The sequence below is a fragment of the Alkalibacterium sp. MB6 genome, assembly GCF_009935905.1.
Classification (GTDB): Bacteria; Bacillota; Bacilli; order Lactobacillales; family Carnobacteriaceae_A; genus Alkalibacterium.
The window spans coordinates 1-57,209 of record NZ_PREX01000017.1 but is presented as its reverse complement, the minus strand read 5'-3'; the positions used below and the strand labels follow the sequence as shown (position 1 = coordinate 57,209).

Sequence of the window (57,209 nt, the reverse complement as noted above, 5' to 3'; positions counted from 1 at the left end):
CTTCTTTCTTCTTTTCTTAATTATACTCCTCACTTTTCTCTAAATAGAAGCAATAACAACTGACTTTGGAAAGAACCACATATAGTTTAGCAGTCACAAACAGCCAGAAATAGCTTCCACACTGCTCTCAGCACATATATCAATCATCCAAATACTTCAGAAGCACTAAAAGTACACTGGTCTAGTCTTCATAATAGAACCGAAGAAGATTAAGCAGCCCCCTCACTGCATAAGCGGAATATTCACCTCACCAGGAAAAACAACCACACCTGGTGAGGGTAATTGAAAATAATGTTTGACAGCATCATTTTTTTGCTTTATAATTACGCTATAAGGTGAAATATGCGAAAATGAGTAACGAAAAGATGAACCGAAGAAAGATATTTTCAACAGTTCACCTCAGAATGAAAGGAGGTGCATATCGTGAAAGAAAAGTATATTAGATTTGGAGATTTCATTAAGAAGAAGAGACAAGCACATCCAGATGAACTAACATTAAAAGACGTTTCTAAAATGCTCGGAATATCTCTTTCATTTCTAAGCGATGTTGAGAATAACAGAAGAAAGCCGTTTGATAAGGATAAGATGGAACTATTTGCTGAGAAGCTTAATCTTGATTCCGATGAGAAAGCTGAAATGTATGATCTAGCAGCCAGGGATCGAGGAGAAGTACCGGCGGATCTGGAAGACATCATGATGTATAGCGAAACAGGGGATATGGCCAGGATGGCTCTTAGACAGTCCAATGCAGGAAAGATAAGTGAGGATGACTGGAAACAGTTCATAAGGGATATGGAAAAAAAGAATAAGTGAAACATGGGTAACCAATATTAATATTTCAAAAACGATTTATATAAGAGAATCAACTAACTATATTTTATATTTAAACTTTGAGTTTTTTATAAATCCTGTTGAAGGTTAAAGATTAATAATAATTGTAGATACTTACTAAATAGTGTGATAAGAAAACCACTTTTCATATTTTTATTTTTTTAATGAATTGATTTGTTTTCGATGTTTTAAGATGCAGGATACCTAATACACCAATAATTTTTATGAAGCCGTATTAGGCTTTGTGGCTTTACACGGACAAGAAATCGAAAGAGTGGTGATTATGATTTGATGAAATTCCAATGGAATCGCATTGACAAAAAGAGCAATACACCGATCATCAAGAACACTGAAATTGATGATCTTGCAGAGATGGTACTCAAAGACTACAAACCGGTGCTCCTGAAAGAGCCGAGAAAAATAAAATACGAGCATTTTCTTGAATCGTACTTAGGTGCGAACCTTGATTATCAGCACATTTATTACGGGGAAGATGAAGGTCAAATCTTCGGAGTAACGGCCTTTAATAAGGAGCGATTGAAAGTCTTTGACAAGGAAGCCCTGCGAACCAAGCATATTTTGCTGGACAAGCATTCAGTGGTCTTAGACCACTACATAACTGAAGAGGGAAGAGAAGGTTTAGAGCTGTTTACCGGTTTACACGAAGGTGGGCATCTTTGGATGCACCCTGATGTTTACAGTGAACCGGAGGAACAGCTTTCACTGTTTGGCAGCGATAAGGAACAAATCCGGGCAGTGACGTGCTGCAGGCGGTCTGACATTGAAAACTTCGGCAGTCAAAAAAGAATCCGTACACCTGAGGAGTGGAGAGAGCATCAGGCAGATTACTTTGCCTCTGCCATTGCCATGCCAAGAGTAACGTTTAATCCTCTCGTTATGGAAACATTGAAAGCACATGGGATTACAGACGGCTTTGTTATCGAAGATGCAGGAGAAGATGAGTACTATTTTGTGAAACATGAACTGACAAGTACCATAGTGAAAGCCTATGGAGTGTCCAAGACAGCAGCCTATGTGAAATTGAGAAAGTTTGGGTTTGTGAAGGATGGAAAGACACTTAACGAAGAAAATAGCCAGTTTCGACTGTTCTAATATAAAAAAAGAAAAACTAGGAATCTGGTTTTTTTTAACCCGACATTACGCTAAATGGTGAAATGAGAGTAATTAACCTGTAGCTTGATAGAAATAAAATTTTTATCGATGAAAGCATTGATTTATCAGTGTTTGCAATAGCCGAGGCTGGCGAGAATAATATAATCATAGACAGAACATATGTTCGATTATATAATATAATTAAGCCTATAGCCACGGTAAAAATTTATATTAGTCGCATCATCTATGTGACTTAACCCAAAATCTTACCAAGGAGGTAATTGGATGGTCGAAGATCAAAATTTAGTTAACGTGAAGTGTCCGATGTGCGAAACAACGCTGGTAACAGTTGAAAGGGACCAGGAAGTAAGGGGTCCCTTTCAACACAAATGCGCAAAGTGTAAGCGCTTCTGGCGTGTCGATTATACAAGGAAAGTTGTGACCCATGTGAAAGGGAAACTGGACAAAACGCCAATCAAAAAGTGGGTACTCGATTTAAAAAGCGGGGACAGTACACCACATATACAGTAAGCTTTACTGAGACGAGAAGGAGCCAACATAATGAGCTACCTTAAGGGCCAGATTGCTAATAATTAATTTTATTAGTGATCTGGCCCTTTTTTTATTTGTATAAAAAATTATAGTGAGCAAGGAATCCTTGAATTACCTGAGGCCACATAATGACTGATTTATTCAGTTTTTATGTGGCCTTTTTTTGCGTTTTTCAGGCCATTCCTTGTGATCAAAAAATCCAAGGAGGAACAAACATGTTAAAAACATTCAAAACACAGGATGGAAAGATTACTACCATCGAGATTTCAGAAGAAGGAAAAGTGACCTATGCGGTGGGCAAGAAGAAAACCACCTTTGACCTGACTGAGTGCGATTCATTCACCTATGAGTTTAGCGCAACAGATGAAAAAGTTCAGATCACTGAGGATATGCTCATGGGCACTGAAGAGGTAGAGCCGTGGATGTGGCTTGTCATCACCAAAGGGGAGGAAAGACTCGAATACAACAGCAATAAGACTGAGACAAGGCGTCATCACAGCTACTCTGATCAGAACGATAAGTTTGACACATTAATGGCAGATGACGATGCACTTGACATTGTACTCAGCAATCTGGAGAAGGAGACCCTGCGTGAAGCAATCAAGACGTTGGAACCGCAGCAGGTGGACCTTATCTTGGATATCTATTACCGAGAGATTCCTATGGCTCATATTGCCAAGCGAGATGGTGTGGATGAAGCCGCTATCCGCAACCGTAAAAAGCGAATTTTAAAGAAAATCAAAAAAAGTTTATTTTAGGGGGTTCGGTTGTGCTCCTCCCGTGCCCTATATATAGAGGCCGCTGATAGGGGACTCAATTTGAACAGAGAGGAAGGTGAAAGAAATGCACAAAACAACAATAGGTAATCATGGGCAACCCAATGGCAAGACGCTGCACCATGTTGAAATTGGTATGAAAAAACCAGAGAAGAAGCAGGTGTTGACTGCAAAAAAAATGACACTCCGAAACAAACTGCTCAGTGCCATTTTTGGAAAAGGGCACAGGATGGTTGTTCTTGTACCAGGAGAAAGTGTTGGAACCATCTCCATTACAGAAATGGAAGTCCACGAACTTGAGCAGGAAACCATTGGATCTGAAAAAGGATAGAGAGGAGCAAGGAAATGAATGAAAAAGAAAAAGTAGACTATGTGTTCACCTCTGAATCGGTGACGGAGGGGCACCCTGACAAAGTATGTGACCAGCTAGCTGACGGTCTTTTGGATGCCATCATAAAGGAAGACCCAGAAGCCCGCAGTGCCATCGAAGTAACAGCTGCAGATGGGTTCATACACGTTTTTGGTGAAACAAGCACGGAAAAGAGAATTGACTACAAAAAAATTGTAAAAGACGTCATTCGTGAAATTGGTTATCAGGCAGATGAACTCTCCTTGGACGGTGAGTTTTACCGGATGCTTATCACAATGAACAGCCAGTCACCAGACATTGCCATGGGCGTGGTGAAGGATGAAATTTGTGCCGGTGACCAAGGCCTCATGTTCGGATACGCAACAGATGAGACGCCAACATTTATGCCACTACCCTTGCACCTTTCACATCAGCTCTGTATGAAGCTGGCTGAGGTCAGAAAGGCAGGTGAACTTACCTATCTGAAGCCTGACGGGAAAGCTCAAGTATCCCTTGGATACAGTAAGCAGCATAAGCCCCTGTCTGTCGAGGCCGTTGTTGTATCCACGCAGCATACGGAAGATGTGGATATAACAACGCTCAGAAAAGATGTGATGACCCATATCATTAAAAAAGTCATTCCACATGAGCTTTTGACTGAAAACACACAGGTGTTCATCAATCCTACAGGGCGATTTGTCCTTGGTGGTCCTGCTGCAGATTCGGGTTTGACCGGTAGAAAAATCATTGTTGATACCTATGGAAGTAAGGGACGTCATGGCGGTGGAGCTTTTTCAGGAAAGGATCCAACAAAGGTGGATCGTTCAGGCGCCTATCTTGCCAGATATATCGCTAAGAACATCGTGGCAGCAGGTATTGCTAGGGAATGTGAAGTGCAGGTCTCTTATGCGATTGGCGTAGCCAAGCCAGTGTCTTTTAAGATTGATACCTTTAACACCGGTAAACTGCCAGATGAGGTTCTCACGGAAATCATCAAAGCTCTTATTGATATGAGACCTGGAACCATCATTAAGTCATTTGGGTTGAGACGGCCCATCTACAGACAGTTTGCGGTCTACGGTCACTTTGGCAGAGAAAAGATGATGATTGATGGAAAAGAACTAAACACACCATGGGAGATGAAAGACCTGGTTCCGATTCTTGAGGAGCTGGCTACAGATTACTTCAAGACGAAAGGAGAATTGAAGGATGAGTAAAATTAAACTCGCACTGGATGTTGTCAGCGATCTTAGGTCGTTGGCTGAAAGTATAGAGACTTTGGTACGTGCCATGGAAGCAAATGAAACCGTGCCTGCCAATGAAGCCAAGGAAGAACCAACTAAAAAGAAATCCAAGGCAAAGGCAAAGGTAGAAGAATCAGAAACTAAGGCGCCTGAAGTTGAAGAAGCACCGGTTGAAGAAGTACCAGAAGAAAAACTACCAACATTGGAAGAAGTCAGAGCAGCTATGGCTGATAAGAGCAGAGATGGTCATAGAGAGGCGGTGAAAGCCATCATCACTAAATATGGGGCAAACAACCTCTCATCTCTGGATCCGATGCATTATGCGACTGCCCTTAAGGAAGTGGGTGAGCTGAAGTGAGTGGATCATATAACGCACATTCCATCTACTCCGCATCAGGGGCGCACCGCTGGATGAACTGTCCACCATCCGCTCATCTAGAGCAGCAGTTCCCAAACGAGACAAGCACCTATGCAGAGGAAGGAACTGCGGCACATGACCTGGCTGAACACAAGCTGAAGAAAGCACTGAAAATGCGATCCAAGAAACCCACAAGTCCTTATCACTCAGATGAGATGGATGAAATGACAGATTTGTATGTGGAGTACTGTCTAGAGCTGATTCAGAAGTCAAAAGAAAACTGCTCAGATCCGCAAATCTTAATAGAGCAAAAGCTTGATTTTAGTGATTATGTACCCGAAGGCTTTGGAACCGGAGATCTGGTTGTTGTTGGAGATGGGAATAAAAGTGAAAAAGAAAACGGGAGAGGAACTTTATATGTGGTGGATTTGAAATACGGACGTGGTGTTATCGTTTCAGCAGAAAAGAATCCACAGATGATGCTCTATGCACTCGGCGCCTTATCCCTTTTCGACATGCTCTATGACATCGAAAAAGTGTCAATGGCTATCGTTCAGCCTAGGGTGGATAACTTCTCCACATGGGAGATAACGGTGGAAGAACTCCTGAAGTGGGCAGAGGAGGAGTTGAAGCCTAAAGCATTACTGGCAAGTACGGGTGGCGGAGAGTTTTGTGCCGGAGACCATTGCAGATTCTGTAGAGCAAAGAATCAGTGCAGAGCTAGGGCTGTGAAAAACCTTGAACTATTAAAGTATGAGTTTCAGGATCCTGCTCTTCTCACAGATGAAGAAATCGCTGAAATCATTGGTCTTGCGGATGAACTGGCTAAATGGGCAGGGGATATCTACACCTACGCTACAGCGCTGGCCATCAATGAAGGTAGAGAGTGGGATGGATTCAAGCTCGTCGAAGGAAGAACCAGAAGGAAGTTCACAGATGAAACTGCAGTTGCTGAAACTGCAAAGGAAGCAGGATATACAGACATCTTCAAACAGAGCCTTATCACCATCACTGAGATGGAGAAGCTCATGGGCAAGAAGAAGTTCAATGAGCTATTGGGGAGCCTTGTGGAAAAGCCAAAGGGCAAACTCACCCTGGTTTCAGAGGCTGACAAACGCCAGGCTGTGGATCCGATCCATGCAGAATTTCAGGTGGAATCGTAACACAAGAGCAATCAAACATCATCACCAAGCAACAAAGAACATACCTGAAAAAAAGAAACAAACAAATTCAAATCTTAGGAGGATTTTATTATGAGTAAAGAAACGAAAGTGGTTGTACCTGGAAGACTGAGCTATGTGAACGTTTGGGAACCCAAAAGCATCAATGGTAGTGATCCGAAATACAGCGTCTCCATCATCATTCCGAAGACAGACAAGAAGACAGTCAATGCTGTTTTAAAAGCGGTGGAAGCAGCCAAACAGGAAGGTGCACCTAAATTTGGTGGGAAGATTCCGGCGAATCTGAAGACACCCCTTCGTGATGGTGATATCGACAGACCGGATGACCCGAATTATGAAGGTTGCTATTTCATCAATGCCAATTCCAAGGATGCCCCACAAGTTGTGGATGGACAGATTCGAACCATTCTTGATAGGAATGAAGTCTACTCCGGTTGTTATGGAAAGGTAAGCATAAACCTCTATGCCTTCAATGTGAATGGAAACCGTGGTATAGCGGCAGGTCTCGGGAACGTTCAGAAGCTTAAAGACGGAGAACCACTGGGTGGCAAGAGCCGAGCAGAAGATGACTTCGAGATTGAAGCCGACGATGATTTTCTGGCATAGCAGCAAAAAGAATGAGAGGAGGCGGTGACACATGAGAACGCTATCCATCGACATCGAGACCTACTCAGATATTGACCTAGGAAAGTGTGGTGTTTACCGCTACACAGACAGTCCAAACTTCGACATACTTCTCTTTGCCTACAGCCTAGACGAAGGACCAGTTCATCTGATTGACCTAGCTAGTGGTGAAGAGATTCCTGAAGAAATAGTGGAAGCGATAATTCGCAATGACATTATAAAGACGGCTTTTAATGCCAATTTTGAAAGGGTTGCTCTTATGCGGTATTTCACCCGTAAGTTAGACCGGGAAGTGTATATTGATCCATCCTCATGGAGGTGCAGTGAGGTTCAGGCAGCAATGCTTGGACTTCCACTCCACCTGGATGGTGTGTCTAAGGTGTTGAGTCTTGAAGCGCAAAAGATGTCTGAGGGAAAGCCGCTGATCCGATATTTCTGTATTCCCTGCAAGCCAACAGCGGCCAATGGTGGACGAGCGAGAAACATGCCATCGGATGCGCCGGACAAATGGGAGCTGTTCAAACAATACAACATCAGAGACGTTGAAGTGGAGCTGGAAATAAGAAAAAAGATTAAGGACTACCCCATACCGATGTCAGAACAAAGGCTCTATGAACTGGACCAAAGGATTAATGATAGAGGCTTTAGGGCGGATATGAATTTCGTCATGCAGGCCATATCCTGTGATCATCAGTTTACCGTCGCAGCAACAGAAAGAGCCTATGAACTGACAGGCTTAGAGAACCCAAACTCGGTATCACAACTGAAGGACTGGCTATCAGAGCGGGGTGTGGAAGTGGCGAGTCTTTCAAAGAAAAACGTAAAAGAGCTGGTCTCAGAAACAGAAGGTGAAGTGGAAGAAGCACTTAAGCTTCGGCTCCTCATGGCCAAGACCAGTGTCAGGAAATATGAAGCCATCGAAAGGGCAGTTTGTTTAGATGGCAGAGTCCATGGACTGTTTCAGTTCTATGGGGCCAATCGAACAGGTCGGTTTGCCGGAAGGCTGGTGCAAGTCCAAAATCTCCCACAGAACCACCTTGTAGACCTAAAGCTTGCTAGAGATCTGGTTAAAGAAGGTCGATTTGAGGATCTCCAGATGCTCTTTGGAAATACACCAGGGGTACTGTCAGAACTCATAAGAACCGCCTTCATTCCAAAAGAAGGGCACCGGTTCATCGTAGCTGACTTTTCAGCCATTGAAGCGAGGGTGCTGTCCTGGCTCGCCGGAGAAAAGTGGCGGCTTGAAGTATTCGAGTCCCACGGAAAGATCTATGAGGCATCTGCTTCACAGATGTTTCATGTGCCGCTTGATGAAATAACAAAGGGTAGTCAACTGAGGCAAAAGGGCAAAATTTCTGAACTTGCCTGTGGGTATGGTGGAGGGGTTGGAGCACTTAAATCCATGGGTGCCTTGGAGATGGGTGTGGAAGAACAGGAGCTGCAAGGTCTGATCGATAACTGGCGAAGAGCAAATCCTCACATCGTGAATTTCTGGTGGGAAGTGGACAAGATGGCCATTAAGGCAGTGAAGGAGAGAACCAGAACTAGAACTCATGGGATTCTCTTCACCTATAAAAGCGGCATGCTTTTCGTAACACTTCCATCCGGAAGGGACCTGGTTTATGTGAAGCCAAAGCTGATGCTGAATAAATTCGGACGAGAAGGATTGACCTATGAAGGTATCGGAACCACGAAGAAGTGGGAGCGAATTGAAACCTACGGCCCAAAGATTGTGGAGAACATTGTACAGGCAACTGCCAGAGACTTACTCGGTGAGGCCATGCTAAGGCTTGATGAATCAGGGTTTGACATTGTCGCTCATGTACACGATGAGGTGATCTGTGAAGTGCCAGTGGGCGAGTCCAGCGTAGAAGAGGTTTGCCGCATCATGAGCGAAAGTCCCAAGTGGTCGGAGGGATTGCCACTGGATGCAGATGGCTATGCTTGCGACTTTTACCAGAAGGATTAATAAGTTACTGCATTTAGATAAATGAAAAGAAAGCGAGGAAAGATAGATGATTTCAAAAGAATATGGAAAGTACACCTTGATTTGTGACATATGCGGAGCGGATTCAGATGAAGAATACGAGACATTTCAAGATGCTGCAGATGCAGGGGCAGACATCGAATGGAAGAGAAAGAAGATTGATGGTGGTTGGGTAGATGTTTGCCCGGATTGTATAGAGTAGGAGGTTGCGATGTTTTCTGAAAGATTAAAGGCTTCTCGTAAAGAAGTAGGACTAACACAAGTTGAATTGGCGAAAACCCTTAAAGTTTCAAGCGGGACCGTTGGCATGTGGGAAACCGGAAAAAGAGAGCCAAAGTTTGAAGTAATGGGTCACCTATCAAAAAGATTAAACAAGTCCGTTGACTACCTTCTTGGTCTTTCAGAAAATGCGTCACCTCAAGCAGCAGACAAGACTCATTTAAAAGAGAGTAGCAGACTGCAGGCACGTGCAGAAGTAATTTATAGCTGCGATGATTATGACCTTGTTCTAATCAAAAAAACATAGCAATAGAAGGAGGACGCCATGAAATTTATTATTTCAACAGGCAACAGCCGTAAAGATAAATTGTGGAAGGAACAGACGGTATCCTGGGAAGACTTCGCTAAGCGGCTCTCCCAAACAATCGTCACCAGTGAAACACAAGAAGAATACAGAAAAATGAAGAAGTATCAGCAGGATGATGTGAAAGATGTAGGTGGTTTTGTAGCTGGTCAGCTTAAAGATGGCAGACGAAACAAAGCCGGTGTTATAAACCGCTCCATGCTAACCCTGGATATGGATTATGCAGATGATGCAGTAGCCATAGCTGAAAACATGGAGATGCTCTATGGACAGGCAGCGGTGATCTACTCCACCCATAAACATACACCGGAAAAGCCAAGACTCAGACTCATCATTCCACTGTCAAGAACAGTGACCGCAGATGAGTACCAGGCTGTCAGCAGAAGAATCGCCAAAGAAATCGGTATGGAGCTTTTCGATGACACCACCTACGAACCCAATCGGCTCATGTATTGGCCAAGCACATCCAGTGACGGGGAATATTTCTTCAGGGAAATCCAAGGGAGTTACCTAAATCCTGACAGTATCCTAAAGCTTTACGACAACTGGCAGGACTCATCATCATGGCCTGTTTCATCAAGACAAACCAAACTGTTGGACAGGTTGATGAAAAAGCAAGCGGACCCCACCAGAAAAGAAGGGTTGATTGGTGCATTTTGTAGGAGCTACACCATAGAAGAAGCCATCGAGACTTTTCTCTCAGACGTATATCAGCCAAGTGTCATGCCTGAGAGATATGACTACATTCCGGCAGACTCTACAGCTGGTGTTGTGGTCTACAACGGAAAACATGCCTATTCCCATCATGCGACAGATCCGGCATGCGGCCATTTATGCAACGCCTTTGACCTTGTGAGGATTCACCGGTTTGGTGAACTGGATGAGGGTGCAGATGAAAGAAAACAGCTTCCCTCTGTGAAAACCATGCTAGAGTTCTGCACCACAGATGAAAAGGTCAAGAAGCAACTGGCCAAAGAGCGAGCAGAGGACATGAAAGAGGAATTTCAAAAGGATGAAGATGACGTAGACACGAAAGAAACAGAATCTGAAGAGGATGAGGATCTTTCATGGCAGCTTCAACTTGAACTCAACAAGAACGGAACGGTGAAAGATACACCGACAAATATTCTAACAATCATGCGACACGATCCAAGGTTAAAGGGCATCGCCTATAACCAGATGAAAAGCTTGATGGACGTGAATGGATCCCTACCTTGGGAGCAGGTGAAGGATGGTTGGAATGATTCAGATCATTCGAATCTTAAGATGTATCTTGATAGGCACTATGGCATCTGGTCACCGGCCAAAGTCAAAGACGCACTCATAACAGCTGCATCTGAGCGTGTGTTTCATCCGGTTAAAGATTATCTCGGTGGACTCCCGGTTTGGGACGGAATCGAGAGGGTGGATACGCTGCTGATCGACTATCTAGGTGCAGAGGATAACAAATACACTAGATCCGTGATGCGAAAGACTTTAGTAGCAGCGGTTGCGAGGATTTTTGAACCGGGTATCAAGTTCGACTACATTTTGGTGCTCAATGGACCCCAAGGTATCGGAAAGTCCACCTTCTTTGCGAAGCTTAGCGGTTCATGGTTTTCAGACAGTTTAACCGTATCAGATATGCGGGACAAAGCAGGTGCGGAAAAACTCCAAGGCTACTGGATCCTGGAGCTGGGAGAGTTGGCAGGTCTTCGCAAGATCGATGTGGAGACGGTCAAGTCCTTCATCACCAGGACTGATGATAAGTTCAGACAAAGCTATGGCGTAAACGTGGAGAACCATCCAAGGCAGTGCATCATTGTGGGAAGCACCAACAATATCAGCGGCTTCCTTAGAGACATAACCGGAAACAGACGGTTCTGGCCTGTGAGGGTCAGTGGCGGGAAGAAAAGTGTTTGGAACATGGAGGACATTGATCAGATCTGGGCAGAGGCCCTGGTTCGATATAAAGACGGAGAAGCCTTGCTGCTTAAAGGAGATGAAGAACGCATGGCACTTGAAGAACAGCGGGATGCCATGGAAGCAGATGACAGAGAAGGACTCATCGGAGATTATCTTGAAGCCTTGCTACCTGAAAACTGGGACAACATGGACCTTTATGAAAGACGCAGCTACCTGGCAGGTCAAAGTGAATTTGGATCGGAAATGCCGGTCGGCACGAAGAGACGAGACAAGGTCTGTGTTCATGAGATCTGGTGTGAGTGCCTTGGTAAAGACAAGTCCAATTTAAGACGTCAGGATTCCTATGAGATCATCGGAGTGCTCATGCGAATCGGCGGCTGGGAAAGCTACACCGGTAACAAGCAGGGTCAAACGAGGTTTCCGCTTTACGGCAATCAGAAGACCTTCTGCCGGGTGTGTAATCTGGATGAAGATTCAATTACACAAGAGCAAGGGTCAAGTGACAGCAACTTGTAATGTGCGTAACGAAGAAAAGTTGATTACAAATTCTAATTACAGCAAAAAAGTCTGTAATCACAAAGGGTTTAAGGTCATTTGTAATTATGTAATTAAGAATAACCAAAAGAATAAGAAATAAGTAATTAATAGCAATAATGACGTAATTACACTGGTATACGCGCGTAAGAGTTTTTAACCCCCTAATTACAGAGATAATTACAGACTTAATTACAAAGAAAAATGCGAGGAAACATAAGTCATTCTGAAGATGAGAAGTTGCAAGTAACGATGCACAATTATTGCAGCGAATGAAACGATGACAAGCAGAGGAAATAAACTGCATCAATAAATGAGGTGAAAGACATGACTGAAAAAGAGATTGAGCTGATGCTCGTGAAAGAAGTGAAAAGAAGAGGTGGGAGGGCTTTTAAGTTTATCTCACCTGGAATAAATGGAGTGCCAGACCGGTTGGTGCTTCTGCCTGGTGGCAGAGCAGGATTTGTTGAGGTGAAGGCACCAGGCAAAAAGATGCGACCCAATCAGATAAAGCGAAAAGGAGAGCTGGAAGGGCTAGGGTTTTTGGTTTATTGCCTGGACAGTCCAGAGGACATAGGAGGTGTGGTGGATGCAATTACCGGAAGTGTTACTACCAAAATCAAGACTACCGTATCACCCTCATGAATATCAGATACATTGCACAGAGTTCATCTTGGAGAAAACTTCTGCAGGACTGTTCCTGGACATGGGTCTTGGCAAGAGTGTGATCACACTGACCGCTCTTGTGGACCTGCTACACGACCGGTTTGAAGTATCCAAGGTCTTGGTGATTGCACCGCTTCGAGTGGCAAATACCACATGGCTGGATGAGGTTTTGAAGTGGACTCATCTGAAGAACTTAAGGGTATCGAGGGTTCTCGGCAGTGCGAAGGATCGGACTATGGCTCTTTACAAGAAAGCAGATATCTATACCATCAACCGAGAGAATGTTCCCTGGCTCGTGGAGTTTTATAAAAACGATTGGCCCTTTGACATGGTGATCATTGATGAACTTTCCAGTTTTAAATCGCCTTCGGCTAAAAGGTTCAGAGCACTGAAAAAGGTCAGGCATAAAATCAAAAGGATTGTGGGACTGACTGGAACGCCTGCTCCAAATGGTCTCTTGGATATCTGGAGCCAGATCTACCTTCTTGATGGTGGGGAGAGGCTTGGTAGAACCTTTAGTGGATACCGCGGCAGATATTTTCATCCACAGAAATACGTGAACGGTGGCATACCAACAGACTATGCACTAAACGATGATGCTGAGGATAAAATCTACGACAAGATTTCAGATATCTGTATCAGCATGAAAGCTCTGGAGTATCTGAAGATGCCGGAAATCATCTTCAACAAAGTGGAAGTGGAGCTTTCTGAAAAGGAAATGAAACTCTACAGAAAACTTGAAAGAGACCTGTTGCTTCCTCTTGAGAACAGTGATGTGGATGCTGCCAATGCAGCGGTGCTTTCCAATAAGCTTCTTCAGATGTCGGGCGGAACAGTCTATGACGAGTACGGAGATGTACACCAGATTCATGACAGGAAGCTGGATGCTTTAGAGGATCTTGTTGAAGCAGCCAATGGAAAACCGGTTCTGATCTACTACGGTTTCAGACATGAGCGTGACCGAATCAAAGAGAGATTTGATGCAGGAGACATCAACACCTCGGAGGACATAGCAAGATGGAATCGGGGTGAGATGAAGATTGCCCTGTGTCACCCGGCATCAGCGGGGCACGGACTCAACCTTCAAGAGGGTGGCTCCACCATCATTTGGTTTAGTGTCACATGGAGCCTTGAACTATATCAACAAGCCAATGCCAGACTGTGGCGGCAAGGACAGAAGCAAACGGTAGTGATCCATCACATCCTAGCCAAAGACACCATTGATCATAGGGTGATGATGGCACTTGACAATAAAGACATCGGTCAGAACGCTTTGATTGAAGCGGTCAAGGCCAGAATAGAAAACTTGCGAAATGGAGGATAAAAAAATGAGTGTAAATAAATTTAATGCAGAAGGCTATCATGACCCCACGGTCTTTGAAGCTTTAACCAATATTGAAAAAGAAGAAAAGCAAAGAAAGAAAAAGAAAATCGTGTTCATCTGCAGTCCCTTTGCCGGTGACATTGACATGAACACCAGACGAGCCAGAAGGTTTGGAAGGTTTGCTGTGACTGAGAAGGTTGTACCCATCATTCCACATTTGATGTACCCACAATTCCTTGAGGAAGAGGATCCTGAAGAACGACAGCTGGGCATTGATATGGGACTCATACTCTTAAGCAAATGCCATGAGCTTTGGGTCTTTGGCAATCGAATCTCTTCAGGAATGATTGTGGAGATTGCAAAGGCCAAGAGATGGAAGATACCAATCAGATATTTTACGAACGAGTGTGAAGAAACAGGAGGTGTCAGCAAATGATGGAGCAGCATTGTTTTGCTTATAGGAACGGGAACTGTAAGGCACTGAAAATCAGACGGTGTCAAGGAGAAGGATGCCCGTTCTTTAAGACCAAAGCCAGAGCAGTGGAAGAACAAAAGAAGGTGTTTGCAAGGATCAGACTGATGGATCCGGCATCAAGAAAGAACATAATGACTTTATATTACGGAGGTAAGATGAGTCTTTTAGACGAAACGGAGGTGTGATAATGAATGCAAAAGAATACTTGTCACAAGCTCTGTGGCTGGACCAGATGATTGAAAGTAAACTGGAGCAGCTTGAGACATTGAGAGGACTGTCAATGAAAGTGACGTCCAGTTTCAGAGATGATAAAGTGACCGGAGGCAACAACGAAAAGAGTAGAATGGAGAGCACCATTGTGAAAGTCATCGAGCTTGAAGAAGAAATCAATGCTGACTTCAACCGACTGATCGATTTGAAGAAGACCATTCAGGATACCATCAACAAGATGGAAGATATCAACTACCAGCTCCTTCTTGAGATGCGCTACATCAACGGAAAGAACTGGGAGGACATTGCCCAGCAACTAAACTACAACAATCGAACGGTATTCAAAGTACACGGGAAAGCATTGAAGCAATTTGAACGTGTGAATGCAAGTGGGCAGTAAAGGGCATAGAAGGGCACTGCCCCATGATGATATAGTATATCGTGTAAAGGTGTAGAAAAATTCCGATACACGATATGCTGTAGCATACGCCCAAGCTAAATCGATACGACTCTTGGGAAACGCAGCATTCCAAGGATGCCAAGCTCTGGTTAAGGAACTGGAGCTTTTTCTATACCTTTTTAAGGGAAAAAACGGGAGGTGAAGCTGATGCCTTGGAAACCAAAGAGCATCTGTAACTATCCTGGGTGTCAATCGCTGACCCATGATAGATATTGTGAGAAGCACAAGAAAGAAATGATTAGAGTCCAGAACGACAGGAGTTCTAAGATGTACACCTATCAGTGGCGAAAGGCCAGCAAGGAGTTTCTTAAGAAGCATCCCCTGTGTGTTCACTGCGAGAGAGAAAGAAGACTCACGCCAGCTACTGAGGTGGACCACATCAAACCACATGGTGGTGACCGGAAGCTCTTCTGGAACAAAAACAACTGGCAGCCACTGTGTAAAAGTTGTCACTCCAAGAAGACTGCTGAAGAAGATGGCGGCTTTGGAAACAATCCTAAGCCTGCGAGGGGGTAGGGGGTCTCAATCTCTACAGAAGTGGCTAAACGACAACGCGCAAGGGTCTTCTGTGAGAAATCGCAAAAATCGCAAGGGGGGTATATCCCAACTTTTCTTCGCAATATTCAAGGGGAGATAATCTTCTGGAAATAGCATGAATAGTGGGATATAGCGACCCATGAATAGACAGGGAACCTAATCAAAGTGAATGCATTACAGCCTTGAAATACAGGTGTTTTACTATCATATTTTACAAGCTTTAGCCTGATGACTGCGGTCACGGGCTTTTTTAATGCCAAGAAACGGAGGGAATCTGATGAAACAGGACATGGTTATAAGAAAAGTGCCGGTAACGGATATCAATCCGGCAGAATATAACCCAAGAAAAGATTTGAAGCCCGGAGATCCAGCTTATGAAAAGCTGAAAAGGTCCATGACCGAATTTGGGTATGTAGAGCCAATCATCTGGAATGAAGAGACGGGCAATATTGTCGGAGGCCATCAAAGATATAAGGTGCTGGTGGCAGAAGGTCACACAGAAGTCGAATGTGTCATTGTTAAGATGAGTTCTGAAAGAGAAAAGGCTCTCAATGTTGCGCTAAATAAAGTCACAGGCGATTGGGAGTTTGAAGCTCTGGCGGATCTGATTAAAGATCTGGAAGCACAGGACTTCGATGTGACCCTTACCGGATTTGATGCTGCAGAGATTGAAGACCTCTTTAGCCAGGTTCATGATAAGGATGCAAAAGATGATGATTACGATGTGAATAAAGCATTAGAGGAAGCGGCCTTCGTTAAGCCGGGAGATGTATGGCTCCTCGGGAGACACCGTCTTCTTTGTGGTGATGCAACGAAACCTGAAGATGTTGAAAAGCTTATGGATGGAAAGAACGCCAATCTCGTCCTGACAGATCCTCCTTACAATGTGGACTTCGAAAGCGCCAGCGGTCTTAAGATTCAAAATGATAAACAAGATAACGACACCTTCTACAGCTTCCTGCTTGCAGCCTTTAAAAACATGGCGGAGCATACTGCTCCAGGTGGATCCATCTATGTTTTCCATGCGGACACAGAAGGACTTAATTTCAGAAAGGCTTTCATTGAAGCGGGCTTTCACTTAAGTGGCGTGTGTATCTGGAAGAAGAACTCTCTGGTTCTTAGCAGAAGCCCATACAACTGGATCCATGAACCGATTCTCTTTGGATGGCTTAGAGGCGGTAAACACAAATGGTTTACCGGTAGATCTGAAACCACAGTATGGAACTACGATAAACCAAAGAAGAATGGCGAACATCCAACCATGAAGCCGGTGCCGCTTCTTTGCTACCCCATTAAGAATTCATCCCAGGTTAACGGGATTGTCATGGACCTATTTGGTGGCAGCGGTTCTACACTCATTGCCTGTGAACAGATCGACCGAATCGCCTATACACTAGAACTTGACCCCAAGTATGCCACAGTCATTGTGAAAAGATACATCGAGCAGGTCGGGACAGATGCAGATGTATATGTACTTCGGGACGGAGAAAAAATCGCATATAAGGATTTTCAAGAGGAAGGGAGTGCTGAGCATGAACTTCCTTGATTTCTGTTCAGGTATTGGTGGATTCAGACTGGGGTTGGAACTTGCCGGTCATAAATGCATTGGATTTTGTGAATATGATAAATACGCTGTTAGAAGCTATAAAGCTATGTTTGATACGGAAGGAGAGTGGTTTGCGGATGACGTCACAAAACTTAAATCAGATGAAATCCCCTACGCAGACATCTGGTGTTTTGGATTCCCATGCCAGGACATCTCAGTTGCCGGAAAGCAAAAGGGACTTAGAGGAGAAAGAAGTGGCATCTATTTCAGCATCATTGATCTCGTCAAAGGCAAAAAAGAAGAAGATAAACCCACATTCCTACTCATTGAGAACGTTAAAAACCTGCTATCAATTAATTCTGGATTCGATTTTGCCACCGTTCTCTCTGAACTGGATGAAGCGGGGTATGATGCAATGTGGCAAGTGCTTAACTCTAAAAACTTCGGAGTCCCCCAAAACAGGGAACGGGTGTTTATTGTCGCACATCTTAGAAGCAGAGGTAGACGAGAAATATTACCTGTCGAAGGAGAAAACGGAGCAGCTATTAAGCAAATTATAGCGGGGCCTCAAGGGTATCGTGTCATGAGTACTGAAGGGATATCCTGTACTCTTGCCAGTAATGCTGGTGGGGCTGGGGCAAAGACGGGACTTTATTTCATTGATCAGTCCACGCAAAAATCGAAGATCACCAAAGAGTCCAGATGCCTAACCTCAAGGTACACCTCAGGAATCGTCAACCGCACTGCAATGAACAGTGCAGTTCTAGAAGCCCACCCTGTTCTTACACCGGACAGGGCTGAGAAAAGACAAAACGGAAGAAGAATGAAAGAGTGCGATGAGCCTATGTTCACCCTCACTTCCCAAGATCGTCACGGAGTGGCTATCAGAGAAGCCACAAAAAAGGGATATGCTGAAGCGGAAGAAGGGGATAGCATAAACATCTCATTTCCTGGAAGCAAGACAAGAAGAGGACGTGTAGGCAAAAAGGTGGCACAGACCCTTGATACCCAATGCATGCAGGGAACTTTGTCGAAGGAGCTGCGAATTCGAAGGTTGACTCCGAAAGAGTGTTTTCGACTTCAGGGTTTTCCTGATGAGATGTTTGAAAAAGCAAGGACTGTTAATTCCGACAACCAGCTCTACAAACAGGCAGGAAATGCAGTAACAGTGAACGTGGCATATGCAGTGGCCTGTTCTCTTGAAGTGGTTGAAGGTGTATAAATCGGAAGTGGTTTTTCTTCATAAATGACTTGCTATATATCTTGTTTAGAGTGATATATGTACATGACAAAAGAAACACACCTAAACAAGAAAGGGGCAAGAACACATGGCAAGTAAAGAATTCTTAAAAAGCAACTTTGGAATCGAAATTGAAATGACAGGAATCACAAGAAGAAAAGCGGCTAAGATTGTCGCAGAGCATTTAGGCGGATCCATCGAAGAGGTTTACGACTATTACAAAACCTTAAAAATCACAGCTAGAGATGGACGGGTTTGGAAGATCATGTACGATGGCAGCATCAAGTGCCAAAAGCGAACGGGCGGACAAAAGGTTAGCGCAAACAGTGAATACAGCGTGGAACTGGTTAGCCCAATCCTAACCTACGAAAAGGACATGGGTGACCTTCAGGAGATGGTGAGAAAACTCAGGAAAGCCGGAGCTTTTTCGGAACAGCAAAACTGCACAGGGATACACATTCATTTGGATGGTCGAGATCACACGCCAAGGTCCTTCAGAAACTTCATGAATATCATCTACTCAAGAAATGACCTTTTATACGATGCCCTTCAGATAGAGAGAAGAAGAATGCACTACTGCAAGAAGATGGACCAAAGCCTTGTTGAAAGTATGAACAAGAAAAAGCCAACCACCATGAAGCAGATTGAAGATATCTGGTACCAGGGCTACAGTGAGAGAAGGGAAAGACACTATCATAATAGCAGATATAATTTCTTGAATCTCCATAGCTTTTTCAACGGATGTGGAACGGTTGAACTAAGAGGGTTTAACAACCCAAATCTTCATGCAGGAAAAATCAGAAGCTACGTAGCACTCAGCCTTGCCATAAACCACCAGGCCTTGACCCAAAAGAGTGCCAGCAGCAAGAAGCCACAGATTGAAAACCCGAAGTTCTCCATGAGAACCTGGATGAACCGAATCGGCTTTATCGGAGACGATTTCAAGAACTGCAGAGAGCACCTTTGCAAGCACCTGGATGGTAGTGCAGCCTGGAGATTTCGCACAGCCGCATAGATAAAAAAGGCGGCGCCTTCAAACCCACCGAGCGGGAGACCGCTCTTAAGGTGGTAGAAGGGTTCCTATCTTCAAACAAAAGCCCACACAGGCGAAGATAGGGGGACAGACGCCAAGTGTTAGAAAGGATGGAGTGACAATGAAAGTAGAAAAAAGACTGGGAGCGGCCTATGGATCCAATCTCAATATCAGTCAAATGGCTATGAGGTGCCCAACGGCTAAGGCCTATGGGAAAGGGGTGCTAAAAGGATACCGCTTGCTATTTAAGGGTCAAATGGAAAACGCCTACTGCACCATTGAGAAAAAACGTGGTGGTAAGGTTCCTGTGGTGATTTGGGAACTTGAGCCGGAAGATGAAAAGGCACTGGACTTTTACGAAGGCTATCCCAGGTTCTATGAAAAGGAAGATGTGAAGGTAAACCTAGAGGATGGAACAGTCATTACAGCCATGGTGTATATTATGACCGATAAGATTCTGGATAGAATCCATCTCAATCTTCCAAGCAGAAGTTATCTAGAGACTGTGAAAGAAGGTTATAGGGCTGCCGGTTTTGACGAAGCATTTATAGAGGATGCTCTGGCAATCAGTGAGAAAGCCATCAGGAAGTATCCACCTAGTTTTCTGTAAGCCTTATAAAAAATACATCATTTCTCAAGATAAGACTTGCATCTATGTAGCTTTAGAGTGATATATGGTAGTACCATAAGCAAACAAAATGCGAGGAGGTCAAGGAAATGATGATTCAGAAGAAAGACAGGTTTGAAAACAAAAGGGGTAAGGTTTATGAGATCGCTGGCAAATGGGGTAGGGATTTTATTCTGGCACCTATTGAGGAAGCCGATGATGAATGCCTGATCTACACCCCAGGAGAGATGGAGGAATTTCTTGAAACAGGATGTTTCAAAAGCGTGGGAGGAAAAAAGTGATGAAAGCACTATTCGGTAGAAAGGTATGTGACCTGGTAGAGCTTAAAGAACTCACCCACCAAGCCATCAAAGCGGGAAAGAAAGGGCAACCTTACACCATTACAAGAGAAGTGATTCTAAAGGATGATGAGTTCAGAGATTTTGCCCAGGACTTCTTAAAAGATCAGCCATGGATTTCACATGAAGATGGTGGGATGGACCAAGAGGGTAGAATCAGATGCATCCGAGTCGTAAACATCGACAGCGGAGAGAAGGTCCTTGTAAATACGGAAAATTACGACTACCCACGGTATACCGGCCTTGAACTTTAAGACTGAAGAAGGGCAAGCAGCCCTTTTTTAGGTAGTGCATTAAATTATAAGCATCGCTACAGCAGTGCGGATAATTTAGTGCATTTATGTTTAAAAAGCCGGTGAAATACCTTGCTATATCCTGTGTTTAGAGTGATATATGTAAGTACCAAAACTTAGAGGAGGTATGAAAATGGACCGGAAAGAAATGATCAAACAACTGAGTGAGCACTTTGGCATGAAACCTAAATACTTGAGTGTTCCAAGCTTTGCTTATGAAATCACAACTGAAAATGAAGTCTACACCATTGACAGGCATGGCGGTATCACCAAGGGAGATGGAGAGACCATCACCATGGAAGAGATTCTGAATCCTAAAATGGAATCAGAACCCACGGTCAATCAAGAGCAAAACATTCAGAAGCCGATTGATGATTCAGCGGTTTCAGAAATAACTCAGAAAGAAGGAGCGGACAGGATCCTGGAAGATCTCGGAGGGGTTGAAGTCAAACTGAACTTTGAAGAGCATACAGCTGATAGCTTGAAGAATATCATCAACATGCTTTACAGTAAGCAGCGACTCATTATGATGGCCTTTGAAACAAAGACGGCCTTCATGGACGAGACATTTGCAGAAGATCTAAATAAGATTGAGATTAAAGATTTGCAGGGACTTAAAGAAGCCATTGAAGAACTGGGACCAGACAGATGTCCAGGATATGAGATTGATTTTGAAGAGCAGACGTTCACTTTCAAACTTTTCAGCTCAAAGCTGAATCCAGAAAGAATCAAAGCATTTCAAGACCTATGTGTCCTTATAGCGGGCTATGCCAGAACCTTAAAGAGGGCTTCCTTCAAACAGGCTCAGGATGATAATCCAAAGTATTCACTCAGAACCTGGTTCATTCGAATTGGAATGAATGGTCCCGGGTATAAGGATACCAGAAAGACACTTCTAAAGAACCTGGAAGGCAGTGGTGCCTTCAGAACGGTTGGTGAAAGCGATGAAACCTAAATGCAGACTGATCGGCGAAAATGGCAACATTTATAATTTGATGGGGATTGCATCAAAGACCTTAAGAGAAGCTATGGAGCCTGAAAAGGCCCATGAAATGGTAAAGCAGATTACAACTGAAGCAAAGAGCTATGATGAGGCCCTGGTCATATTGATGGAATACGTGGATATAGAGTAGGAGGTGTGGATAGATGGACCGATTTTTCAGTCAGAAACACTGTGACCGCTGCGGTGGCAGCTTAGAAGGTGGGCGAACCATGTCCATGTTCAATGAGCAGTGCATCTGCATGGGCTGCAAGGATAAGGAAACAAAAGACCCTGATTATAAAAGAGCTGTGGATGCAGATCATGAAGAGATCAAAAAAGGAAATTACAATTATAAAGGAATACGTGAAAAATAACCTATATGCATAAAGCTATGTTCAATTTATGCATATAAGAAGAATAATGTGCAGTAGGAATTAATACTTAAGAGGGACTTTCAGACGAAGGTTCCTTTTTCTTTGTCACAAACGAAGGAGGTGAAAGTTATGGCAGGTAGAGGAAGACCACCAAAACCCACAGCGATAAAAGAGCTGGAAGGTAATCCAGGGAAAAGACCCCTGAACAAGAATGAACCAAAACCAAAACAGACCGCACCCAAATGCCCGTCATGGCTGGAGCCAGATGCCAAGAAGGAATGGCGCAGGCTGTCTAAAGAGCTTGAAACCATGGGGCTACTGACTCAGGTGGATATGGCTGCCTTTGCCGGTTACTGCCAAGCCTATGCCAGATGGAAGGAAGCGGAGGAGTTCATCTCAAAGCATGGATCCATCTTAAAGACCGCTTCAGGATACATTCAGCAAATCCCTCAAGTATCCATTGCCCAGCAAAACCTGAAACAGATGAGAAACTTCTGCTCAGAGCTTGGTCTTAGCCCATCGGCTAGAAGCAGGCTGAACATAAACAATACAGGGAATGTCATCGAGGGGGATGCCATGGCAGCGCTTCTTGGAAACATCCCCAAGGCAGAAGAACTTTTAAGACGGGATGATGACTAATTTGCGAAAGGAGGGGAGCAGATGCCGTATAGCGAAGTCCATGCGAACCACGCCATTAACTTTATAGAACAATTGAAGCTGACCAAAGGCAAATGGGCTGGTCAGCCTTTTAAGCTTCTCCCGTGGGAGAAGGATCTGGTTAAGCGCCTTTTTGGAACCTTGAGGGAAGATGGAACCCGCCAGTACCGAACCGCCTATGTAGAAATAGGTAAGAAAAATGGCAAGTCAGAACTTGGGGCAGCCATTGCCTTGTACATGCTTCTTGCAGATGGGGAACCCAATGCTGAAGTGTATGTAGCAGCCTGTGATCGGCAGCAGGCCAGCATCATTTTTAACACCAGTATGAACTTTGTGGAAGGGAATCCAACCCTATCAAAAGTGACTAACCTAGTAAGATCCACCAAGCGAATCACTTACCCAAAGACTGGGAGCTTCTATCAGGTTCTAAGTTCCGATGTTAAATCTAAATCAGGGATTAATGCTTCCTGTGTCATCCTGGATGAGATCTGGACCTATCCTAATCCAGACCTGGCAAAGATGCTGACCACTGGTTCCGGTGATGCCAGGACCCAGCCGCTGTTTTTATATCTTACCACTGCAGGAAATCAGCTATTCGGCTATGGCTGGGAGATGCATCAAAAGGCAAAGGACATCCTGGAAGGGAAACGAGTAGATCCCACTTTTCTGTCCATCATTTATGGGTTAGAGGATGATGCAGATATTGAAGATGAAAACAACTGGTATAAGGCCAATCCTAGCCTAGGCCATACCATTTCTATAGAGAGAGTAAGGGAGCACTATAACCAAGTGAAGGACGATCCAGCAGATCTGGCCCTGTTTAAACAACTCAGGTTAAACATGTGGTTAAAGCAGGAAATCAAATGGATGCCCATGGACAAGTGGGACCTTTGTAATTTCACTGTAGATCCGGAAGAGTTAAAAGGGCGAGTCTGCTTCGGAGGTCTGGACCTTTCCTCCACCAGTGACCTCACTGCCTTTGTGCTGGTGTTCCCGGCATTAGAAGATGGAGAAAAGTTTCAGGTGCTACCATACTTTTGGTTGCCAGAAGAAACCCTTCATCAGCGGGTGAAAAGAGATAGCGTTCCCTATGACATCTGGCACAGGAAGGGGCTTCTAAATCTAACGGAAGGTAACGTGGTCCATTATGGATTTATAGAGAAGTTCATCGAGCGTCTCGGTGAGATATACAACATCAGAGAAATCGTCTATGACCGGTGGGGCGCAACACAGATGAGTCAGAACCTCGAAGGAATGGGATTTACCGTGGTTCCCTTTGGTCAGGGTTTTAAAGATATGTCTCCACCAACCAAAGATCTCATGCGCCTGACTTTAAGTAAGCAGATAGCCCATGGCGGGCATCCCGTTCTTCGGTGGATGGCAGATAACATTGTGGTCCGGACAGACCCTGCTGGAAACATAAAGGTGGACAAGGAAAAATCATCAGAAAAGATCGATGGAATTGTGGCTATGATCATGGGCCTTGCCAGAGCCACAGTAAATCCACCGGATGATGAAGGTTCAATTTATGATGAACGCGACATGATCATTTTAGGATGAGTATCTTTCTATGGATTTAAACATGTGTTAAAGATGGGTCAAACATGAGTTGTTGGCCTAGTGTTTTAATATGACAACCTCACTATTTTAGTTTATAATGGGCTTAAAATAGGGGGGTTGAATATGAAGTTTCTTGATATGTTTAAGAAAAAAGTTAAAGAAGAAAGTAGACAAATAGTACCGCAAGTAAAAAATCTTAACAGATCTGAGCTGCTGATTCACAATGATCTACAAGACTTAATTTGGTTTAAAAACGGACCTAAAAGAAATTATTATCCTGAGCGGAGCATAGATAGAAGTGAGGTCTATACTGGTGACTTTAGGATAGTTATTAATTTTTCCGTTTCCGGACCGGAAGAACCTAGTGTCATTGATACTAAGCTAGTGAGCAGAGAGGTTAGAAATCTGAATGAAGTAGAGAAGCTGCCGTATTATCCTTCATATTCAGAAATATCACCTGAACAAAGAGGTGCATATCTTAAGTTTCTGGAAAACCCATATAACACAGCTTTTGAGGTTGGGTATGCATTCATTTTATATTACGGTTTAGAAAGATTCTTGTTAACTGATAAGTTTGAGCCTGCTTTTGAAGTGGTACTTAAGTTGAGAGATGTACATCCAAATTCATCTTTCCAATCATATTCAGGAAACGCACTAGTTTTGTCTTGCCTATATCATAAAAGACCTGACATGATGGTGAAATTTATAGAGTCCCTTGATAAAGATTTTGAATTAACTTTCTCGGATAATTTATTTCTTTTGAGCGCGTACAGCTTTGAATTACCACTGTACGCAAAAGACATTGTAAGACTGGCTAAAACTTTTGAATTCACCAACAAGAATTATATGTCCAAATATCCGGATTTATTTATTGAAACGATGACGAAGTTAGTGCTGGAGAAGTATAAGAAAGAAGGTATTTTGTTAAGTGAGATTCTGAATAGAAAGGAGTTTAGTAAATTACGAACCGAAGACAGAGGTATGTTTGCAAATATCTCAATATCGGATGAAAAAATCAGAGTGCCAATGATAGCAGAATCGTTTAAAATCAAGAAAACCTTTTATGACCTTCTTGAAGAAACACATGAAAGTGTAAAGAAAGAGTTGGCTGATTTAAGGAAAAAAGGAAGTGCGCCGGAGGTAAATCAAAAGTCAGCATCTAAAGAAAAGAAACTTCTGGTCTTTGATGAAAATCTGGAAGAACAACTGTTATCAGAGCTTAAAAACAGTGGTAGTGATTTGTTAAGAAAACATTTTGCTTACATTCAACTTCAAGATTTCTACTATAAATATCGGGATATTGATTCTGAAAGCTTAACTAAGTGCATCTATTTCTGCGAAGAAGATATTAGAAAATTGGATGAAATGCATCAGCAATATATTTCTAGTGAGTTAAATAAATTGAAAGGAATCAGTGCGATACTAAACGATTCAGAAATAGAATCAAGAAAAAGGTATATAGAAAAAGGGTTCCAAGCGAACATTCCAGCATTTAAGAGGTTAGCCATTATTTATGAAAAAAACAAGGATTATGATAAGGCAATAGAGATATGTGATCAAGCTGTTCACTACTATCAGAAATGGGGCATGGATGCCAATGAGTTTCTTGATAGGAAGAAAAAATTGATAGAGAAGAAAAACAAAAATTGAGATAAAACTAAGAAAAATACCGCAATTACTGTGGTATTTTTTTATGCTCAAAATTTAGAGGAGGTGACAGAAGTGAACCCATTCAAATGGCTTTCTAGAGCAAGGGCAGAACCAACAGATAAAGTCAGTGATGCTCCAAGATTTTATATGGGACAAAGCATCTCAGGTAAAGTGGTCAATGAGCGAAGCTCCATGCAGACCACAGCTGTCTTTGCTTGCGTGAGAATCATTGCAGAGACCGTGGCTTCCTTACCCCTTCATACCTACCAATACAAAGGAGATGGAAAGGAGAAGATTTACACACACCCGCTCTACAGAATCTTACACGATGAACCTAATCCTGAAATGACGTCTTTTACACTAAGGGAGACCATGATGACCCATATTCTTCTATGGGGAAACTCATACTGCCAGATCATTCGAAATGGGAAAGGGGAAGTGATTAATATCTATCCACTGCTTCCAGATAAAATGACAGTGGACCGGGACAACAAGGGCAACCTTTACTATGCTTATCTAAAAGACAATACCATACACTACCTGGGACCAGAAGATATTCTTCATGTACCAGGACTTGGCTTTGATGGGGTAATGGGTTATTCGCCAGTGGCCCTTGCAAAAAATGCCATAGGGCTGAATATTGCTGCGGAAGAATATGGGGGTAGGTTCTTTGCCAACAACGCAACACCCAGTGGTATTCTTTCCACTTCAGGAACCATCAAGGATCCTACGAAGGTTAGAGATGCCTGGCAGGCGGCTTATGGGGGAATTAATAACAGCAATAAAGTAGCTGTCCTAGAAGATGGCCTTCAGTATCAAGCCATCAGCATGCCAAACTCAGATGCACAATTCCTTGAGACCCGGAAATTTCAGATAGAAGAGATCTGTAGAATCTTCCAAGTGCCACCCCATATGGTAGCGGACCTTAGTAAGAGTTCTTTTAGTAATATTGAAAACCAATCCATCAGCTTTGTGGTCCATACCATTAGGCCTTGGCTGGTTAGAATAGAGCAGGCGATGAACAAGAAGCTCTTTCTTGAAAAGGAAAAGGGACAGTGCTTTGTTTCCTTCAATGCATCGGCTCTTATGCGTGGGGATTATAAATCTAGGATGGATGGTTATGCCATAGGTATTCAAAACGGCTTTTTCTCTGTCAATGATGTGAGAAGGATGGAGAATATGGATCCCATCTCTAAAGAGGATGGTGGTGACCTATATCTGGTCAACGGAAACATGCTACCCCTTAAGATGGCAGGGGCTTATGCAAAGAAAGCTATAGAAGAATCAGGTGGCGATGGTCCCGGTGAATAGCGTATAACTTGGGCCATTACTGTGGCCATCTACAAAACTAAATTTAAGTATCAACAGCATTTCTCAAAATGAGAAGTGCATTTTATATGGGAAAAGGAGGTCAATTAGATGGATAAATTTTGGCGCTGGGTGGTGAATGAAGCCGAGGGCCCTGCTGTAAGAACCCTACATCTTGAAGGATACATTGCAGAGTCTTCCTGGTTTGATGATGACATCACCCCTAAACAGTTTAAGACAGAGCTTTATGGCAGCGGATCAAGAGTAGATGACATTGTTGTAAAGATACACTCACCAGGTGGAGACACTTTTGCAGCGGCGCAGATTTACAACATGCTCAAAGAGTATCCTGGAAAAATCAGTGTACACATAGATGGACTGGCAGCCAGTGCTGCTTCTGTCATTGCCATGGCGGGAGACGAGGTGTGTGTATCGCCTTTATCAGTCATTATGATTCATAACCCAGCCATGCTGATTGCTGGTGAAGTAGCGGATCTACAAGTGGGGATTAACCTCCTCAGTGAAGTAAAAGAAAGCATCATAAACGCTTATCAGACAAAGACGAGGCTTTCTAGAGCAAAGATTTCACACATGATGGACGCTGAAACCTGGATGAGTGCCCACAAAGCCATCGAGCTGAAGTTTGCCGATAAGGTTGTCTATGAATCAGAACTGGCAGATGAAGGTTCCGATGGCTTTATCTTTGACCAAATGACAGTGACCAATGCTCTAAGAAACAAACTTCCTGGTATCCAGGCAAGGATGAAATATCTCAAAGCTAATGAGAAAGAGGAGGACCCAAAACCACAGGTTTTACCTGGCAAACAAGAAACCCCTATTGCAGTGAACCAAATTCCTATTGCCCAGCTGGAAAGACGGCTGGAGCTTATTAAAAGTTGGAGGTAATACACATGAGTAAAATTCAAGAACTGAGAGAGAAGAGAGCGAAGGTTTGGGAACAGGCTAAGACGTTTTTAGATGACCACCGTCAGGAAAATGGCCTGATCAAACCAGAAGACAATGCCGTCTATGAAAAGATGGAAGATGAGGTCATGAACCTTGGTAAGGAAATCGAGCGCCTTGAGCGTCAGGACGCTATGGACAGAGAGCTTTCCGCTATGACAAGCAAACCTCTTGCATCCAGACCTGATAAGATGATCGTGGAAAAAACAGGAAGAGCATCCGATGCCTATAAGAGTGCCTTTTGGGGGGCCATGAGAAACAAGATGAATCCTTCTGTCCAAAATGCACTGCAGATTGGTACCGATTCAGAAGGTGGTTTCCTTGTGCCAGATGAATACGAGAACCAGCTGATTCAGGCGCTTCAGGAAGCCAATGTCCTTAGAAATCTCTGCAATGTCATTAACACCAGTCACGGAGATCGCAAGATCCCTGTGGTGGCCAGTCATGGTTCCGCAGCTTGGATGGATGAAGAAGGAGCATTTAACGAAAGTGATGATGCCTTCACCCAGGTGACTTTGTCTGCTTATAAACTTGGAACCATGCTAAAGGTTTCAGATGAGCTTCTTAACGACAGCTACTTCGACCTTGAGGCCTATATTGCTGCAGAATTTGCAAGACGAATTGGTGCTGCCGAGGAAGAAGGATTCTTAACCGGTAATGGAAGCAGCAAACCAACAGGACTTCTTCATACCACAGGAGGTGCAAGCCTTGGTGTAACCGCAGCAAGTGCAACAGCCATCACCATGGATGAAGTGCTGGATCTTTATCACAGCCTGAAGTCCTCTTACAGAAAGAACGGAACATTCCTTGTAAATGATGCCACAGTCAAGGCCATCAGAAAGCTAAAGGATGGTCAGGGACAGTACTTGTGGCAACCATCTGTACAGGCTGGAACACCAGATACGATTCTAAATCGACCTGTGATTTCCTCACAGTTCATGCCTGTGGCGGCAGCAGGAGTGAAGACCATTCTCTTTGGAGACTTTAAGTACTACTGGATTGCGGACCGTCAAGGCAGAACCTTTAAGCGCCTGAACGAGCTCTATGCAGCAAACGGTCAGGTAGGTTTCTTGGCATCCCAAAGACTGGATGCAAAACTAATCCTGCCTGAAGCCATCAAGGTACTTCAGCAGAAATCCTAAGAAATGTCAAAGGGAAGGTGGTTTAAACACTGCCTTCCTTAATCTTTTATAGGAGGTAAAAACCATGACATATAATACGAAGAATTACACCGAACAGGGTGGTGAGAAAACCATCATTGGTGGAGAGATGGCTGTAACTGCAGAAGGAAAAGTCACCTTTGATGGAACGGAGTTAAAACCTGCAGCGCTTCAAGCTGAAAGTACAGCTACAGAGGTTGCTGAACTTGTGACAGATTTCAACGACCTACTTCTAAAATTGAAAACTGCTGGTTTAATGGAAAGCGAGTGATAAATCATGGCACTACTAGATAAGGTAAAAGCAAATCTTATCTTAACCTATTCAGAGGACGATGCTTTGATCGAAGGCTTCATTGATGCAGCCATTAGCTATGCAGAAGGGTACCAGCAAGTAGGTACAGATTATTATGCAGAGCATCAGATGTCAAAAGCAACGGAGCAAGGGGTCATTATGCTGGCTACTCACTTCTATGAGAGCCGAGATGGTTCCACTGGGGGCTTTTTCAACAATGATGTCAGAGCTTCTGATCAGGTCTGGAAAACCGTACACCTCCTTCTTCGAATGGGAAAGGAGTGGCAGGTTTAATGAAAAGACTCTGGGTGAAAAAGAAGCGAAAGAGGTAGAAACGCTGCTATCGAAGTGGCCGAAGGAAAGACAGAAGACACGATTATGGTGAGATGGTTCTTAAGGAAGGTGAGACAGATGAGCTTTGGAAAGATGAACACATTCATAGAGATCATCGATGCCACGCAAACCAAGGACAATGAAGGATTCACTTTTAGAGGGGAATCAGTCGTCGCCAAGGTGAGAGCCTATAAAGAAGAAAGACATGGCTCAAGGAAGTGGGTTAACATGGCAGCCTATAGTAAAGCCAATGCCCTCTTCCAGTTTAGGCGCATTCCTGGTATTCAAGTGGAAATAGGCCAGCTTATTTCTTGTAATACCGGCAGATACAAGATCATCAGTGTGGAAAATATATCTGGTCTTTATGTTGAAGTAGCTGCAGAAAAAACAGAATCTACAAAGGACTAGGTGATCTTATGGCCAAATCAAGTTTTAAAATGCCCGATGACTTCCTATTGAAAGTATCCAAATTAAGTGAGAAAACAGATGAAATCATCCCGAAGGTTTTAGAAGCTGGTGGCGAAGTGGTGAAAGCCAAAGTGAAATCAAATCTTCAAGCTGTGATTGGTAATAACACAAAACTCCTTTCAAGATCTTCTGGTGAACTGGTGAAGGCACTGGGGGTATCACCTGCGGGGATTAATAGAGATGGTGATTATGATGTAAAGGTCGGATTTGATGAACCAAGAAGTGATGGGGAGTCTAATGCCAAGATTGCTAACATCATAGAATATGGGAAGTCTGGTCAACCGGCAAAACCATTCTTAAAGCCAGCGAAGGCAGCAAGCAGAAAAGCCTGTATAGAAGCTATGAAAAACAAGCTGGATGAAGAGATAAGTAAAATATAAATAGGAAGGGAGGCGAATGAAATGACAGGCAGCATTTTGAAAGATATAAGTGAGGCACTTGAGCCCTTGGGAATTCCAATCGAAACCGGGATCTTAAGTAAGAAGGCACCAGATGAATACCTGGTTCTGATTCCCATGAGTGATATCTTCGATCATTTTGCTGATGATCTGCCTTCTGTAGAGATGCAGGAAGTTCGCCTTTCCCTTTTTTCTAAAGGAAACTACCTGGAAAGGAAAAATGCTATTGTTCATCGTCTCTTAAGTGAGGCATTTACCATAACGGATCGAAGGTATCTTGGATACGAAGAAGATACCGGTTTTCACCACTTCGCCATTGATGTGGCAAAAGAATATGAATTAAAAATATAGCTGGAGAGATTCAGCGAAAATGAAGGAGGACAAAGACATGGCAACAATTGGATTGGATAGTTTGTACTATGCCAAAATCACAGAAGATGAAAGTGGCATTGAGACCTATGGCACACCTAAAGTGCTGGCAAAAGCCATGACAGCAGAACTTAGTGTAGAGCTAATTGAAGCGATTTTATATGCAGACGACGGGGCATCAGAGGTTGTGAAGGAATTTAAAAGCGGAGCGCTCAGCTTAGGGATTGACGATATCGGCTCCTTGGTAGCTCAGGATTTGACAGGGTGTAAAATCGACAGCAATAACGTCGTTGTTTCAAGAAGTGAAGATGGTGGATCGCCGGTGGCTATTGGGTTTCGTGCCAAGAAGGCCAATGGAAAATATCGCTACTTTTGGCTCTACAGGGTTATCTTCTCTGTTCCCGCCACAAGTCTTGCTACTAAGGGCGACTCCATTACTTTTAGCAGTCCCACCATAGAAGGAACCGTCTTTAGAAGAAACAAGTTAGATAGTGAAAACAAACATCCTTGGAAAGCGGAAGTTACTGAAGGAGATAATGGTGTATCGGTATCAACTGTAACAAGCTGGTTTACCTCAGTTTATGAACCAGATTTTACAGCAGTGACGCCAACCATTATAATCACAACTCAACCAGCGGGACTGACCGAAGTTACCGAAGGGAGCATTACTGGAAGCCTTTCTGTTGTGGCAAGCTCCAACACTTCAAACCCTGTGACCTATCAGTGGTATGAAAATATTACTGACAGCACCACAGGCGGCACAGCGATCAATGGAGAGACCTCTGCAAGTTTTGATATTCCAACAGACCTTGTAGTAGACACTTACTATTACTACTGTGTGCTGGGGCTTAGTGGCGCAGAGTCACTTACCACATCCGTTGCTACAGTAGCGGTTTCTTAAGGAGGAATAGCAGATGGTAGATGAAAAAATAAAGCTTGATGAAGCAGCAGAAGAAAGAAGTACCTCAATTGATATTGGTGGCACACAGTTTAAGATGATTCTGACCACCAAAGCGACCAAGGAAATTGCAAAGCGCTATGGTGGACTTGAAAACCTGGGTGAAAAACTGATGAAAAGTGAGAACTTTGAAATGGCTCTGGAGGAGGTGGTTTGGCTCATCACTCTTCTGGCCAATCAATCCATCCTGATCCACAATATTAGAAATAAAGGCGAGAAAAAAGAACTTCTCACAGAAGATGAGGTGGAGCTATTTACCACCCCTTTTGACCTGGCTAATTACAAGAATGCCATTATGGCCAGTATGCTGAAAGGCACGAAAAGAAATGTGGAGAGTGAACCATCAAAAAACGAAGTGGTCGGGTAAGTGATCAAGAGTTATTTACCCGACTCATTTATTATGGCACCGTCCACCTAAATAGAAACGAAGATGAAGTCTGGCTTTTACCCATTGGTTATCTGATGGATCTTTGGGAGTGCCACAAGCAGTTTACTGGCATATCAAAACCAAGAGTAGATTATACAATCGATGAGGTTATACCAGAGTTTCTATAAAAATTCTATCCAACACCGTAAGAGGTGTTTTTTATGCCCTGAAGGAGGTGAAAGTATGTCAGACTTTGGACTGAAGATTGGCCTTGAAGGCGAAAAGGAATTTAAAAATGCACTTCGCGAAATTAATCAGGACTTTAAGATACTAGGTTCAGAAATGAATCTGGTTACCTCACAGTTTGATAAGCAGGATAAATCCCTCCAGGCAGTTACTGCAAGAAATGAAGTCTTAAACAAAGAAATCGATGCGCAAAAGGAAAAAGTCGCTACCCTTGAAGCAGCTTTGAAGAATGCCGCTGAATCCTTCGGGGAAAATGATAAACGAACGAAAGCCTGGCAGGTTCAGCTGAATAACGCTAATGCAGATCTCAATAAAATGGAAAAGGAACTGGAGGATTCTGCTGTTGATGCGAATAACCTCGGGGAACAGTTAGAAGAATCCGGTAAGTCCGCAGAAGGCGCTGGTGGTAAATTCGGGAAGTTTGGAGGAGTTCTTAAAGGGATTGGAACTGCGATGGGTTCTGTAGCCCTTGGTGCTGGAGCTGCAACCATCAAACTTGGTGCTGAGATTGTCCAGCAGTTTGGTGAGCTTGAACAGAACCTTGGTGGTTCCGAGGCTGTATTTGGAAAGTACGCTTCTTTGATTCAGAAAACTGGTGAGGAAGCCTACAAAAATCTGGGTGTATCCCAGAGTCAATATTTAGCCACAGCCAATAAGATGGGGGCACTTTTTCAAGGCTCCGGAGTTGAACAGGAAAAGAGTCTAGAACTGACTGAAAAAGCCATGCAACGAGCTGCAGATATGGCATCAGTAATGGGAATCGATATGCAGGTAGCCCTTGACTCAGTAGCAGGTGCCGCCAAAGGTAACTTCACCATGATGGATAACCTGGGGGTTGCCATGAACGCTACAAATATCGAAGCCTACGCTCTTGCCAAAGGATTAGATTTCACCTGGGCATCGGCATCAAATGCAGAAAAAGCAGAAGTGGCTATGCAGATGTTTTTTGAAAATACGGAGCAGTATGCCGGGAACTTTGCAAAAGAGTCCACCCAAACGGTCACTGGATCCATTGGACTTTTACAAGCGGCGTTAGGTTCGTTTACCGCAGGTCTTGGAAATGCCGATGCAGACATGACAAATCTGACTCAAAATCTCGTAGATGCTTTCCAGTCAGTAGTTGCCAATATTGTACCCATTCTAGAAAATGTCGTAACAGCGCTACCTGCAGCAATGGATGCCATCCTTCTTGCCATTGGAGATCTACTGCCTGTTCTTCTGAGTACTGTGACAGAACTATTTAGTCAGGTTCTAGAAACACTTCTTAGTCTCCTTCCTGAGCTAATCCCAGCAGCGGTAGATGCGGTTATGACCATTGTTGGAGCGCTCATTGAGAACTTACCGCTTTTAATTGATGCAGCTGTTCAGCTCATTACTGCTTTAGTCATAGGATTCGGAATAGCACTACCAGAACTCATACCTTCCATGATGGAAGCCATTATTTTAATCGCGACAACTCTAATCAGTAATCTGGACCTCATTTTAGATGCAGCTTTTCAAATAATCAGTGGGTTAGCTCAAGGACTCTTAAATGCCCTCCCTACATTAATTGATGCTTTACCTCAAATCATCAACAGTATGATTAATTTCATCACCAGAAATCTACCAAGACTCATTGAAATGGGTGTCCAGCTAACCATACAACTTGGTATGGGGTTACTTAGAGCGATTCCGCAGATTGTGGCTCAACTTCCCCAAATCATCTCGTCTATCGTTTCCGGACTTTCCAGAGGAATTCCATCCATATTGGAGGTTGGAAAAAATATTGCAAGAGGCTTATGGGATGGTATTGCCTCGATGATTGGTTGGCTTGGAGAGAAAGTGAAAAGCATGGTCAACGGTATTGTAGGTGGTGTAAAAAAAGTCTTGGGGATTCGTTCACCTTCCAGAGTCTTTGCTGGCATTGGATCTAATATGGGTGAAGGTATGGGAGAAGGTTTCACAGAGGCCATGAGTGGTGTGGAAAAAGATATGTTAGGCGCAATACCTACAAATTTCAATCTTGATACTAGACTCAATATGGATGATACGCTTCAAGGCTTTCATCCTAATAGAGAGATGACTTCAGTAATACAGCATACAGGAGTGATTGAGGTCAGAGGAATTAATACAAAGAATGAGCTAACTGGTGTGGTTGAAATCATTATGGACCAGTTTAGAAGGGAGGCCAGAATCTGATGATTAGACTTGAAACTTCTAAAGGAGAAGTCTTGTCGAAAATTCTAAAAGACCTCTCTCCCTTTGAACATGTTTCCAATCGTGTAGTAAACCGGCTCTTAGATGGCAGTTATCATGTTCAGGTGATCGGTAGTCCCCTTAAAAGCACAACAGGAACAATCGTATCCAGTTTTAGGCAGGCAGAGAAAATCAACCTTCTAAGTGACCTTGGTACCCCACTGGTACTGATCTTTCTTGACAAAAAATATGTAGTCTACATCGAGGAGAATATTTCTTGGAAACGGATTAATTTTGCGCATGGTAATTTAGATAAGAGTCTTTTTGAAGGAACCATTAAGATGGTTCTCAAAGAGGAGGTGTCACCTTGAGAAGTGTCACCCCCCATTTGAATGAAAAGCTGAAAAGCACACAGCAGACTCCAGCGAATAAGGCTGATCCAAAGATGAGTATAAGGGTAAGTAGGGCTAGAACCACCGTAATGGATTCAGACTACTGGACCGTTGAAACCATAAGGACAGCGGATAATTTAGGGGACATATCCCTAGCAGCAAGAAGAAGAGTTCCCTATGGGCAACCTGACAGCATCTATGAGATCCATATTGAAGGCGGTATCGTTAAAACATCAATCAGGAAGTATCCTGACTACTTTAAACTTGGATGGGTGCATCAGTTTGAACTCGGAGAAGGTAGTGCTGTGGCCATAGCCTTTAATGGAAACTGGCAGCTTCATAGAAGAAAATGGAGACTTGCAACGGAGGAGAAGCCCTTTATATTCTGGGTGGATTCAGATGGAGTCTTATGGAGTCAGCTATGGGATTTAAGTGAGACGAAAAGGCAGATCTCCTCTTCAGTTACGAAAGTCAAAGCCATAAGAGGCTGGAAGAATGTGAACTTCCCGGACAAGGACCAAGGGATCATCGTCTCCTACATTAAAAATGATGGGAAGGTATATTATTCAAGCTACTGCCAGACAGTGGATTTTACAAATGTATGGGAGCCTGAAAGGCTGCTTGCGGAGTTCACTGCTACTGCTGTATCCCTCAATATGTTTATCACCAATGACTTTAGGATGGGGTTTACCATTGAGGATTCGTCAGGAAACATACACTGGATGGTCACGGAAAGAAACTGGGCAGGTATGGCCATAGCAACAGAAACCATAAAGCCATATTTAGAAAAGTCCAAAACAGAACTCATAAAGATTACCTATCATGATGTGTTTGAGCCTGCAGAAACTATTAGGGTTTACACCCCTTATTCATCCGGCTTAGAACACATTTTTCATGATGTCTATAATAAATTGTTATGGATCGAGAACCTTGATGATGGAAACGGTGACTGGGGCAGAACCATACAGTTTGAAACTCTTTACCCCATGCATGAACTACAGGTGGTTAACCTATTTCTGGAAGATGTGTACTTTGGAATGGTGATCCCTGTTGGTAGTGTGACTCATCTTGGAGGAAACAAATATCAAGCTTCAGTATCTGAGGAAACTCTAGTCGGCATGAACAATGCTCAAGGGAGTGTCAGACTTACCATTAAGAACCTTAAAACACAGCTTGGTCTTATGATGGACGATTTCTTTATTGAGTTCACACCAGTCAATCTGGTACCAATTGAGATACCGCTACCTGTGGTGGAGGAGGTGTGGAATGAGTAAGAGTGAAGGAAAGAAGATCGCCATTAGATTTAGTGACAGAGTGATGGGAAACCTTGAGATACTCCCTAAACTACCCTTTATCGTTGGAAAGTTCATAAACCTATTTGGGTTCTACGGGGCAAGCAGTACTTATTCATCATACTATCCCTCCAATGCCTTTGATGGATCTACTTCTTCCATGTGGTACACAAGGACTTCTGGAGAGCAATGGATTCAGGTAAGTACCGTAAGGCCCATAAGACTGGGAGGCTTCAGGTGGTATTTGGGGAGTAGCTATAGACCAAAGGATTTCAAGGTTCAAGGAAGTGACGATGGAGTCAACTGGACGGATCTATTTACTGGAACAAGTGAGGATACGCAAGGATGGAAGGAATACTACTGGCAGTATTCAGATGCTTATCTTTACCACAGATGGACCATAACCACTAGATATTCAAGCTACCTATACCTTTATGAAATAGAGGCGTTCGTTCATGATGAAAAAGCGATTAAGGTAAGTGGTCTTCAAAGAGATTATGTGGGTGGAGAGCTGAAGGAAGTAGACTATGCCATTAAGAAAATCGAGCACCACCCCACAGAGGAAAACACCCTTCTTATTACTTTGCATGATAACTATCAGGAGGCCTTTGATGAAGTAGAAGGTGCCATAACGATTCAGTACAAAGGTCAGTTGGGAAACCTCATCGGATATGGTGGAGCTGTGGAGGACTTTACAGTAGGCTTTGATCCGACAGAGCTCATCTCCTCACCTAACCCTGGCATCGAGGAAAGGTTAACGGTTGGAGTTAATACCGGAGCAGTTTTGATACCAATAACCTATCACGATATTTTTGACCTTTCTGAAAGAATTCGAGTTGTGGGACTTACCATAACAACCCAGCTGATCTACTCAAGTATTGAAAATCCATAGGAGGAACGAGCATGAGGACAGAGATAAAGCCCAAGTTTCACAATAGATTTGACATTGTAGTAACCAATGTGGAGACGGGTGAAGTGGAATTAAAAGGCCAAGCTGAAAATATGGTCCTTGATAGGATCTATACCAGGCTTGTGGCATTTAGTAGTTACTTTGACCAGATCGTGTTTGGCACTGGTAGTGGAAACATGGATCCAACCAGAACCACACTTTTTAACCGAGTGGGCAATAAACCTTGCTCCACCGTAGAGCTGATCAGGGCATTTCCTGTATCTAAATGGACCAAATCCATAAGACTTGAAGCGACTGAGTTTAACGGAAATATTCTCACAGAAGTTGGTATCAGTGAAACTACAACTAATATAAACACCCACGCAATGATAACAGATGCCGAAGGAAATCAACTCACCATAGAAAAGACTCCAGTTAGGATCATAGATATCTATGCCACGGTCTTTGTTGAATTTGATGAATTTACAGATGGTGGGGAATGGTATACGACTCTAAGAGACTACCTGGCTGGTGCAGGAAGTGTACCCTCTAACACCCTGGCCATATCAACCAGCAAATATTTATGCCAGCCCAATGTTGGCATGAGTGCCACAGTTACCACAGATGCTGTAGCGAGAACCAGAAAGCTCAATTGCCAGTTCAGTAACTATGCAGTTCTTGGGATTGAAGCTACAGGAAGCAGATACTTTGGAAAGACCTTCAAGGATAGAAAACTGGACATCCCGGTGGATAGGCTGATTTGGACTGGTGTTGGCTCACTACCTGTGACATACGACGGAGAGATGTATTATGAGTATGTGGTTTCAGCTGAAGAAGCCGCAGCCAATAAACTATTCCTAAACTTTAAGACCACTGATATTGAAGAAGTCAAGGTAAATGGCAATGTGATCACAGACCACTACTTTACTGAGTTTGGCGACTTCAATTATTCAAGCGAGGAATTTAGTTTTCTTGATGTTCTAGTTATTCCAACGTCCTATGCAAAATGGACGGAGGTAATCAATAATCATTACTTCCATACCGGAACAATCAGTAGTACGAGACAATGTGGTATGGTTGAGCTTTATTCTGAGGAAGGCTTTAATTTTGTTATCAGCTTTAGGACAAGGCAAGGGTTTGCAAGAAGCTTTTATGATTTTGCCACGAAGGATAACTCTGAAGATGCATGGGTTAATTACATCACTGGTCTTGGAAATAGTACAAATGAGACCACCTATAGATATATCCATATCAACACCACTCAGAAGTATTTGAGAATTAACTGCTACATCACAGAAGGTTATGGAAGCATGGAGTTCTTCGATTGGCAAAGCTACCTGCTTCCAATTATGAAGTTCAATACTACAGTTCTTCAGGAAGGAGATATCGTGCTCATTAAAAGGCACCATATCAACGAGATACCTAAGGGTACCAATTATCTTCTTAATGCCGAGGCTATTTTAGTACTTGGGGAGGGGGTTTAATTGGATATTGTGTTTTCTACGACCGGAATCATAGGTCAGGGAAAATACCCTGACTTTCTTCAGTTTCCAAAGACAGAAGGACAGCTTTTTTATCTGACAGGTGAAGAATTATATGGAAAGCCTACTGAAAAATTAAACGGTGAGTATAGCTCTCCCACCTGGCTCTCTCCTATAAAGATAAGTCCTGATGTTACAATCAAGCAACTGGAGCTTCAAATTCTTCAGGGATTTGGTGTTGTGGGAAGCTATAGAACCTCTGATACCCATAAGCTATTAATCTATGAGTTTGCTTTTGAAATGGAGCGATACCTTAACAGCGGTTCCATTAAGCATTCCATGGATACACCTATCGCCTCCTTTACCTTAGGTCTTGATAATCCTATGAATGAAAATCCTGAGTATGAAGGTAATGTGTCCATATCAGAAGAATCAAGTCTTCTTTCTCCTGGTAGCAAGGTGGAATTTGAACTAGTTTTGGGAGATAGTGAACCTTACCCAATGGGCGTATTCTATGTGGATCGAAGCAATTTTTCTCTTCTATCTGAAGCTGTCAGTGTGGATGGTAGAAACATAATAGGTAAAGCCCTAGGGGATCAGAGCTTTGATGAGGAGAACTCATACCCCTATATGGTGCTCCACGAGATTTTGAAGGATATACTTTTTAGGGCAAACATCAGCTCAGATGAGATGCTTGTAGAAAATACGAGCACTTATTCAGGATATCAATTTGATGCGAACATGAGCTGTCTTGAAGGAATCATGGAGATTTTAAAAGCTCTGGATGGTTGGCAAGTAAAAGAACTTGTAGATGGAACGGTGGTCATAGGTTCATCCAACTATGCTGGTTTTACAAGAAACACCACCTATACCTTCTATAGAGATAAGGACATTTTTACAAGAAGCATTGTAAGGGATGATCAAGAAGCTTATAGACGAGTATGTGTCCACAACCAAGACTTCTCTCTTAAAATTTATCGGGAAGTTGAAACCTATACTGGTTGGAATCTACAGGCTAACAAAACTCTCTACGTGAATGTCCCTGAAGGAACTTCAGTAAGCGATGCAGAGCGGTATGCAAACCAAATAGGTTTAAGACTTCAGTATGTCGGGAAGATCGAGAGTTTCACCGGTCCATTCAGACCGCAGCTTATCCTTGGCGATGAAGCAGTAATTGTAAGTGATAAAGCTACTTCTAGCCTTGGACTTATTACTGAAATCACTCATAAGTTTGGGAAAGATGGATTCTACACCGATTTTACAGTGGACAGTGGAGGAAGGTTTGGTAAAGGAAGACTTAGTGACTACATTGGGAAGATCACGAAGGATAAAACAAGTAGTAGCAGGGTTTATGAATAGGAACTAACACCTTTTGATTAGGGTGTTTTTTTATACACAAAAATGAAAGCGAGGGAAACTGATGAAAGAAATATGGACATATACACAAATGGTTATTGCTGGTACTGGTGGCTGGTTGGGGTGGCTTTTAGGAGGTTACGATGGTTTTTTATATGCTCTGATTGCCTTTGTTGTCTTGGATTATCTCCTTGGCGTCATGTGCGGTATTGTTGAGAAGCATTTATCCAGTGACGTTGGTGCAAGAGGTATTTTTAAGAAAGTGGTGATTTTCTCTTTAGTAGGTGTAGCACACATCATTGATCAGAATATCATTGGTGATGGAGGTATTCTCAGAACGGCAGTGATTTTCTTTTATCTGTCAAATGAAGGAATCAGTATCATTGAAAATGCTACAAGACTGGGACTACCTATTCCAGAAAAGCTTCGCGATGTATTAGAACAACTAAAGGATGGTGGAGATAAAGCCGAAAGAAAGTAATAAATTATTTTGCCATTTGAACATTTTCTGCATATGTAAGTTATGGAGGTGTTCAAATGGTATTTATAAGTTGTAGTTATTGCAAAGAACCACTGTGTGTCATCAATTACAAAGTACTCAAGAGTGACAAAATGGTGATAAGGAACTATCAAGAGGAATGTCCGAGCTGCAAGAAAACGCTAGATTTCTTCTGGCACGAAAACAGTGATCAGATTTTCGATGAAGAAAAATTGGATTAGCTGAATAAGATGTCATCTCCTTCGTATAATGCTTTTGGAGGGGATGAAGATGACAAAGACCAGATGTACCTGTGGTAAAACAGTGATCATGCGTGAGTATAGGATGCACCTTGAGGGGACATTGACATTCAGGGACTATTACGGTAGATGTCCAAGTTGCGGAAAAGAAATTGAAGTGAGGGACTTGGATGAAAGAGATTTAATGGAACAGGATTATGAATGTTAAAAGAAGCGTCATGGGTTAACACCTGTGGCGTTTTCATTTTGGAGGAGAATATAAATGGAAATCAAAACAAAATTTATGACAAGAAATGATTGTTATACAGCTGGTAGAAAGATTGCGCCCAAAGGGATCATGGTTCACTCAACGGCCACGCCAGGAGTCATGGCGGCGGGTTGGTTTAGTCGATGGAACAAATCCTACAAGGCGGGTGAAATCAATCGCCAGGTCTGTGTCCATGCCTTCTTAGACGATAAAGAAGTCTGGCAGTACCTCCCATGGAACCACAGAGGCTGGCATGCTGGAGGAGATGCGAATAATACCCACATCGGTTTTGAGATTTGTGAACCGGGTGGGTTTTCTTATTCAGGGGGTTCTACCATGGTCGGTTACGATGTGAAGAAGCATGAAGCCTACTTTAGAGCTGCCTTTAAGAATGCCGTTGATCTTTGTGTCCATCTTTGCAGACAATACGGACTTACAGAAAAAGACATCATCAGTCATGCGGAAGGTAACAAGAAGGGGATTGCTTCTAACCACTCCGATGTCGGGCATTGGTTCCCCAAGCACGGAGAGAGCATGGACACCTTTAGAACTGCTGTAAGAAAGGCACTGGTGAGTGAGTCTTCTACTGGGGACGATGGGGATTTTGAAGTGGGAGATATCGTTGAAATCAAAGCGTCTGCCGGTCTGTATTATCCAGGAGGGCCTGCAATCCCGTCCTGGGTAAAGGGAAGTTACCATCTGATTACCCAAACCCAATCTGTTGGGAAGCCTGTGGTAAAAGGCGGCAAGACCTGTGTGCTTCTTGGCAAGAAAATAAATAAGAGTAATTGGGAAGACAGTGATGGGATTATGACCTGGGTCGATAAGGACTTCATTAATCTGATCAGTAAGGGTGTAAAGGCAGATACAGGAACATCCGAGGGTAAGAAGCTTTACCGAGTTCAGGTAGGAACCTTTGAAAATAAAAATAATGCAGATGCGCTGATGACTAAACTGAAAAAGGCAGGGTTTGATGCTTACATGAAATTCGAATAGGAAGCGATGGAGTTTAGGTATGAGTTCTCTTTTAAAGTTATGTGTAAAACGGGTGCAGATAGCACCATCAAAATGTATTAAAACCCTGATGGAAACAGGGAACTGGAGAGTTGATGCGAAGGCATTGGCTCTCTTGTTTTTTATCCTGTTTCAGCCAGATAGTACTGGATAAATACTCGGTTTAGAGTGATATATGTAATGACCGAAAAGCTTTGAAAGCCAAGTGTTTCTAAGGCTTTGAGGATTTTTATTTTTATTCTTTGGATTAAGACAATTACGCAACATGATGCGAATCCAAGGATGAAAAGAAAGGAGGAAGAAAGGATGCAACCAAATGTCCAGGAGATCCCTGTTCAAGACCAGGGATTCAATATGCACACAACAACGAGATTTACAGCCATGAAACCCACAGGCGTCACCAAAGAACCGAGGGTGGCCGCCTACTGTAGGGTGAGCACGGAAGAGGAGCTTCAGCTTGGGTCACTGGAAAACCAGATCATCCATTATACGAACTACATCCGGTCAAAGCCAGAGTGGATTTACGCAGGGGTTTATTCAGACAAGGGAAAGTCTGGAACGGATATGTCCAAAAGGACGGGCTTTAACCGCCTGATTCGAAATGCCCTGAACGGAGACATTGACATTATCATCTGCAAATCCATCTCAAGGTTTGCAAGGAATGTCGTGGATACCATGGATATAGTAAGACAGCTGACAGAAAAGAACGTCCAGGTGATTTTTGAGAAGGAGAGGCTTAATACCAAGGATATGACTAGTTCGCTGCTGATCAAGATTCTTGCTACCTTTGCCGAGGAAGAAAGTAAAAATACCTCAGAGAACATAGAATGGGCCTTGAACAAACGGTTTGAAAGGGGTGAGGTAGTGGTAGGACAACTCTTTGGTTACCAGATCAACAAAAACAAGGAGTGGGAAATTGTCGAAAGGGAAGCGAGAATCGTAAGAGAAGCTTATGACCTCTATTTGACGGGTTATGGGCTGAAGGATATCTCCACTCACTTTATAAGAAGGGGCTACAGAAAACGTTCTGGAGAGATAGACTGGGATGGCGGTAATATTGCCAGCATGCTTACCAACGAAAGATACACGGGGGATGTGCTGAGCAGAAAAACCTATACCTTGGATTTCAGATCACATAAAAAGGTTGTGAATACAGGTCAAAAACCACAGTACTATGTGGAGGATCACCACGAAGGCATCATTTCTAAGGAAGATTTCGATGCGGTTCAGAATATTATGAATAGAAATAAAACGGAAACAGAAAGAGGAACCGTTAAAAGAACGCCTATGTCAAGCAGAATCATCTGCTCGAGCTGCGGAAAGAACTATCACCGCTATGGTATGCAGACAAGAAAAACACGCTGGAGATGTTCATCCAATATTAAAAGCAAGCTCTTATGCAAAGCACTCCCTATTGAAGAAGCGAAGATTGACAAGCTCCTCATTGAGGGCTTTGAAAGAAGGTATAGCATTGACAACAGAACCAATGACGGTCTTCTCATTAAGCATCTGATGAAGGAACTATCCAGTGCAGAAGCAGTCAGAGAACGAGAACAAAACCTGTTGAGGGTGGAACTCGAGAAATGTCTGATCGCTGAGAATCGGGCGATTATAAAAAACGAGGATACAGAAGATATCCGAAAACAAAGAATGGAAATAGAGGCAAGAATCAATGAAAAGGCTAAGCTTTGGGAGGCGTTTGACAAGGATCACGCCTTTAGAGAGGCTTCACTGAATAAGCTAAAAACCCTGAAGGGTTCAGATAAAGCCATCAATCAACTAATGGATACTGCTTTCATAAGAGCCTGGGTGATTCACATAACTGTGGAGTCACCTTATTTATTTACCATCAAATGGATTGACGGAAGTGAAATGGTTGTTGGACAGCTGAAGGGAGGGCTATACGATGACACAAAATAGAAATGCACCTATGAATCCAAGAGTAAGAGTCATACCTGCCAATATGAATGTCCCAAGAGGGGAAGATGGAGAAGAGAAGAAAGTACGTGTGGCGGCATATGCCAGAGTCTCCACACTGGAAGAGGATCAGCAGTCCAGTTATAGGCTTCAGGTTTCATATTTTGAAGAGTACATCAACCGAAAGCCAGACTGGGAACTCTACAGAGTCTACAGCGATGAGGGGGTGACAGGAACCAACACCAGATACCGAACAGGATTCAATGAAATGATTAAGGATGCCAAAGAAGGCAAATTTGATTACATCATCACAAAATCCATCAGTCGATTTGCCAGAAATACATTGGACTGTCTGACCTATGTCAGGATGCTTAAGAATCTGGACAAACCAGTGGGCATCATCTTCGACAAAGAGGGGATCAACACCTTGGACAGCCAGTCTGAAACCATCCTGGTGGTCATTGCTTCGGTAATGGAAGAGGAGAGTAGAACCATCAGTGCCAACGTAAGCTGGGGTGTTACAAAACGCTTTTCTCAAGGGATCCCCCACATCCCCACCACCTATTTCCTGGGTTACGATGAAGATGAAGAAGGTAATCTGATTATTGACGAAGCCCAAGCCAAGACGGTCAGAAGAATTTTTAGAGACTTCCTCAATGGGAAGGGAACACCGATCATCGCCAAGGAACTCACCAGAGACAAGGAAAAGACGGCAAGGGGCAACACCAAGTGGACCAGTGATGCGGTCTACAAAATCATCAAGAATGAAAAGTACTGTGGCCACGCCCTTTGTCAGAAGTCAGTCACCCTGGATCCACTCAGCCATAAAAGGGTAAGGAACAAAAATCATAAACCACAGTATTTCATCCGAAACCACCACCCACCAATCGTATCAGAAGCAGACTGGAATGCTGCTCAAAAGGAGCTGGATAGACGCAGAAAAATGCTCCATGATCCAGACGGGAATTACAGAAGCTGTTACAGCAACCGAGCGCCATTTTCAAATATGCTCTTTTGTGGCCACTGTGGCATGCCCGTTAACAGAAGGCGCATGACTTCCAGGAAGAACGGTAAGCCTTACAAGTTTACTGTGTGGCACTGCAGAACTGCATCCCAGCGCGTTAAGTGTGACATCGAATGCAACGAGAAGTACATGTGGGAAGAAGTCATCGAGGGCGCCTACAATCAGATGCTCCTTCGCATGACAAAGGAGCTGGACCAGATAAAAATAGACGGTGAGAAAGCCATCAGAGAGGTCAGCCTGACCAAGGAAGAAAATGAACGACTGGAGGAACTTGAAGAAATCATAGACCGCATCAGTGACCAGATCAGTGATATGAGCATGCGGGAAAATGTGACAAACGATTCGATCTATGATGCCGCCTTAAGAAACCTTATCTATGAAGTTCAAATCTATCAGCAGGAACAGGAAATGCTCATGAGAAACAAGGATGAGAGCATTAAACTAACAGAGAATCTTGAATTGCTACTGGGTTATCTCAAGAGACTGGATGACTTTGAAACGTTTGATGCAGAGATGTTCAAGAAGATAGTGGAGCGGGGCATTCTTCATAAAGATTACGGATTGGAATTCATCTTTAAATGTGGCGTCAGTCGAAAAACACAAGGCTGGAAGCGAGGCAAGAAACCAATTGAGTCACTGGATATAACCGACTTGACCAAGATAGACAACAAACAGGAATAAATCCAGAAGCAGAATAAAAGAGTAAATATAGAAGAAACTCCTTAACCTAAGGAGATTGTACTTGCAATATGTTTCATACAGAGGGAACATACCGACAAGCCAATCTTTATAAGGGAAAGGAGTTTTTTAATTGAATGAAAAAGATAAGGCCATGTGGGTCCATACGCTGTGGGATCCTCTGGATGAAATGCACCAATCGCCACTTAATAGCAACAAGGAAGGGATACGAGTAGCCGCTTACTGCAGAGTAAGCAGCGGGAAGGAAAATATCAACTCACTGGAGAACCAGGTCAGCTATTACAGTAACTACATCTACAACAAACCAAACTGGAAATTCGTTGGCGTGTATATGGATGACGGCATTTCCGGTGGCACTATAAGACATCGTCCTGGGTTTATGAGGATGCTCAGACATGCCAAGGAAGAAAAAATCGACTTGATTCTGACAAAGAGCATCGCCAGGTTTTCAAGAAACACACAGGAGTTCCTTGAAGTCATTCAGGAGCTTAAGGATACAGGTACGACCCTTTATTTTGAGCGTGAAGGTGCAGAAATCTCAAAAGGGGTCAGCTCTTTGGTGGTTGAGACCCATGCCGCCATGGCACAGGAGTACATCGAAAGTCTATCCAACAGTATTAAAATGTCCTATAGGAAGAAAATCAATGAGGGCTTGCCGCATTTTAATGAACCATATGGATATAATCTGGTGCAGTCTGATACAGGATCTGAATTAGTGATTCATGAAGAGGAAGCCAAGGTGGTACGGTGGGTATTTGATCAGTTCATTAAAGGTCAAAGCTATACTGATATTGCCGGTGAAATGATTAAAAAAGGAATAAGAACAAAGAAAGGGAATGAGAACTGGTCTTCAGGAAAAATCGGAAACATCATAAAGAACTTTTCTTATACAGGGAATAAACAATCGTCGAAAAAGAGAAAGGATCTATTGACCGGAAAATATATCGAGAGTGAAAGTAATGGAGAGTCCTTCCTGATTTTGGACAGTCATCCCCAAATCATTGCACAAGAAACCTTTGATAAGGCCCAGATGAGAGTACAATCCATCACAAAGCCTAGGAGAGCTAAAAAGAAGAAAATGGAGAACCCCCTTCGCTCGAGAATGGTTTGTGGTCGTTGCGGGAAGAGCATCCTAATGAAAGGGATCTACAGTTATTGGTGTGCAGATGCTATTATATCTTCGGATTTGTGTGATGCGGTCAACTTAAAAAGATATGAACCGATGGAGATGGGGCTTCAGGCAATCTTCTCTCGGATGCTCGGAGTAAAGCTTGAGGTGCAGAAAGAGCGAGAGAAAATAAGGTTTAAAGTTCATGATCCCAAAGAACGCAGTGAAGCGGAGCTGAACAATGACTTTTTAATCGTGTTGAGGGAGCTTGAGAAGATGCTTAAGCGAATCAATCAAAATGATAATTTTGAGTTTCACCGACTGAAATTCTTCACAGAGATAGAGATTGCAACCATAAGGGCGCAGGATGAGACGGTAGATGAATTGCGAGAAGCTTATAAAGTCTTCGAAGAGAAGGCTAATAGAATAGAAGAGGACAGGAAATACCGTGAAGAAGCATTGGATTGGCTGAAAACAGCTACAGACTTAAAGATGTTTATAGAGAGCATGACAATTGAGCGAGTGAGAGCTTGGATTTTATCATTCACTGTTTTCTCAAACAAGGCATTTTCCGTGGATTGGATTGACGAGACTCAAACAATCATAGGCGAAGAGGAGATATCGAGAATTAGCGAAGCCTTCTCTAAAAAGAAAGCGGAGCGAGAAAAGAAGATTGTAAGCCAAAATGATCTGGCTCCTACTAGCAACAGAACACCATTAATAGAGATATCAAAGAAGGAGAGTGTGAGTATACAAAGCATTAAGAGGAAAGGAGAAGAGACAGTGCCTACTTTACAAAAAAAACGTGACATGACTTCATATGGTTCACCACCCACAAGTTTCAGTATGCCTGATGTGGTTAAACTTGAAGACGGACTTACTATAAAGGATTTGGACGACCTGAAAAACAGCATCCTTCGAAATAGAATGAGCAAGCTTCAGGGTGAGGAAAAGAAGAAACTCCGAGTGGCGGCCTATTGCAGAGTGTCATCACTTATGGATGAGCAGCAACTTTCCTTTCAAACGCAGCTGGCATATTACAATTATAAAATCCTCTCCAATCCCTCGTGGGAATTTGCAGGAATCTATGCGGATGAAGGGATTTCAGGAACCAACAAAGAGCGAAGAGACGACTTTAACCGAATGATCAAGGATGCAAAGTCTGGTAAGATTGATATGATTCTCACCAAATCGGTATCCAGATTTGGCCGCAACGTAGTGGATGTATTAGATACCCTGAAAGATTTGAATGAACTTGAAAAACCTTGCATCTGCTATTTTGAAAAAGAAGGACTTAAAAGCAATGATCCCAACTCCAGGCTGATATTGTCCTTGATGGCAACCGTTGCAGAAGAAGAGGTGCTCTCCCTGTCAAACAGTATCAGTTGGGGCATGCAAAGACTAGCACAGCGTGGAACGGTAAATAGAGCAACAGATATCTATGGCTACCATATCGATAAAAATCGTGTGTGGCACATTGTAGAGGAAGAAGCAACGGTGGTCAGACTTCTGTTTGAAATGTACGCTGAAGGTAAAACCATTTATGAAATCATGGATTATTTGAGAAAGAAGCGGATAAAAACCAAAAAAGGAAATGACCGCTGGCACTACAATACCATCAAAATAATCCTGGAGAATGAGAAATACATCGGGGATTACGAGTACCAGAAATATGTATCACCCAAATTATTATCGGATCAAGGCATAAAGAAGAACGATGGATTGCTTCCTAAATATTACATTGAGGAGCACCATGAAGCGATTATTGAAAAGGAACTCTTCGAACGTGTTCAAGAGCTTATGGAGGAAAACCGCAGGAAAGACTATATCAAGAAGAACAAAGATGGAACTGCAGGCCGTCCTTGTTACTATAAGAAACTCATATGTAAGGAGTGTGGGCACCTGGTAGCCAGATATGGGGAAGGGGATGGAACTAAACATGGAGGTCTTTGGCGGTGCAGAAATTCGAGTAAAATTAGTGGATCCACCTGTAAGGTGAAGGAGTCGGTACTAGGGTACTACCTGGACTATAATTTCCATAAAACAATCTGCAAACTGCATGAAAGCAAACGGTTCATAAAGTGGATGAATGACTATCTTGAGAGCCTTGAACTTTCAGTTGATGAAAAGACACATATGCAGAACTTGGAGAAAGAAATCAAGGAAATGAATGAAGAACTCTATAAGGCGGTTGATTTGCAAGTATCCGAAAGGGGAAAGGATACCACACTGATCAATAACCTAACAAACCAAATTATTGACCTGAGAAATCAGCACACCGAGTATATTAATCGCATTGAGAAAAAGAAGGATGAGGAAAACAGACTGAGCCGCCTCGTAGAAGCCAGCAAGAAAATGAAGATCCTTAATGTAAAACAGTATCACAACATGAAACCTAGGATTGAAAAGGGTGACAGCCTTTTTAGCATCAAGGAGAAGACAAATAAATATACATTGATAGACATCGAAGTAAATGACTATTTTCCTGAGGCGCTCTTTGAAGAGCATGTGTTAAGTGCCATGATGGATAAGAAGGGTAATATTAAATACCGATTTGCAGATGACTTTGAGTTTTGGATTTATTATTCAAATGAAGATTACACAGAAGAGCTGGAGGAAGCAATAAAAGAAACCAAGATGGAAGAGCTTCTAAACTCGAAAGAGGTTAAGAAAATAAAAGCCTACTGCAAAGTGCCAAGAAAGCCCAAAGAGATATTTGACCATCTGAAACTTGAAAATCGGAACCAATTTAATAACAGGTTCATAATCCCACTATGTGAAGCTGGAAAACTTGTCTTGATCCCTGGACAGAACATGTTTCAGAACAAATACAAGTGGCAGAAAGGGAAATCCTAAAGGAAACTATTTTGTACTTCTTCTCATAGATTTTTGATTGACTCAAACCTACAAATATGTTAACATAACTGTAAACAATGATGAAACCTATGTTCGATGAAAGAAGGTAAGAATTATGTCCACATTATTGCAAACTGCACTCGGAGAAATTCAAAAACTGAATCCAGGTGAAGAGTTCTTGGTCAAAGATCTCTTTAAAGGTTATGAGTGGAAAAGATTTGACTTGAATGAGCGGCGAAACTTGGGGCGGTTCTTCTGTGAACCAACACAAAATCCCTATCTGCAAAATGGCGATATCATTTTACTGGACAAAAACAATGCAAATCAACAAGTCTACAGAAAGAAATAACATGTGAGCGCGGAGGGAGAGGAAGATAGCTCCCTCCAATGAATTATAAGTGCATCGGCTAACCGATGAGAAGATTCACAGTCGTTTGATTAGCATCATTGATCAAAGGAACAGTATTGATTCATTGAAATTATCTTTAATATAATGGAAAATCATGATAACATATTGACCGATTGAGAAAAACAAATTTGTCTAATGAGAAATATAATCCTAGGAGGAAATGAACCTGTGAAGAAACCATATAAAGGCGTTTCTCTTTTTACGGGTGCAGGTGGGATGGATGTCGGTTTTAAGGCTGCAGGCATTGACGTGCTTTGGGCCAATGAAATCGATAAGGATGCTGCCAGGACTTTTGAAGAGAATAATCCTAATACCATATTAAGAAATCAAGACATTAAAGAAGTGATCCATGAGCTGAATGACTATAAAGGTGTAGATGTTCTCTTCGGCGGGCCTCCTTGCCAAGGCTTCTCGGTGGCGGGCAAGATGGATCCAAATGATGAGCGAAGCAAACTCATCTGGGAGTACATGAAGGCTGTAGAGATTGTACGTCCTAAAGCCTTTGTCATGGAGAATGTTAAAGCGCTTGGAAAACTTACAAAATGGGAAGACGTCAGAACTGAGATCGTAAAGCAGGCACAGGATCTCGGTTATTCATGTGAATACGTGATTTTAAACTCCGCAGATTTTGGAGTCCCTCAAAAGCGAGAAAGAGTATTCTTTATTGGAATAAAGGATAAAGAGCTGACACATGAAATGCTGATGGAACGCCTAAAAGAGTATACGGAAAAACCTAAAACAGTCAGAGAGACTATTCTAGAGCTTGGTGAAATAGGGTCGGAAGATAATCCTATCACCTGCAGTGCAAAGATAACATTAGCTCAGAAACCGGTTATGAGAAAGTCTCCATATGCGGGAATGATGTTTAACGGCATGGGAAGACCAATCAACATTGATGATACCGCCAATACCCTGCCTGCATCAATGGGGGGAAACAAGACGCCAATCATTGACGAAGTACTTCTTAGAAACCCTGATGAACATGACTGGGTAGTGGATTATCATGCCCAACTGATGGAGAATCCAGAAATTGCAGAATACAAGGAAGCACCATCAAGATTACGAAGAATTTCAACAAAGGAAGCAGCGGCAATACAAAGCTTCCCAAAAGACTACATTTTCCATGGACCAAAGACCTCAGTTTATAAACAAATAGGAAACGCAGTGCCTTGCAAACTTGCAAGTGCAGTAGCTAAGACGGTTCTTAGTTTTATTGAGGAATAAATTTTATATACAATTCGAAGCCTCCACTTGTAATGCAGGGCGGGGGCTTTTTTGTATGCTTAAAATTACTATGAAGTTAAGTGGTCCATGTATGGTCCATATGATAAAATGTAGTCAAACCAAATACAGGAAGAATCATTAACTGGAAAGGGGCGATTTTTTGAACGGTTCATTGGTTTACTCATATATTGAAGATATTGCTAAGAGAATACATGATCCTGCTTTAAACGGCGCTGCATCAGTCATGGTTGGGGCGGGATTTTCGAAGAATGCAGATGTGGTTGACGATGAAACATCCGCACCAAACTGGGAAGAACTTGCTGTGTCGATGTTTGAAGCTTTGTATCAGAAACCAGAAGATGAAGCAGAAATAAAAAGATGGGAAATCCAAAAGATCAGGAAGACCTCGGGTAAAAACGTGTTGAAACTGGCCGAGGAATACAAATCGGTTTTTGGACGAAACAAGTTGAATAAATTCATTGAAGCGAGTATCAATGATGACATATACATCCCAGGAGATCTGCATAAAAAATTGCTATCATTGAACTGGAGAGATGTGTTCACTACCAATTATGATACTCTTCTGGAAAGAACCATCGATAAGATAAATGTAAAGTTTAACTATAAGATCCTCACCAGTCAAAATGATTTGCCTGGAAGCACTCATCCAAGAATCATTAAACTTCACGGTAGTGTTGACAGTGCCAAACACTATATTATTTGTGAAGAGGACTATCGTACGTACCCGGTTCAGTTCGCACCACTGGTAAATACAGTACAGCAGGCCATGCTTGAAACTCAATTATGTTTAATCGGTTTCTCTGGCGATGATCCAAACTTTTTAAGTTGGCTTGGTTGGCTCAGAGACAATATGGGCGAGAACTGTCCTACTATTTACCTGGTAGGCTTATTTCAAAATATGAGTGCTGCAGAGAGAATGACGCTTGAAAGCCAGAACATTACCGTTGTGGATTTAGGTGATATGTTTAAAGGAGAAGTAGGGCATCGGGAAGCCTTAGATGCTTTCTTGGACAAGTTGATAAATTATGGAAAGGAAAAGGGCAAAATATTTGAATCGGATCCTTATAAATTTAAAGCACGTAGTTTTGATTTCCATAAGACCATCGATGATGAATACTTCGAAGTAATGGATGAATACCTAACTAGAATGAAAGAAAAGACAAATGGATACTTGGCTTTTCCGAATGATCATGAAGCCAGTGGATTTACAGAGTCTTTAAAGCACCATTTATCAGCCTTTCTGAAACTGGAACCCTCTAAATCACAGATAAGTTTATTATCGAAGATGGTGTATTCGTTAAGACGGGGATACATAATATTAGAAGATCCTGAAGCTAAGAAGATACAAATACTTCTAGACGTAATACCTGAAGAAGAATTGAAAACCGAAAAAGCTCTTGTTTCGTCCTGGTCAGAGGTGGCTCTCTATCTATTGGAAATGTACCGGATAGATGGAAGGAATGAAGATTACAAAGCTTTGCTGACTAGAGTCGAGAATGTGACTTCAGAACTCGATGGTTACACAAAGGAAGAACTTCAAGTAGAGAAATGCAAGTTTCTCATTTCAGAATTTGACTATGTTGAAGCGGCTAAAGCAGTAGAAAAAATTGATCAACATGTAGCTCTGGACATACAGTTGAAAAAAGTATTTTTATACAAGCAAATAGGTGAGGACGAAAAAGGGAAAGCTCTGTTAAGACAAGCATCAGCCCTATTATCCCAGAAAAAATATTCTGAGAATAAAACTGCGTCATTGAGAGGGTTTTTAAACCTATGTGCAAGATCATTGATTAATGGGCTAGGTGAGAAAATTGACGACAGTTTCTCGGATAAAGAATACAATTTAAATGCCTATAACGTTAGAAATATATATAATCAGATCAAGAATGAGGTTAGTAATTCATTGTTATTAGCCCACACTGAATCACGGGGAGAAATCCCAGGATTCAACCCAGGCACATACAAGGTAACTTACGGAACGGCAACCAGAAAAGAGCAAAATGCCGTATCAAACCCATTAAAATATATAATGTTTCAAGATCTGCTCTGTCTACCAAATACCTTTAGTGATCATAATGACATTTTGGCCCTTGCACTTAAGGAAATAATACCTACAAGCCAGATTCCTACATGGAAATGGTCAGCAATAATTCGCTCGAATGATTCAAAAATCATTAATTCGTTTTTAACCAGAGAACGTATTATTTCAGCAGAAACAAAATGGGTTGAAGAAATGTTTGATCAATTAAGCAAACTATCCGAGGTATTTCCTTCAACAAGAAGGTTTAGAAGCGAACGGAAGATCATTTCACAAAAAACAATCTTCGATGTGTTGTCGAGATTTTCAATTGCTATAGATGATGGAAGGATAATCAAATTAATTGATAAAATGGTTGAACTTAGAAATGAGGCAGATGACATTGATTCTATGGATTTAAATGAGTTTTTCAATAAGTTAAAGCATTCGATAAACTCGAAGGTTTTTTCCCACTACTTCTATACATTATTAGAATCTGAATCCTTTCCAATAGAATTTTTGGCAACATTCGCAGGAACTAAGGCAAAGATAGAATCCCCTATTTTAGCAGATGCAATATACTATAAGGTAATAATTGAATTAAAATCAAAGAACGAGGAAATCAGAAATAGAGGTATTGCTAAAGCTGTACTTATTAAAGATTATTCTAACTATAGAGAGTTTGAATCAAGAATAGCACAGGCGCTTTGGGAGCAGATTAAAGGGAATGGCTTTCCGGAAGGTAACTTCTTGTACGTGTGGGGGTGGGAAGACTTACCGCATCCTAATGATATTGAATTTAATGAGTTATACTACAACTATCTTAAAAGCCCGACCTTTAACCGTTCTGTAAATGGTGGGGTAATTGCCAAAAATAATTCTACTGAAAGTAGCGTAAATGAATATATACAGTTGTTTAGAAGGGTTTCTGCTTTCGGTAACAAGAGTGCAAGTAACCTAGGATTATCATGGGAACCCGAATACTTCCTCAACACAGTAAAATATATCTATGAATATATCGATAATGAGAAAAGTGTACTCAACTATAAAATGAGCCTATTTGGAATGGGTGAGGAAGGTGAAAAGAGATTTGTCATGTTGGGCGATTTTATTGCTATGCTTTCGGCTCAAGCTCATTTTTCCAATGTGTACACGGATGATGTGAAGGCGGCAGTCAACAATGTGATAAAATTACTCAATGAGATTGGTATCTCCACAATTTCATTAGAATTAACGGACAAAGTTATTGCAGGGGATTTAACTGAGAGAGATATTAAGCATTTAATGAATCGGATAATAGTCGGTTCAAGGGATGAACTTAGACAAGTCATGAATTCACTAGATATACTATTAATGCTTGAAGCTAATTCTATTAGCAATGTAAAAGTGTCAAGCCACCTCGTTGATGTGATAAATTCACTAAAGTATTTTGAAGCTGGCAGAAGCAGCTCTGTGATCTATCAACTGATATTTTTAATCGATCATCCGTTACTTACAATAGAAACTTACAGAAACATTATTATTGAAGCTTTTCGAGAAAATCTTGATAAGTTAGATCTCTCACTTAATGAATCAGATAGGGATCTAATAGAGAGCATCTACAGTTTATCAATGCTGGCAAGAAGATACTACGATAGTTTGATTCGAGATGGAATTAGCATTTCAGATAAATTTGTGAGTATTATAGAAGAACTTAGTCAGGCAAAACTAAAAGAAGTTAGATATATGTGGGAAAATATTCTATCCAAGTAGAAGGTTAAATTGCGTCTTTGACTTTGATATTTTATAGAAATGAGGGGTCTATTTACTTCAAAAAAAGGCCGTTTTTTGCCCTGTTTTGAAAATAGATGATAAGTATTTTTGAGAATATCAACTATTTTAGCCTCAATAGAGTTATAATAAAACGTTTTAGATTTCGCTCATCACGCTGTGATGGGCCTTTTTTATTGCCAAAAATGAAGAAAACAGCGAAAAATCCAGCGAAATTAGGGATTTTACTTGACAAACATAAAGGTTGTTGTTCCTCTGTTCATCAATCGAGAATCAAGGCGATATCTACGGTATGGAGGCGAAGATTACAATGAATTAGACAAGAAACTGCTGTTTTCACAGTTTCTGATGTTGTTATTATTTCAATTGCTCATTGGAATAGTGATATGGATTTTATCTAAATTGTTTATTACTATTGGTGATAGATATTTTATTATCAGAATGGTCGGAATAGCATTAATCATTGTGAATACTAGATACATGCTATACTACATTCTCCAAGCCACCAATAGGATCAAAGAATATGCGCAAGCAACTATCATAGATAGAGTTATATATATTATAATTATTACGATATTAGTTACAATTGGCATAAGAGAATACAAATTAATGATTATAGCGGATTTAATTGGAAAACTAATTTCTTTGATTTATGCCAGTTATCTCTGCAAAGATATTGTGATAAATAGGTTCAGTGATTTTCAACTGAATTTGAATGAGACAACAAAAAATATCAGCGCTGGAATAAAGCTAATGTTTGCTAACATTGCAAGCATTTTGATAATTGGTATTGTGAAGTTTGGTATTGAGAGGACTTGGGATGTTTCAACTTTCGGGAAAATCTCTTTAACATTAAGTGTTTCAAATATGACAATGGTATTTATAAACGCTGTTGGGATAATTATGTTTCCAATACTCAGAAGGACTAATCAAGAAAAAAGGATTAATATTTATACAAATATGAGAGATTTTTTAATGATGATTCTTCTAGGTTTGTTGATGTTGTATTATCCGATAAAATCTTTTGTGTCTGCTTGGTTACCGCAGTACGCTGATAGTTTAAAGTATATGGCATTGCTATTTCCAATATTTATTTATGAAGGTAAAATGGCTTTATTAATTAACCCATATCTTAAGACTTTGAGAAAAGAACAAATGATGTTGAAAGTGAATATTATTACCATGATTTTGAGTCTATTTTTAACATTGGTGACAACTTTAGTATTTAGAAGTTTGGATTTTACAATATTGAATATTGTTGTTTTGCTTTCCTTAAGATCTTTTGTAGCAGAATATTACTTGGCAAATGAACTTAAGATAGCTGTAGTAAAGGATATTATTTTAGAATTATCACTAACATTAATATTTATTCTTTCAGGATGGTTTATTAATTCGTGGTTAACTACACTTATCTTTACAGGTTCATATCTATGTTATTTAATAATTAAGAGAAAAGACATAATTAATACCATTGGCAATATTAAAACCCTTATAAAAGCTTAGGAGGATTAGAGAAATGAAGACTATTTTAGTAACAGGTGGAGCAGGATTTATTGGAAGTAATTTTGTGAAGTTAATGCTTGAAAAGCATCCAGAATATAAGATTATCAACATTGATGCCCTTACATATGTTTATGGCAATATAAAAGTAGATAGTATTGCAACGAAAATCTTAGAAGCTTGAACAAACAAAAAAGGCTTGCCAGCC

The 57,209-nt window shown here is 42.1% G+C and carries 57 protein-coding genes and 1 pseudogene; all 58 read left to right on the top strand.

The window, feature by feature from the left end; all coding sequences use genetic code 11:
* Positions 1–423 precede the first annotated feature (423 nt).
* Positions 424–813 carry a helix-turn-helix domain-containing protein gene (locus C3945_RS07850; protein WP_161879144.1) on the top strand — a complete coding sequence of 130 codons (390 nt, stop codon included), beginning with the start codon at positions 424–426 and terminating at the stop codon, positions 811–813.
* Between the two features lie 309 nt (positions 814–1,122).
* Positions 1,123–1,944, top strand: a complete 822-nt coding sequence (locus C3945_RS07845; protein ID WP_161879143.1) for an ImmA/IrrE family metallo-endopeptidase — start codon at positions 1,123–1,125, stop codon at positions 1,942–1,944.
* A 285-nt stretch (positions 1,945–2,229) separates the two neighbouring features.
* Entirely contained in the window at positions 2,230–2,475 is a 246-nt protein-coding gene (locus C3945_RS07840; RefSeq protein WP_161879142.1) for a hypothetical protein, read from the top strand.
* A 236-nt stretch (positions 2,476–2,711) separates the two neighbouring features.
* Entirely contained in the window at positions 2,712–3,254 is a 543-nt protein-coding gene (locus C3945_RS07835; protein ID WP_161879141.1) for a sigma-70 family RNA polymerase sigma factor, read from the top strand.
* Positions 3,255–3,339: 85 nt separating this feature from the next.
* A complete protein-coding gene (locus C3945_RS07830) occupies positions 3,340–3,603 on the top strand; it encodes a hypothetical protein (RefSeq protein WP_161879140.1) in 264 nt (87 codons plus the stop codon).
* A gap of 14 nt (positions 3,604–3,617) precedes the next feature.
* Positions 3,618–4,838 carry a methionine adenosyltransferase gene (gene metK / locus C3945_RS07825; RefSeq protein WP_161879139.1) on the top strand — a complete coding sequence of 407 codons (1,221 nt, stop codon included), beginning with the start codon at positions 3,618–3,620 and terminating at the stop codon, positions 4,836–4,838.
* Positions 4,831–5,223: an rRNA biogenesis protein rrp5 gene (locus C3945_RS07820; protein WP_161879138.1), complete on the top strand. Its 393-nt coding sequence runs from the start codon at positions 4,831–4,833 to the stop codon at positions 5,221–5,223. The genes metK and C3945_RS07820 overlap by 8 nt, the downstream gene beginning before the upstream one ends.
* Positions 5,220–6,386, top strand: coding sequence for a DUF2800 domain-containing protein (locus tag C3945_RS07815; protein WP_272928085.1), 1,167 nt, complete (start codon positions 5,220–5,222; stop codon positions 6,384–6,386). The genes C3945_RS07820 and C3945_RS07815 overlap by 4 nt, the downstream gene beginning before the upstream one ends.
* Before the next feature lie 90 nt (positions 6,387–6,476).
* The gene (locus C3945_RS07810) at positions 6,477–7,010 is read left to right on the top strand and encodes a DUF2815 family protein (RefSeq protein ID WP_161879136.1); all 534 of its coding nucleotides are present in this window, start codon (positions 6,477–6,479) and stop codon (positions 7,008–7,010) included.
* 31 nt (positions 7,011–7,041) lie between these two features.
* Positions 7,042–8,997 (top strand): DNA polymerase, encoded by a 1,956-nt coding sequence (locus C3945_RS07805; protein WP_161879135.1) that lies wholly within the window; start codon positions 7,042–7,044, stop codon positions 8,995–8,997.
* 76 nt (positions 8,998–9,073) lie between these two features.
* The gene (locus tag C3945_RS07800) at positions 9,074–9,217 is read left to right on the top strand and encodes a hypothetical protein (RefSeq protein WP_237585516.1); all 144 of its coding nucleotides are present in this window, start codon (positions 9,074–9,076) and stop codon (positions 9,215–9,217) included.
* Positions 9,218–9,226: 9 nt separating this feature from the next.
* Complete coding sequence (locus C3945_RS07795; RefSeq protein ID WP_161879133.1) at positions 9,227–9,541, top strand: helix-turn-helix domain-containing protein; 315 nt, start codon at positions 9,227–9,229, stop codon at positions 9,539–9,541.
* Positions 9,542–9,559: 18 nt separating this feature from the next.
* Positions 9,560–12,019, top strand: coding sequence for a virulence-associated E family protein (locus C3945_RS07790; RefSeq protein ID WP_161879132.1), 2,460 nt, complete (start codon positions 9,560–9,562; stop codon positions 12,017–12,019).
* 345 nt (positions 12,020–12,364) lie between these two features.
* A complete protein-coding gene (locus tag C3945_RS07785; RefSeq protein WP_161879131.1) occupies positions 12,365–12,682 on the top strand; it encodes a VRR-NUC domain-containing protein in 318 nt (105 codons plus the stop codon).
* The gene (locus tag C3945_RS07780) at positions 12,627–14,027 is read left to right on the top strand and encodes an SNF2-related protein (RefSeq protein ID WP_161879130.1); all 1,401 of its coding nucleotides are present in this window, start codon (positions 12,627–12,629) and stop codon (positions 14,025–14,027) included. Before C3945_RS07785 ends, C3945_RS07780 begins: the two co-directional genes overlap by 56 nt.
* Before the next feature lie 4 nt (positions 14,028–14,031).
* Positions 14,032–14,463: a DUF7768 domain-containing protein gene (locus C3945_RS07775; protein ID WP_161879129.1), complete on the top strand. Its 432-nt coding sequence runs from the start codon at positions 14,032–14,034 to the stop codon at positions 14,461–14,463.
* Positions 14,460–14,687: a hypothetical protein gene (locus C3945_RS07770; protein WP_161879128.1), complete on the top strand. Its 228-nt coding sequence runs from the start codon at positions 14,460–14,462 to the stop codon at positions 14,685–14,687. Before C3945_RS07775 ends, C3945_RS07770 begins: the two co-directional genes overlap by 4 nt.
* A 2-nt stretch (positions 14,688–14,689) precedes the next feature.
* A complete protein-coding gene (locus tag C3945_RS07765; RefSeq protein ID WP_161879127.1) occupies positions 14,690–15,112 on the top strand; it encodes a DUF1492 domain-containing protein in 423 nt (140 codons plus the stop codon).
* 207 nt (positions 15,113–15,319) lie between these two features.
* Positions 15,320–15,688: an HNH endonuclease gene (locus C3945_RS07760; RefSeq protein ID WP_161879126.1), complete on the top strand. Its 369-nt coding sequence runs from the start codon at positions 15,320–15,322 to the stop codon at positions 15,686–15,688.
* A 310-nt stretch (positions 15,689–15,998) separates the two neighbouring features.
* Positions 15,999–17,255 (top strand): site-specific DNA-methyltransferase, encoded by a 1,257-nt coding sequence (locus C3945_RS07755; protein ID WP_161879151.1) that lies wholly within the window; start codon positions 15,999–16,001, stop codon positions 17,253–17,255.
* Positions 17,236–18,477 carry a DNA (cytosine-5-)-methyltransferase gene (dcm, locus tag C3945_RS07750; RefSeq protein WP_202623323.1) on the top strand — a complete coding sequence of 414 codons (1,242 nt, stop codon included), beginning with the start codon at positions 17,236–17,238 and terminating at the stop codon, positions 18,475–18,477. Before C3945_RS07755 ends, dcm begins: the two co-directional genes overlap by 20 nt.
* Positions 18,478–18,583: 106 nt before the next feature.
* A complete protein-coding gene (locus C3945_RS07745; RefSeq protein WP_161879125.1) occupies positions 18,584–19,510 on the top strand; it encodes an amidoligase family protein in 927 nt (308 codons plus the stop codon).
* 139 nt (positions 19,511–19,649) lie between these two features.
* Entirely contained in the window at positions 19,650–20,138 is a 489-nt protein-coding gene (locus tag C3945_RS07740; RefSeq protein ID WP_161879124.1) for a gamma-glutamylcyclotransferase family protein, read from the top strand.
* Between the two features lie 107 nt (positions 20,139–20,245).
* A complete protein-coding gene (locus C3945_RS07735) occupies positions 20,246–20,437 on the top strand; it encodes a hypothetical protein (RefSeq protein WP_161879123.1) in 192 nt (63 codons plus the stop codon).
* A complete protein-coding gene (locus C3945_RS07730) occupies positions 20,434–20,748 on the top strand; it encodes a hypothetical protein (RefSeq protein ID WP_202623320.1) in 315 nt (104 codons plus the stop codon). The genes C3945_RS07735 and C3945_RS07730 overlap by 4 nt, the downstream gene beginning before the upstream one ends.
* Before the next feature lie 172 nt (positions 20,749–20,920).
* On the top strand, positions 20,921–21,742 hold the full coding sequence (locus C3945_RS07725) for a hypothetical protein (RefSeq protein ID WP_161879122.1): 822 nt from the start codon (positions 20,921–20,923) through the stop codon (positions 21,740–21,742).
* Complete coding sequence (locus C3945_RS07720) at positions 21,705–21,920, top strand: hypothetical protein (protein WP_202623319.1); 216 nt, start codon at positions 21,705–21,707, stop codon at positions 21,918–21,920. Before C3945_RS07725 ends, C3945_RS07720 begins: the two co-directional genes overlap by 38 nt.
* 13 nt (positions 21,921–21,933) lie before the next feature.
* On the top strand, positions 21,934–22,143 hold the full coding sequence (locus tag C3945_RS07715; protein WP_161879121.1) for a gamma-glutamylcyclotransferase: 210 nt from the start codon (positions 21,934–21,936) through the stop codon (positions 22,141–22,143).
* 129 nt (positions 22,144–22,272) lie between these two features.
* Positions 22,273–22,782, top strand: a complete 510-nt coding sequence (locus tag C3945_RS07710; protein ID WP_161879120.1) for a phage terminase small subunit P27 family — start codon at positions 22,273–22,275, stop codon at positions 22,780–22,782.
* A 21-nt stretch (positions 22,783–22,803) separates the two neighbouring features.
* The gene (locus C3945_RS07705; protein ID WP_161879119.1) at positions 22,804–24,360 is read left to right on the top strand and encodes a terminase large subunit; all 1,557 of its coding nucleotides are present in this window, start codon (positions 22,804–22,806) and stop codon (positions 24,358–24,360) included.
* A 123-nt stretch (positions 24,361–24,483) separates the two neighbouring features.
* Positions 24,484–26,010, top strand: a complete 1,527-nt coding sequence (locus tag C3945_RS07700; RefSeq protein WP_161879118.1) for a TerB N-terminal domain-containing protein — start codon at positions 24,484–24,486, stop codon at positions 26,008–26,010.
* Between the two features lie 72 nt (positions 26,011–26,082).
* On the top strand, positions 26,083–27,321 hold the full coding sequence (locus tag C3945_RS07695) for a phage portal protein (protein WP_237585514.1): 1,239 nt from the start codon (positions 26,083–26,085) through the stop codon (positions 27,319–27,321).
* A 108-nt stretch (positions 27,322–27,429) separates the two neighbouring features.
* Positions 27,430–28,224, top strand: a complete 795-nt coding sequence (locus tag C3945_RS07690) for a head maturation protease, ClpP-related (RefSeq protein WP_161879117.1) — start codon at positions 27,430–27,432, stop codon at positions 28,222–28,224.
* 5 nt (positions 28,225–28,229) lie between these two features.
* Positions 28,230–29,423, top strand: coding sequence for a phage major capsid protein (locus C3945_RS07685; protein WP_161879116.1), 1,194 nt, complete (start codon positions 28,230–28,232; stop codon positions 29,421–29,423).
* A gap of 64 nt (positions 29,424–29,487) precedes the next feature.
* On the top strand, positions 29,488–29,712 hold the full coding sequence (locus C3945_RS07680) for a head fiber protein (protein WP_161879115.1): 225 nt from the start codon (positions 29,488–29,490) through the stop codon (positions 29,710–29,712).
* Positions 29,713–29,718: 6 nt separating this feature from the next.
* Positions 29,719–30,027, top strand: coding sequence for a head-tail connector protein (locus C3945_RS07675; RefSeq protein ID WP_161879114.1), 309 nt, complete (start codon positions 29,719–29,721; stop codon positions 30,025–30,027).
* Positions 30,028–30,111: 84 nt separating this feature from the next.
* Entirely contained in the window at positions 30,112–30,474 is a 363-nt protein-coding gene (locus tag C3945_RS07670; RefSeq protein ID WP_442862168.1) for a phage head completion protein, read from the top strand.
* A gap of 8 nt (positions 30,475–30,482) precedes the next feature.
* Positions 30,483–30,914 (top strand): HK97-gp10 family putative phage morphogenesis protein, encoded by a 432-nt coding sequence (locus C3945_RS07665; protein ID WP_161879113.1) that lies wholly within the window; start codon positions 30,483–30,485, stop codon positions 30,912–30,914.
* Positions 30,915–30,935: 21 nt separating this feature from the next.
* Positions 30,936–31,283 carry a hypothetical protein gene (locus tag C3945_RS07660; RefSeq protein ID WP_161879112.1) on the top strand — a complete coding sequence of 116 codons (348 nt, stop codon included), beginning with the start codon at positions 30,936–30,938 and terminating at the stop codon, positions 31,281–31,283.
* 37 nt (positions 31,284–31,320) lie between these two features.
* Complete coding sequence (locus tag C3945_RS07655; RefSeq protein ID WP_161879111.1) at positions 31,321–32,202, top strand: major tail protein; 882 nt, start codon at positions 31,321–31,323, stop codon at positions 32,200–32,202.
* 13 nt (positions 32,203–32,215) lie between these two features.
* Positions 32,216–32,626, top strand: coding sequence for a hypothetical protein (locus C3945_RS07650; protein ID WP_161879110.1), 411 nt, complete (start codon positions 32,216–32,218; stop codon positions 32,624–32,626).
* A 342-nt stretch (positions 32,627–32,968) separates the two neighbouring features.
* Positions 32,969–35,050, top strand: a complete 2,082-nt coding sequence (locus C3945_RS07640; protein WP_202623318.1) for a phage tail protein — start codon at positions 32,969–32,971, stop codon at positions 35,048–35,050.
* Positions 35,050–35,418, top strand: a complete 369-nt coding sequence (locus C3945_RS07635) for a hypothetical protein (protein WP_161879108.1) — start codon at positions 35,050–35,052, stop codon at positions 35,416–35,418. The genes C3945_RS07640 and C3945_RS07635 overlap by 1 nt, the downstream gene beginning before the upstream one ends.
* The gene (locus C3945_RS07630) at positions 35,415–36,713 is read left to right on the top strand and encodes a hypothetical protein (RefSeq protein ID WP_161879107.1); all 1,299 of its coding nucleotides are present in this window, start codon (positions 35,415–35,417) and stop codon (positions 36,711–36,713) included. The genes C3945_RS07635 and C3945_RS07630 overlap by 4 nt, the downstream gene beginning before the upstream one ends.
* A complete protein-coding gene (locus C3945_RS07625) occupies positions 36,706–37,623 on the top strand; it encodes a discoidin domain-containing protein (protein WP_161879106.1) in 918 nt (305 codons plus the stop codon). The genes C3945_RS07630 and C3945_RS07625 overlap by 8 nt, the downstream gene beginning before the upstream one ends.
* An 11-nt stretch (positions 37,624–37,634) precedes the next feature.
* Entirely contained in the window at positions 37,635–39,104 is a 1,470-nt protein-coding gene (locus tag C3945_RS07620) for a hypothetical protein (protein WP_161879105.1), read from the top strand.
* Positions 39,105–40,460 carry a hypothetical protein gene (locus tag C3945_RS07615; RefSeq protein WP_161879104.1) on the top strand — a complete coding sequence of 452 codons (1,356 nt, stop codon included), beginning with the start codon at positions 39,105–39,107 and terminating at the stop codon, positions 40,458–40,460. It begins immediately after the preceding gene.
* A gap of 61 nt (positions 40,461–40,521) precedes the next feature.
* Positions 40,522–40,938 carry a phage holin family protein gene (locus C3945_RS07610; RefSeq protein ID WP_161879103.1) on the top strand — a complete coding sequence of 139 codons (417 nt, stop codon included), beginning with the start codon at positions 40,522–40,524 and terminating at the stop codon, positions 40,936–40,938.
* A 288-nt stretch (positions 40,939–41,226) separates the two neighbouring features.
* Positions 41,227–41,403 (top strand): hypothetical protein, encoded by a 177-nt coding sequence (locus C3945_RS07605; RefSeq protein WP_161879102.1) that lies wholly within the window; start codon positions 41,227–41,229, stop codon positions 41,401–41,403.
* A gap of 54 nt (positions 41,404–41,457) precedes the next feature.
* A complete protein-coding gene (locus C3945_RS11965; RefSeq protein ID WP_161879101.1) occupies positions 41,458–42,438 on the top strand; it encodes an N-acetylmuramoyl-L-alanine amidase in 981 nt (326 codons plus the stop codon).
* A gap of 324 nt (positions 42,439–42,762) precedes the next feature.
* Positions 42,763–44,376, top strand: coding sequence for a recombinase family protein (locus tag C3945_RS07595; protein ID WP_161879100.1), 1,614 nt, complete (start codon positions 42,763–42,765; stop codon positions 44,374–44,376).
* The gene (locus C3945_RS07590) at positions 44,363–46,078 is read left to right on the top strand and encodes a recombinase family protein (RefSeq protein ID WP_161879099.1); all 1,716 of its coding nucleotides are present in this window, start codon (positions 44,363–44,365) and stop codon (positions 46,076–46,078) included. The genes C3945_RS07595 and C3945_RS07590 overlap by 14 nt, the downstream gene beginning before the upstream one ends.
* Positions 46,079–46,208: 130 nt before the next feature.
* The gene (locus C3945_RS07585; RefSeq protein WP_161879098.1) at positions 46,209–50,060 is read left to right on the top strand and encodes a recombinase family protein; all 3,852 of its coding nucleotides are present in this window, start codon (positions 46,209–46,211) and stop codon (positions 50,058–50,060) included.
* Positions 50,061–50,175: 115 nt separating this feature from the next.
* Positions 50,176–50,409 carry a single-stranded DNA-binding protein gene (locus C3945_RS07580; protein ID WP_161879097.1) on the top strand — a complete coding sequence of 78 codons (234 nt, stop codon included), beginning with the start codon at positions 50,176–50,178 and terminating at the stop codon, positions 50,407–50,409.
* 228 nt (positions 50,410–50,637) lie between these two features.
* Complete coding sequence (locus C3945_RS07575; RefSeq protein ID WP_237585512.1) at positions 50,638–51,693, top strand: DNA cytosine methyltransferase; 1,056 nt, start codon at positions 50,638–50,640, stop codon at positions 51,691–51,693.
* Positions 51,694–51,853: 160 nt separating this feature from the next.
* Positions 51,854–55,483 (top strand): SIR2 family NAD-dependent protein deacylase, encoded by a 3,630-nt coding sequence (locus tag C3945_RS07570; protein ID WP_161879095.1) that lies wholly within the window; start codon positions 51,854–51,856, stop codon positions 55,481–55,483.
* A gap of 627 nt (positions 55,484–56,110) precedes the next feature.
* Positions 56,111–57,004: a hypothetical protein gene (locus C3945_RS07565; protein WP_161879094.1), complete on the top strand. Its 894-nt coding sequence runs from the start codon at positions 56,111–56,113 to the stop codon at positions 57,002–57,004.
* 13 nt (positions 57,005–57,017) lie between these two features.
* Positions 57,018–57,146: pseudogene (locus C3945_RS07560) on the top strand (GDP-mannose 4,6-dehydratase); the annotation flags it as partial.
* Positions 57,147–57,209 lie beyond the last annotated feature (63 nt).

Coding starts and splice junctions, on each gene's coding strand:
- C3945_RS07845 (WP_161879143.1), top strand. CDS start 1,123: ATGAAATTCCAATGGAATCGCATTGACAAAAAGAGCAATACACCGATC.
- C3945_RS07840 (WP_161879142.1), top strand. CDS start 2,230: ATGGTCGAAGATCAAAATTTAGTTAACGTGAAGTGTCCGATGTGCGAA.
- C3945_RS07835 (WP_161879141.1), top strand. CDS start 2,712: ATGTTAAAAACATTCAAAACACAGGATGGAAAGATTACTACCATCGAG.
- C3945_RS07830 (WP_161879140.1), top strand. CDS start 3,340: ATGCACAAAACAACAATAGGTAATCATGGGCAACCCAATGGCAAGACG.
- metK (WP_161879139.1), top strand. CDS start 3,618: ATGAATGAAAAAGAAAAAGTAGACTATGTGTTCACCTCTGAATCGGTG.
- C3945_RS07820 (WP_161879138.1), top strand. CDS start 4,831: ATGAGTAAAATTAAACTCGCACTGGATGTTGTCAGCGATCTTAGGTCG.
- C3945_RS07810 (WP_161879136.1), top strand. CDS start 6,477: ATGAGTAAAGAAACGAAAGTGGTTGTACCTGGAAGACTGAGCTATGTG.
- C3945_RS07805 (WP_161879135.1), top strand. CDS start 7,042: ATGAGAACGCTATCCATCGACATCGAGACCTACTCAGATATTGACCTA.
- C3945_RS07795 (WP_161879133.1), top strand. CDS start 9,227: ATGTTTTCTGAAAGATTAAAGGCTTCTCGTAAAGAAGTAGGACTAACA.
- C3945_RS07790 (WP_161879132.1), top strand. CDS start 9,560: ATGAAATTTATTATTTCAACAGGCAACAGCCGTAAAGATAAATTGTGG.
- C3945_RS07785 (WP_161879131.1), top strand. CDS start 12,365: ATGACTGAAAAAGAGATTGAGCTGATGCTCGTGAAAGAAGTGAAAAGA.
- C3945_RS07780 (WP_161879130.1), top strand. CDS start 12,627: ATGCAATTACCGGAAGTGTTACTACCAAAATCAAGACTACCGTATCAC.
- C3945_RS07775 (WP_161879129.1), top strand. CDS start 14,032: ATGAGTGTAAATAAATTTAATGCAGAAGGCTATCATGACCCCACGGTC.
- C3945_RS07770 (WP_161879128.1), top strand. CDS start 14,460: ATGATGGAGCAGCATTGTTTTGCTTATAGGAACGGGAACTGTAAGGCA.
- C3945_RS07765 (WP_161879127.1), top strand. CDS start 14,690: ATGAATGCAAAAGAATACTTGTCACAAGCTCTGTGGCTGGACCAGATG.
- C3945_RS07760 (WP_161879126.1), top strand. CDS start 15,320: ATGCCTTGGAAACCAAAGAGCATCTGTAACTATCCTGGGTGTCAATCG.
- C3945_RS07755 (WP_161879151.1), top strand. CDS start 15,999: ATGGTTATAAGAAAAGTGCCGGTAACGGATATCAATCCGGCAGAATAT.
- C3945_RS07745 (WP_161879125.1), top strand. CDS start 18,584: ATGGCAAGTAAAGAATTCTTAAAAAGCAACTTTGGAATCGAAATTGAA.
- C3945_RS07740 (WP_161879124.1), top strand. CDS start 19,650: ATGAAAGTAGAAAAAAGACTGGGAGCGGCCTATGGATCCAATCTCAAT.
- C3945_RS07735 (WP_161879123.1), top strand. CDS start 20,246: ATGATGATTCAGAAGAAAGACAGGTTTGAAAACAAAAGGGGTAAGGTT.
- C3945_RS07725 (WP_161879122.1), top strand. CDS start 20,921: ATGGACCGGAAAGAAATGATCAAACAACTGAGTGAGCACTTTGGCATG.
- C3945_RS07715 (WP_161879121.1), top strand. CDS start 21,934: ATGGACCGATTTTTCAGTCAGAAACACTGTGACCGCTGCGGTGGCAGC.
- C3945_RS07710 (WP_161879120.1), top strand. CDS start 22,273: ATGGCAGGTAGAGGAAGACCACCAAAACCCACAGCGATAAAAGAGCTG.
- C3945_RS07705 (WP_161879119.1), top strand. CDS start 22,804: ATGCCGTATAGCGAAGTCCATGCGAACCACGCCATTAACTTTATAGAA.
- C3945_RS07700 (WP_161879118.1), top strand. CDS start 24,484: ATGAAGTTTCTTGATATGTTTAAGAAAAAAGTTAAAGAAGAAAGTAGA.
- C3945_RS07690 (WP_161879117.1), top strand. CDS start 27,430: ATGGATAAATTTTGGCGCTGGGTGGTGAATGAAGCCGAGGGCCCTGCT.
- C3945_RS07685 (WP_161879116.1), top strand. CDS start 28,230: ATGAGTAAAATTCAAGAACTGAGAGAGAAGAGAGCGAAGGTTTGGGAA.
- C3945_RS07680 (WP_161879115.1), top strand. CDS start 29,488: ATGACATATAATACGAAGAATTACACCGAACAGGGTGGTGAGAAAACC.
- C3945_RS07675 (WP_161879114.1), top strand. CDS start 29,719: ATGGCACTACTAGATAAGGTAAAAGCAAATCTTATCTTAACCTATTCA.
- C3945_RS07670 (WP_442862168.1), top strand. CDS start 30,112: ATGGTGAGATGGTTCTTAAGGAAGGTGAGACAGATGAGCTTTGGAAAG.
- C3945_RS07665 (WP_161879113.1), top strand. CDS start 30,483: ATGGCCAAATCAAGTTTTAAAATGCCCGATGACTTCCTATTGAAAGTA.
- C3945_RS07660 (WP_161879112.1), top strand. CDS start 30,936: ATGACAGGCAGCATTTTGAAAGATATAAGTGAGGCACTTGAGCCCTTG.
- C3945_RS07655 (WP_161879111.1), top strand. CDS start 31,321: ATGGCAACAATTGGATTGGATAGTTTGTACTATGCCAAAATCACAGAA.
- C3945_RS07650 (WP_161879110.1), top strand. CDS start 32,216: ATGGTAGATGAAAAAATAAAGCTTGATGAAGCAGCAGAAGAAAGAAGT.
- C3945_RS07640 (WP_202623318.1), top strand. CDS start 32,969: ATGAATCTGGTTACCTCACAGTTTGATAAGCAGGATAAATCCCTCCAG.
- C3945_RS07635 (WP_161879108.1), top strand. CDS start 35,050: ATGATTAGACTTGAAACTTCTAAAGGAGAAGTCTTGTCGAAAATTCTA.
- C3945_RS07625 (WP_161879106.1), top strand. CDS start 36,706: ATGAGTAAGAGTGAAGGAAAGAAGATCGCCATTAGATTTAGTGACAGA.
- C3945_RS07620 (WP_161879105.1), top strand. CDS start 37,635: ATGAGGACAGAGATAAAGCCCAAGTTTCACAATAGATTTGACATTGTA.
- C3945_RS07610 (WP_161879103.1), top strand. CDS start 40,522: ATGAAAGAAATATGGACATATACACAAATGGTTATTGCTGGTACTGGT.
- C3945_RS07605 (WP_161879102.1), top strand. CDS start 41,227: ATGACAAAGACCAGATGTACCTGTGGTAAAACAGTGATCATGCGTGAG.
- C3945_RS11965 (WP_161879101.1), top strand. CDS start 41,458: ATGGAAATCAAAACAAAATTTATGACAAGAAATGATTGTTATACAGCT.
- C3945_RS07595 (WP_161879100.1), top strand. CDS start 42,763: ATGCAACCAAATGTCCAGGAGATCCCTGTTCAAGACCAGGGATTCAAT.
- C3945_RS07590 (WP_161879099.1), top strand. CDS start 44,363: ATGACACAAAATAGAAATGCACCTATGAATCCAAGAGTAAGAGTCATA.
- C3945_RS07580 (WP_161879097.1), top strand. CDS start 50,176: ATGTCCACATTATTGCAAACTGCACTCGGAGAAATTCAAAAACTGAAT.
- C3945_RS07565 (WP_161879094.1), top strand. CDS start 56,111: ATGATTATAGCGGATTTAATTGGAAAACTAATTTCTTTGATTTATGCC.